General features: G+C 62.5%; 55 protein-coding genes and 1 pseudogene (1 of these 56 only partly in view). 25 read left to right on the top strand and 31 right to left on the bottom strand.

Going from position 1 to position 55,596, the window contains the following annotated elements:
* From NKH91_RS22060 to NKH91_RS22040, 5 genes are all read right to left on the bottom strand, one after another.
* Nucleotides 1-1,327: the 5' portion of a transglycosylase domain-containing protein gene (locus NKH91_RS22060; protein ID WP_023718399.1), read on the bottom strand. It extends 833 nt beyond the left edge of the window; 1,327 of the gene's 2,160 nt are visible here — the first part of the coding sequence; it begins with the start codon at nt 1,325-1,327; its stop codon lies off the left edge, out of view.
* Between the two features lie 324 nt (nt 1,328-1,651).
* Nucleotides 1,652-1,948: a hypothetical protein gene (locus tag NKH91_RS22055; RefSeq protein WP_352814766.1), complete on the bottom strand. Its 297-nt coding sequence runs from the start codon at nt 1,946-1,948 to the stop codon at nt 1,652-1,654.
* Between the two features lie 3 nt (nt 1,949-1,951).
* Complete coding sequence (locus NKH91_RS22050) at nt 1,952-2,113, bottom strand: hypothetical protein (RefSeq protein ID WP_023718397.1); 162 nt, start codon at nt 2,111-2,113, stop codon at nt 1,952-1,954.
* 82 nt (nt 2,114-2,195) lie between these two features.
* Complete coding sequence (groL, locus tag NKH91_RS22045) at nt 2,196-3,815, bottom strand: chaperonin GroEL (RefSeq protein ID WP_352788997.1); 1,620 nt, start codon at nt 3,813-3,815, stop codon at nt 2,196-2,198.
* A gap of 102 nt (nt 3,816-3,917) precedes the next feature.
* Nucleotides 3,918-4,256 carry a co-chaperone GroES gene (locus NKH91_RS22040; RefSeq protein ID WP_352481902.1) on the bottom strand — a complete coding sequence of 113 codons (339 nt, stop codon included), beginning with the start codon at nt 4,254-4,256 and terminating at the stop codon, nt 3,918-3,920.
* Nucleotides 4,257-4,499: 243 nt separating this feature from the next.
* Between NKH91_RS22040 and NKH91_RS22035 the strand changes: the two genes are divergently transcribed.
* Nucleotides 4,500-4,772, top strand: a complete 273-nt coding sequence (locus tag NKH91_RS22035; protein ID WP_023718395.1) for a hypothetical protein — start codon at nt 4,500-4,502, stop codon at nt 4,770-4,772.
* Entirely contained in the window at nt 4,769-5,035 is a 267-nt protein-coding gene (locus NKH91_RS22030) for a DUF1488 family protein (RefSeq protein WP_023718394.1), read from the top strand. The genes NKH91_RS22035 and NKH91_RS22030 overlap by 4 nt, the downstream gene beginning before the upstream one ends.
* Here the strand turns inward: NKH91_RS22030 and NKH91_RS22025 are convergent.
* A complete protein-coding gene (locus NKH91_RS22025; RefSeq protein ID WP_352481901.1) occupies nt 5,032-5,256 on the bottom strand; it encodes a hypothetical protein in 225 nt (74 codons plus the stop codon). The genes NKH91_RS22030 and NKH91_RS22025 overlap by 4 nt on opposite strands.
* 44 nt (nt 5,257-5,300) lie before the next feature.
* A complete protein-coding gene (locus NKH91_RS22020; RefSeq protein WP_352481900.1) occupies nt 5,301-5,549 on the bottom strand; it encodes a hypothetical protein in 249 nt (82 codons plus the stop codon).
* A gap of 234 nt (nt 5,550-5,783) precedes the next feature.
* Between NKH91_RS22020 and NKH91_RS22015 the strand changes: the two genes are divergently transcribed.
* The 14 genes from NKH91_RS22015 to NKH91_RS21950 all read left to right on the top strand — a co-directional run bounded on the left by NKH91_RS22015 (nt 5,784) and on the right by NKH91_RS21950 (nt 21,513).
* On the top strand, nt 5,784-6,194 hold the full coding sequence (locus NKH91_RS22015; protein ID WP_023718393.1) for a DUF3168 domain-containing protein: 411 nt from the start codon (nt 5,784-5,786) through the stop codon (nt 6,192-6,194).
* Nucleotides 6,195-6,591: 397 nt separating this feature from the next.
* Entirely contained in the window at nt 6,592-6,891 is a 300-nt protein-coding gene (locus NKH91_RS22010; protein ID WP_023718391.1) for a hypothetical protein, read from the top strand.
* Between the two features lie 64 nt (nt 6,892-6,955).
* Nucleotides 6,956-7,621, top strand: a complete 666-nt coding sequence (locus NKH91_RS22005) for a response regulator transcription factor (protein ID WP_023718390.1) — start codon at nt 6,956-6,958, stop codon at nt 7,619-7,621.
* Nucleotides 7,622-7,631: 10 nt separating this feature from the next.
* Nucleotides 7,632-9,044, top strand: coding sequence for an ATP-binding protein (locus NKH91_RS22000; protein ID WP_051409642.1), 1,413 nt, complete (start codon nt 7,632-7,634; stop codon nt 9,042-9,044).
* A 109-nt stretch (nt 9,045-9,153) separates the two neighbouring features.
* The gene (locus tag NKH91_RS21995) at nt 9,154-9,588 is read left to right on the top strand and encodes an RT0821/Lpp0805 family surface protein (RefSeq protein WP_352848216.1); all 435 of its coding nucleotides are present in this window, start codon (nt 9,154-9,156) and stop codon (nt 9,586-9,588) included.
* 117 nt (nt 9,589-9,705) lie between these two features.
* Complete coding sequence (gene ccmI, locus NKH91_RS21990) at nt 9,706-10,836, top strand: c-type cytochrome biogenesis protein CcmI (RefSeq protein ID WP_023718387.1); 1,131 nt, start codon at nt 9,706-9,708, stop codon at nt 10,834-10,836.
* A gap of 3 nt (nt 10,837-10,839) precedes the next feature.
* A complete protein-coding gene (gene ccmE, locus NKH91_RS21985; protein WP_023718386.1) occupies nt 10,840-11,283 on the top strand; it encodes a cytochrome c maturation protein CcmE in 444 nt (147 codons plus the stop codon).
* Between the two features lie 71 nt (nt 11,284-11,354).
* Nucleotides 11,355-13,343: a heme lyase CcmF/NrfE family subunit gene (locus NKH91_RS21980; RefSeq protein WP_023718385.1), complete on the top strand. Its 1,989-nt coding sequence runs from the start codon at nt 11,355-11,357 to the stop codon at nt 13,341-13,343.
* Nucleotides 13,340-13,807: a cytochrome c-type biogenesis protein gene (locus tag NKH91_RS21975; protein WP_352848221.1), complete on the top strand. Its 468-nt coding sequence runs from the start codon at nt 13,340-13,342 to the stop codon at nt 13,805-13,807. Before NKH91_RS21980 ends, NKH91_RS21975 begins: the two co-directional genes overlap by 4 nt.
* A 116-nt stretch (nt 13,808-13,923) precedes the next feature.
* A complete protein-coding gene (locus NKH91_RS21970) occupies nt 13,924-15,480 on the top strand; it encodes a Do family serine endopeptidase (protein ID WP_023718383.1) in 1,557 nt (518 codons plus the stop codon).
* Nucleotides 15,481-15,780: 300 nt separating this feature from the next.
* Nucleotides 15,781-16,455 (top strand): response regulator transcription factor, encoded by a 675-nt coding sequence (locus tag NKH91_RS21965; protein WP_254819962.1) that lies wholly within the window; start codon nt 15,781-15,783, stop codon nt 16,453-16,455.
* Nucleotides 16,456-16,461: 6 nt separating this feature from the next.
* Nucleotides 16,462-17,931, top strand: coding sequence for a sensor histidine kinase (locus NKH91_RS21960; RefSeq protein WP_352848223.1), 1,470 nt, complete (start codon nt 16,462-16,464; stop codon nt 17,929-17,931).
* Complete coding sequence (locus NKH91_RS21955; RefSeq protein WP_352848225.1) at nt 17,931-20,897, top strand: bifunctional [glutamine synthetase] adenylyltransferase/[glutamine synthetase]-adenylyl-L-tyrosine phosphorylase; 2,967 nt, start codon at nt 17,931-17,933, stop codon at nt 20,895-20,897. The genes NKH91_RS21960 and NKH91_RS21955 overlap by 1 nt, the downstream gene beginning before the upstream one ends.
* Before the next feature lie 145 nt (nt 20,898-21,042).
* Nucleotides 21,043-21,513, top strand: a complete 471-nt coding sequence (locus NKH91_RS21950) for an EF-hand domain-containing protein (RefSeq protein ID WP_352481890.1) — start codon at nt 21,043-21,045, stop codon at nt 21,511-21,513.
* Between the two features lie 52 nt (nt 21,514-21,565).
* Here the strand turns inward: NKH91_RS21950 and NKH91_RS21945 are convergent, their stop codons facing one another.
* Nucleotides 21,566-23,893: a PAS domain-containing sensor histidine kinase gene (locus NKH91_RS21945; protein WP_023718378.1), complete on the bottom strand. Its 2,328-nt coding sequence runs from the start codon at nt 23,891-23,893 to the stop codon at nt 21,566-21,568.
* A 181-nt stretch (nt 23,894-24,074) separates the two neighbouring features.
* Nucleotides 24,075-26,720: an aminopeptidase N gene (gene pepN / locus NKH91_RS21940; RefSeq protein ID WP_352848228.1), complete on the bottom strand. Its 2,646-nt coding sequence runs from the start codon at nt 26,718-26,720 to the stop codon at nt 24,075-24,077.
* Nucleotides 26,721-26,874: 154 nt separating this feature from the next.
* Here pepN and NKH91_RS21935 point away from each other — a divergent pair, with 154 nt between their 5' ends.
* Together NKH91_RS21935 and NKH91_RS21930 are read left to right on the top strand one after the other, a co-directional pair.
* A complete protein-coding gene (locus NKH91_RS21935; RefSeq protein WP_352848267.1) occupies nt 26,875-27,090 on the top strand; it encodes a hypothetical protein in 216 nt (71 codons plus the stop codon).
* Nucleotides 27,087-28,064, top strand: coding sequence for a DMT family transporter (locus NKH91_RS21930; protein ID WP_502899017.1), 978 nt, complete (start codon nt 27,087-27,089; stop codon nt 28,062-28,064). Before NKH91_RS21935 ends, NKH91_RS21930 begins: the two co-directional genes overlap by 4 nt.
* On the opposite strand, the gene NKH91_RS21925 is transcribed toward NKH91_RS21930, so the two are convergent.
* The 3 genes from NKH91_RS21925 to NKH91_RS21915 all read right to left on the bottom strand — a co-directional run bounded on the left by NKH91_RS21925 (nt 28,065) and on the right by NKH91_RS21915 (nt 30,552).
* Entirely contained in the window at nt 28,065-28,883 is an 819-nt protein-coding gene (locus tag NKH91_RS21925) for a helix-turn-helix domain-containing protein (RefSeq protein ID WP_352481886.1), read from the bottom strand.
* 105 nt (nt 28,884-28,988) lie between these two features.
* A complete protein-coding gene (locus tag NKH91_RS21920; RefSeq protein ID WP_352848231.1) occupies nt 28,989-29,870 on the bottom strand; it encodes a uracil-DNA glycosylase in 882 nt (293 codons plus the stop codon).
* Nucleotides 29,871-29,907: 37 nt separating this feature from the next.
* The gene (locus tag NKH91_RS21915) at nt 29,908-30,552 is read right to left on the bottom strand and encodes a hypothetical protein (RefSeq protein WP_023718372.1); all 645 of its coding nucleotides are present in this window, start codon (nt 30,550-30,552) and stop codon (nt 29,908-29,910) included.
* A gap of 239 nt (nt 30,553-30,791) precedes the next feature.
* Here NKH91_RS21915 and NKH91_RS21910 point away from each other — a divergent pair, with 239 nt between their 5' ends.
* Nucleotides 30,792-32,471: an electron transfer flavoprotein-ubiquinone oxidoreductase gene (locus tag NKH91_RS21910; RefSeq protein WP_352848234.1), complete on the top strand. Its 1,680-nt coding sequence runs from the start codon at nt 30,792-30,794 to the stop codon at nt 32,469-32,471.
* A gap of 110 nt (nt 32,472-32,581) precedes the next feature.
* Nucleotides 32,582-33,178, top strand: a complete 597-nt coding sequence (locus tag NKH91_RS21905; RefSeq protein WP_352588719.1) for a DUF922 domain-containing protein — start codon at nt 32,582-32,584, stop codon at nt 33,176-33,178.
* 31 nt (nt 33,179-33,209) lie between these two features.
* Here the strand turns inward: NKH91_RS21905 and NKH91_RS21900 are convergent, their stop codons facing one another.
* The 5 genes from NKH91_RS21900 to NKH91_RS21880 form a co-directional block, all read right to left on the bottom strand.
* Nucleotides 33,210-34,247, bottom strand: coding sequence for an endonuclease/exonuclease/phosphatase family protein (locus tag NKH91_RS21900; protein ID WP_352848237.1), 1,038 nt, complete (start codon nt 34,245-34,247; stop codon nt 33,210-33,212).
* 79 nt (nt 34,248-34,326) lie between these two features.
* Nucleotides 34,327-35,829 (bottom strand): AMP nucleosidase, encoded by a 1,503-nt coding sequence (locus tag NKH91_RS21895; protein WP_352494832.1) that lies wholly within the window; start codon nt 35,827-35,829, stop codon nt 34,327-34,329.
* A gap of 83 nt (nt 35,830-35,912) precedes the next feature.
* The gene (locus NKH91_RS21890) at nt 35,913-36,107 is read right to left on the bottom strand and encodes a hypothetical protein (protein ID WP_352848239.1); all 195 of its coding nucleotides are present in this window, start codon (nt 36,105-36,107) and stop codon (nt 35,913-35,915) included.
* A 31-nt stretch (nt 36,108-36,138) separates the two neighbouring features.
* The gene (locus NKH91_RS21885; protein ID WP_023718367.1) at nt 36,139-36,291 is read right to left on the bottom strand and encodes a hypothetical protein; all 153 of its coding nucleotides are present in this window, start codon (nt 36,289-36,291) and stop codon (nt 36,139-36,141) included.
* A gap of 208 nt (nt 36,292-36,499) precedes the next feature.
* Nucleotides 36,500-36,844, bottom strand: coding sequence for a DUF2147 domain-containing protein (locus NKH91_RS21880; protein ID WP_023718366.1), 345 nt, complete (start codon nt 36,842-36,844; stop codon nt 36,500-36,502).
* A 457-nt stretch (nt 36,845-37,301) separates the two neighbouring features.
* Between NKH91_RS21880 and NKH91_RS21875 the strand changes: the two genes are divergently transcribed.
* The gene (locus NKH91_RS21875) at nt 37,302-37,568 is read left to right on the top strand and encodes an SEL1-like repeat protein (RefSeq protein WP_010915070.1); all 267 of its coding nucleotides are present in this window, start codon (nt 37,302-37,304) and stop codon (nt 37,566-37,568) included.
* A 377-nt stretch (nt 37,569-37,945) separates the two neighbouring features.
* Nucleotides 37,946-39,067 (top strand): branched-chain amino acid ABC transporter substrate-binding protein, encoded by a 1,122-nt coding sequence (locus tag NKH91_RS21870; RefSeq protein WP_352848242.1) that lies wholly within the window; start codon nt 37,946-37,948, stop codon nt 39,065-39,067.
* Between the two features lie 98 nt (nt 39,068-39,165).
* On the opposite strand, the gene NKH91_RS21865 is transcribed toward NKH91_RS21870, so the two are convergent.
* The 11 genes and pseudogenes from NKH91_RS21865 to NKH91_RS21815 all read right to left on the bottom strand — a co-directional run bounded on the left by NKH91_RS21865 (nt 39,166) and on the right by NKH91_RS21815 (nt 48,294).
* Complete coding sequence (locus NKH91_RS21865; RefSeq protein WP_352885410.1) at nt 39,166-41,154, bottom strand: acetyl/propionyl/methylcrotonyl-CoA carboxylase subunit alpha; 1,989 nt, start codon at nt 41,152-41,154, stop codon at nt 39,166-39,168.
* A gap of 526 nt (nt 41,155-41,680) precedes the next feature.
* Nucleotides 41,681-42,055: a hypothetical protein gene (locus NKH91_RS21860; RefSeq protein WP_023718362.1), complete on the bottom strand. Its 375-nt coding sequence runs from the start codon at nt 42,053-42,055 to the stop codon at nt 41,681-41,683.
* A gap of 36 nt (nt 42,056-42,091) precedes the next feature.
* A complete protein-coding gene (locus tag NKH91_RS21855) occupies nt 42,092-42,460 on the bottom strand; it encodes a hypothetical protein (RefSeq protein ID WP_352848247.1) in 369 nt (122 codons plus the stop codon).
* Nucleotides 42,461-42,519: 59 nt separating this feature from the next.
* Nucleotides 42,520-42,879: a hypothetical protein gene (locus NKH91_RS21850; protein WP_352848248.1), complete on the bottom strand. Its 360-nt coding sequence runs from the start codon at nt 42,877-42,879 to the stop codon at nt 42,520-42,522.
* 119 nt (nt 42,880-42,998) lie between these two features.
* Nucleotides 42,999-43,529, bottom strand: a pseudogene (locus tag NKH91_RS21845) (O-acetyl-ADP-ribose deacetylase).
* 1 nt (nt 43,530) lies between these two features.
* Nucleotides 43,531-45,138: a carboxyl transferase domain-containing protein gene (locus NKH91_RS21840; RefSeq protein ID WP_352885411.1), complete on the bottom strand. Its 1,608-nt coding sequence runs from the start codon at nt 45,136-45,138 to the stop codon at nt 43,531-43,533.
* A gap of 4 nt (nt 45,139-45,142) precedes the next feature.
* The gene (locus NKH91_RS21835) at nt 45,143-45,526 is read right to left on the bottom strand and encodes a type II toxin-antitoxin system VapC family toxin (RefSeq protein ID WP_023718357.1); all 384 of its coding nucleotides are present in this window, start codon (nt 45,524-45,526) and stop codon (nt 45,143-45,145) included.
* Complete coding sequence (locus tag NKH91_RS21830; RefSeq protein WP_023718356.1) at nt 45,523-45,915, bottom strand: AbrB/MazE/SpoVT family DNA-binding domain-containing protein; 393 nt, start codon at nt 45,913-45,915, stop codon at nt 45,523-45,525. The genes NKH91_RS21835 and NKH91_RS21830 overlap by 4 nt, the downstream gene beginning before the upstream one ends.
* Nucleotides 45,916-45,997: 82 nt before the next feature.
* The gene (locus NKH91_RS21825) at nt 45,998-47,161 is read right to left on the bottom strand and encodes an isovaleryl-CoA dehydrogenase (RefSeq protein ID WP_352494839.1); all 1,164 of its coding nucleotides are present in this window, start codon (nt 47,159-47,161) and stop codon (nt 45,998-46,000) included.
* Between the two features lie 48 nt (nt 47,162-47,209).
* Entirely contained in the window at nt 47,210-47,872 is a 663-nt protein-coding gene (locus NKH91_RS21820; protein ID WP_352481871.1) for a TetR/AcrR family transcriptional regulator, read from the bottom strand.
* A 143-nt stretch (nt 47,873-48,015) separates the two neighbouring features.
* Nucleotides 48,016-48,294: an acylphosphatase gene (locus tag NKH91_RS21815; protein ID WP_352481870.1), complete on the bottom strand. Its 279-nt coding sequence runs from the start codon at nt 48,292-48,294 to the stop codon at nt 48,016-48,018.
* Nucleotides 48,295-48,492: 198 nt separating this feature from the next.
* On the opposite strand from NKH91_RS21815, the gene NKH91_RS21810 reads away from it, so the two are divergent.
* Entirely contained in the window at nt 48,493-48,999 is a 507-nt protein-coding gene (locus NKH91_RS21810; RefSeq protein WP_352848254.1) for a MarR family winged helix-turn-helix transcriptional regulator, read from the top strand.
* A gap of 45 nt (nt 49,000-49,044) precedes the next feature.
* Here the strand turns inward: NKH91_RS21810 and NKH91_RS21805 are convergent, their stop codons facing one another.
* Entirely contained in the window at nt 49,045-50,151 is a 1,107-nt protein-coding gene (locus NKH91_RS21805; protein WP_352848256.1) for a pyridoxal phosphate-dependent aminotransferase, read from the bottom strand.
* 121 nt (nt 50,152-50,272) lie between these two features.
* Here NKH91_RS21805 and NKH91_RS21800 point away from each other — a divergent pair, with 121 nt between their 5' ends.
* Nucleotides 50,273-51,925, top strand: coding sequence for a tetratricopeptide repeat-containing sulfotransferase family protein (locus NKH91_RS21800; protein WP_352848259.1), 1,653 nt, complete (start codon nt 50,273-50,275; stop codon nt 51,923-51,925).
* A gap of 109 nt (nt 51,926-52,034) precedes the next feature.
* A complete protein-coding gene (locus NKH91_RS21795) occupies nt 52,035-53,687 on the top strand; it encodes a tetratricopeptide repeat-containing sulfotransferase family protein (protein ID WP_352848261.1) in 1,653 nt (550 codons plus the stop codon).
* Between the two features lie 268 nt (nt 53,688-53,955).
* Here NKH91_RS21795 and NKH91_RS21790 read toward each other — a convergent pair whose 3' ends face one another.
* Both NKH91_RS21790 and NKH91_RS21785 read right to left on the bottom strand, forming a co-directional pair.
* Complete coding sequence (locus NKH91_RS21790) at nt 53,956-55,107, bottom strand: porin (RefSeq protein ID WP_352481864.1); 1,152 nt, start codon at nt 55,105-55,107, stop codon at nt 53,956-53,958.
* A gap of 98 nt (nt 55,108-55,205) precedes the next feature.
* On the bottom strand, nt 55,206-55,439 hold the full coding sequence (locus NKH91_RS21785; protein WP_352848779.1) for a GIY-YIG nuclease family protein: 234 nt from the start codon (nt 55,437-55,439) through the stop codon (nt 55,206-55,208).
* Between the last annotated feature and the right edge of the window lie 157 nt (nt 55,440-55,596).

The raw sequence follows: 55,596 nt of genomic DNA, 5'->3' as shown, positions 1-55,596 counted from the left end.
CATTGTAATTGTGGGGCGACCAACTGCCCCAGGAGATGGGTCCGCCGGAAACCACCGAATCCGGCGTGAAGCCATGCTCCATCGCCGTCGCATAGACATAGGGCTTGAACGAGGAGCCGGTCTGGCGAAGTGCCTTGGTGGCGCGGTTGAACTGGCTGGCGCCGTAGTCGCGGCCGCCGACGATCGCCCGGACCGCGCCGTTGGTCTCGATGACGACGATGGCGCCCTCGGTGACGTTGTATTCCTTGCCGAACTGGCGGAGGTGGAACTCCATCGATTCTTCGGCCGCCTTCTGGATGTTGGCGTCGAAGGTGGTGTGGGCGACAAGCGAGTGCGGGCCGCCTTTGGCGGCGATCTTCTTGACCTCTTCGAAGGCCCAATCGAGATAGTAGTCGGGGCTTTTCTGCTCGCCGCGATCAACGATTTCGGCCGGGTGTAATCTTGCCTGCAGCACCTGGCCTTCGGTCATGAAGCCGGAATCGACCAGGTTGGACAGCACGACATTGGCGCGCGCCCGGGCGGCGGGCAGGTTTATGTGCGGCGCATATTTGGTCGGTGCCTTGAACAGGCCGGCCAGCATCGCCGCCTCGGCAAGGTTCAGGTCCTTGACGCTCTTGCCGAAATAGAAATCTGCCGCCGCCTCGATGCCGAAGGTGCCGCCGCCCATATAGGCGCGGTCGAGGTAAAGCTGCAGGATTTCCTTCTTCGACAGATTGGCTTCGAGCCATAGCGACAGGAAGGCTTCCTTGATCTTGCGCTCGAATGTCCGCTCATTGGTCAAGAACAGGTTCTTGGCCAGCTGCTGGGTGATGCTCGAGCCGCCCTGGACGACGGAATTCGCCCGCACGTTCTCGAATATGGCCCGCGACAGGCCAAGCACGTCGATGCCGTAATGGTCGAAGAAGCGCCGGTCCTCGGTGGCCAGCACCGCCTTGATGACATGGTCGGGCATCTCGTCGACCGGCACCGAATCGCGCTGGATGATGCCGCGCTGGCCGATCTCGTTGCCGTAGCGGTCGAGGAAGGTGACGGCGAAATCGCCCTGCGTGCGCCAGTCGCCGGCGGTTATCTGAAAGGCCGGCAAGGCCAGCGCCAAAAGCACGACGATGCCGCCGGCACCGAGCGTAAACCCTTCACTCAACAGTTCGATCATGCCGCGGCGCCAGCCGCCGACGCGGAAACGCCGCGAGAAGATGGTCGCCGCTTCCCAGAACTGACGCGCCCTGAAGCCGATTTCGTAGACCGAGGAATCGATCCACGCATCCACCGCCAGCAGCCTTGCCGCGATCGGACCTCTTCTCTTGCGTGGTTCCAAAGGACTGGCCATTCCAGGATCCGGCTGCGGCGATGCCGCCACCTGAGAAACCGCATGCCGGCAATTTCAGGGCGGCGCGCCTTGCAAGACTATTCGTCCATTTTGGTGCTGCCGACAAGGGCGATGAAGGTAAGGGCGATGAAGATATAGCGGGCGGTTCGTCGAGGGGAAGACGACTCCCGCGAGGCGTCAGCGCAGGATGTTGGCTGCCCTGCGCGAGTAGGTGGTGCCGTCGAGTTGGGCTAGCATGAAGGTCGGCACGCGCCAGCGTCGGCAGCAGCGACGCCGACCGGATGCCGTTTGCCGTGCGGAATTCACCCGTTGCCGCTCCATTGCTCAACTTGGGCGGCTCAACCTGGGCGGCTCCACGATGGTCCAGTCGAGCCTGGATTGAACGATCAGGCTTTCCTTCACCTCGTGGTCCGCCACCTCATGGCGCAGAACCAACGGTACGATGACGCCGCCAAGTAGCGGCCCCAGTTGCCGCCGCTCGGAGATAAGCTTGACCGCACCATGCAGGCACTGACGGCGCTTGTGCGTTCGGGCAAGAATCGCATTCAGCTGGCGCTGATCAGCGACGAGACGCGATAAGGGTCTGGTGCCGCGCTTGCGCGGGGTGCCGAGGATTGGCAATCGTCACATGGGACGCTTGTCCGCGATCTTTTTCGGGTCGCGGCCTATCGTGCCGGCGTCGGCTTTCCTGTGCTTGTCGGCAAGCCTGCGAATGCGATCGAAGCGGCTTTCCTCTGCCACTTTGGTCTTCGTGGCTGCATTTGGCTTCGGGACGAATGCGATCATGGATCGATCTCCTTGCCGATGGCGCGCGCCGGGGAATATCCCCCGGCGGCTGTCTTTCAGGCTTGTTTCCGGCAGCGGCTGGTCAATAGCCCATGCCGCCGGGCGAAGCAGCGGCTTCCTTGGCTGAAACGTCTGTGATCATGGCCTCAGCAGTGATCAGTAGCGCCGCAATCGAGCCCGCGTCCTGCAGCGCCGTCCGCACCACCTTCGCGGGGTCGACGATGCCGGCCTTGATCATGTCGACATAGACCTCGTTCTGGGCATCGAAGCCCTGATTGTGGTCCTTGCTGTCGGCGAGTTTGCCGACGACAATCGAACCTTCGACGCCGGAATTCTCGGCGATCTGCCGGATCGGCGCTTCGAGCGCTCTCGACACGATCGAAATGCCCGCCGTTACATCGGCATTGGCTCCGGTCAGCCCGTTCAGCACAGCCTTGGCGCGCAGCAACGCGACGCCGCCGCCGGGAACGATGCCTTCCTCGACGGCCGCGCGGGTGGCGTTCAGCGCATCGTCGATGCGGTCCTTCTTTTCCTTGACCTCGGATTCGGTGGCGCCGCCGACGCGGATGACGGCAACGCCGCCCGCCAGCTTGGCGAGACGTTCCTGCAGCTTCTCCTTGTCGTAGTCGGAAGTGGTTTCCTCGATCTGCCCCTTGATCTGCTGGACGCGCGCCTGGATGGTGGCCTTCTCGCCGGCGCCGTCGATGATCGTGGTGGTGTCCTTCTCGATCAGCACGCGCTTGGCGCGGCCGAGCATGTCTATGGTGATGTTCTCCAGCTTGATGCCGAGATCCTCGGAAATCATCTGTCCGGCGGTGAGCACGGCGATGTCTTCCAGCATCGCCTTGCGGCGGTCACCGAAGCCAGGCGCCTTGACGGCCGCGACCTTGAGGCCGCCGCGCAGCTTGTTGACGACCAGCGTCGCCAGCGCTTCGCCCTCGACGTCCTCGGAGATGATCAACAGCGGCCTGCCGCTTTGCACCACGGCTTCGAGGATGGGCAGCAGCGCCTGCAGATTGCCGAGCTTCTTTTCGTGGATGAGCACGTAAGGGTCTTCCAGCTCGGCGCGCATCTTCTCGGCATTGGTGACGAAATAGGGCGAGAGATAGCCGCGGTCGAACTGCATGCCTTCGACGACGTCGAGTTCGGTTTCGGCGGTCTTGGCCTCCTCAACGGTGATGACGCCGTCATTGCCGACCTTGTCCATCGCCTTGGCGATCATGGCACCGACGCTGGTGTCGCCATTGGCGGCAATGGTGCCGACCTGCGCGATCTCGCCTGAGGACTTGACCTTCTTGGCTCGAGCCTGGATTTCCTTGACGACGGCGGTGACGGCAAGGTCGATGCCGCGCTTGAGGTCCATCGGGTTCATGCCGGCGGCAACGAATTTGGCGCCCTCGCGCAGGATGGAAGCGGCAAGCACCGTGGCGGTGGTGGTGCCGTCGCCGGCGAGGTCGTTGGTCTTCGAGGCCACTTCGCGCACCATCTGTGCGCCCATGTTCTCGAACTTGTCGGAAAGTTCGATTTCCTTGGCCACAGTCACCCCGTCCTTGGTGATGCGCGGCGCGCCATAGGCCTTGTCGATGATGACGTTGCGGCCCTTAGGGCCGAGCGTCACCTTGACGGCGTTGTTGAGGATTTCGACACCGCGCAGCATGCGGTCACGCGCGTCGGTGGAAAATTTGATTTCTTTGGCAGACATGATTTTTTCCAGTTCGGTTGGTTGTGGCAAGACGCTTGCAGCGCGCCTGAATCAAAGCTTGGAGCATCCTTTGCGCGCCCGGCAGGGCGCGCGGCATTCCAGTCAGGCGGCCTTCTTGGCAGCCACGGTTTTGTCGATGATGCCCATCTCGCTCTTCTCGATGATGCCCATGATGTCGGCCTCCTTCATGATCACAAGGTCCTCGCCGTCTATCTTGACCTCGGTGCCGGACCATTTGCCGAACAGGATGAGGTCGCCGGCCTTGACGTCGAGCGCCATCAGCGCGCCGCTTTCGTCCCGCGCGCCCGGCCCGACGGCGATCACTTCGCCTTCCTGCGGTTTTTCCTTGGCATTGTCGGGGATGATGATGCCGCCCTTGGATTTGGTGTCGCTTTCGGCGCGCCGAATGACGACGCGATCGTGGAGTGGCCGGAATTTCATGGGGACTCTTTCTGGGGCCGGCTTAGGCGGCCGCCCCTCTCTATAGGCGCCTTGGCACTCGATTGATAGGAGTGCCAAAAAATATTCATGGGGTATGTCAAATATTGAATGAATTATTTTGCCTGGCTATCCCTTGGTGTTCGGGCATTGCCGAATATTAATGAAATTGAATTTCTGTCTTTGAACACCTATTTTATGGTGAAGTTCACACTCACGACTTTCGCTGCAAGGGAGATTTTACCGATGGCCGAAGGCAATCAGAACATCATGGAAAAAGCTCAGGCTCGCTTCATGGAAAATCAAAAGAAAACGGCGGAGCGGAACAAGGCAACTGCCGAATATCTCTCGGAGGCCAAGGCCAGGGCGATCAAAACGGCAAGACTGAGGGAATTGCGACTGGCCAAGGAAGAGGCGGATCGCGCGGCGGCAGCTCTGAATCCGGTCGCCCCAAAGAAGAAGCGGGCGGCGCGGACAGTCAAGCAGGCCGTATCCGCATCGACGGAGGCCAAATCATGAGCCTGACATTTCCCAATCCCAGCCGCAGCTACGACGAGGCAAGCAAACGCATCCGCTTCGTCGGCCATGACGGCATGTTCCAGATTTCCTTCTCTGTCGCAACCGATGCCATCTCCAAAGTGCAGCCGGGAACGGCGGCCTCGGAAGCTACCTATCTGGCGGCCTTCGACACGGCTTCCAGCTCGATCCACGATGTCGCCAGGAATGCCTATGCCCGCACCCGCAGGAGCATATATGTGCTGACTGCGGCCGATTTTCGCTAGATCCGTCGCGATCCGTCCACAAGACGCTTTCTCGGGGCTTCCGGTCCGCCTGCATCCGCCGCGATGTCACGACTGTTCAGCCGATCGACCATCGCGTCCGCATCGCACGTGTTCATGCCGACCATGGATTGCTGCTTGAGCTCGACAGGCTGGCCGGTGAAGACGTCGAAGACGGTCCAGCTGTGAGGACGTTCCATACGCAGCGCGTAGCGGTTTGCCATCTTGGCATCCTTTAGTTTCCGCCCGATCGATGAATGTCGCTCGGTCAGGCTTGGGCGACGAAGAATATTGCCGCCACGACAAGCACCGTCCACAAAACGACGAACAGCTTCAGGGCCAGGCTACCATGCGCCGAGAGCAGCTCCCGAGTGCGATTGACCAAATTCTTGATGGTCATCGACATGGTCGGCGCCGCAATCGCGACCGGCCGCGCCCTGACCCCAAGCTTTCCGAAAACAGGCAGCAGCGATGGCTCGCGCACGAAAACGACCTCGAATGTTTGGAAACCAGACATCTTCATAGCATCGTTCTTCGAACGCTCTGCACGCCAAATGAATTCGCGTCACCCTCAAGGGCGTCCGTGACGCGAAAGGCCGCGGCGTCGCGGGTTCCAGTAGCAGGGCTTATTCCCGAGATCATGAAGGTTCATAATCCGTATGAGACGCGCTGATTCGCGCTTTGCCGGGATGCCGCCATGCAACGCAGCTACGCAGCAGGGAGGTCGACGCGACGGGCGAGGGGAAAGACAATGACCGCGCCACCCGTCGAATTGCAGAAGGCCATATTCGAGGCAGTGAATGGCGATCCCGATTTATCGGCGGCACTGGGCGACGCAAGATTGTTCGACCGTGCGCCGGAAAATGTTGCGTTTCCCCACATGACCTTCGGCCGCACCAGCGTTTACGACTGGGCTACGGGCACGGAGAACAACGCCGAGCAGTTGCTGACGCTGCATGTCTGGTCGAAGTCCGAGGCCAGCAAGGAAACGCTCGACATCATGGACCTGGTCAGCGCCCGCTTGCGAGATGCGGCACTCTCGCTTGGCGAACATCGCCGCGCCTATCTCAAGCTCGAATTCGCCGAAGCCCGCTACGACGAGGACCTTTCGGCCCATCACGGGCTGCTGCGTTTCCGCGCCATGATCGAGGATGAGGGCTGACCGCCGGGCACTTTCCGTAAGAATCGGGCAATTTTGTTCTTGCTTTGTGCCGGCAGCTATGCTACTAATTTCACTATGGTGCTGATTGGCGCCAACAACCCGCCGCCGAGCGGGTTTTTTTGTTTCAGGTCGGTTCGCCTGAACCTGCCTTCGGTTGCCGGATCGATTGTCTCGGATCGATTGTCGAAGTCGGCGCACACCTGAAGCAATGCCTTCTCCGCCAAATGATGCCGGTTGTCGGCGAAGGATCGGAGGGCTAGGTTAAACTTTGGCGATTTCGCGAGACGGGCGGCGAGATGGCAATCCGGTAATCTCGCGCTTCAGGGGTGTGGCGGGCATGCATTCGAGCGTTCACCGTTCATATCACGTTCAGCACCAGCGCGTTAGAACGCTGACCATGAACATCCTTTGCTCCCACTTCCGGACCGCGGCACTGGCGCTCTCAGCCGCCGGTCTGCTTGCGTCGCAGGCGATGGCGATCCCCGTTGTCGTGCCCGAGCAGCCCCAACCGGTCGTCCTCGCCGCCTCCGACTGCTATGCGATCGGCCAGCAGGTGGCCGAGCAGAATGGCGGGACCTTGGCCAAGGCCTCGCAGTCGACACGCGGCGGCCAGCCGGTCTGCGTCATCGTCGTGCTCGTTCCGGGCAAAGAAGGGCAGCGTCCGCGTCGCTCGGAGATCGTCGTTCCGCTGAACTGAACCGTGCCGTTTCCCAGTCTGCCGGAATCGGCCTATATCTGAACAGCTTCAACAGGCCTCCCGCATGCGCGTACTCGTCGTCGAAGATGACAAGGATCTCAACCGTCAGATCGGCGACGCGCTGGTCGATGCCGGCTATGTCGTCGACCGCGCTTTCGACGGCGAGGAAGGGCACTTTCTCGGCGACACCGAGCCCTACGATGCCGTCGTGCTCGACATCGGCCTGCCGCAGATGGACGGCATCAGCGTGGTCGAGCGCTGGCGGCGTGGCGGCCGCAAGATGCCGGTGCTGATCCTGACGGCACGCGACCGCTGGAGCGACAAGGTTGCCGGTATCGACGCAGGCGCCGACGACTACGTCACCAAACCTTTCCACATCGAGGAAATCCTGGCCAGGGTGCGGGCCTTGATCCGGCGTGCCGCCGGGCATGCCTCGTCGGAGCTGACCTGCGGACCGCTGCGCCTCGACACCAAGGCCTCCAAGGCCGACGTCGATGGTGTACCGCTGAAGCTGACATCGCATGAATTCCGCCTGCTTGCCTATTTGATGCACCATATGGGCGAGGTCGTGTCCCGGACCGAACTGGTCGAGCATCTCTACGATCAGGATTTCGACCGCGATTCCAATACGATCGAGGTCTTCGTCGGACGGCTTCGCAAGAAGATGGGCATCGACATGATCGAAACCGTTCGCGGCATGGGCTACCGCATGCGTAAGCCGGAGGCGTAACGCGGAACCGCTGCCTACAAAACCCGCCGTCTCGAACACGCCGTCGCTGCGGTCATGGCCGCGTTCGCTGGCGTTTCGCGTCATCGCCTTTTCCACGGTCTGGGCGATCCTCACTCTGGTCGTCATCTTCACCTTGATCACCACGCTCTATCGCCAGGCCAGCGAGCGCGGTTTCGACAGCCTGCTCTCGGCGCATCTGTTCAACCTGATCGGCTCGGTCGGCGTTTCCGAAAGCGGCCAATTGACCGGCGCTCCCGACCTTGGCGATTTGAGATTCTCGGAGCCGAATTCCGGCTGGTACTGGTCGGTCGAGCCCGCCTCGGAAGGCGTGCACGGCGATCTCCATTCGTCGTCGATGACCAAGGCGATCCCGTCGCCAAGCGTTGCCGAGGTGCCATTCAATGCCAGCTTCCAGCGCAGTTATTCGGCGGACGGCATCGAAGGCGAGCAACTGGAGGTGTTCGAGAGCGAGTTCGTCCTCGATGCGAAAAACCGCGCCGCGCGCTTCCGTGTCATGGGCAACCAGACCGAGCTCGAGCAGGAAATCGCCACCTTCCAGCGGCGCCTTTTGACCTATCTGTCGCTGTTCGGCGTCGGCATGATCGCCATCAATGCAATCGCCATCCTGCTCGGCCTGCAGCCGCTGCGCCGGGTCAGGAATGCCCTTGCCATGGTGCGCGAAGGAACTGCGCAACGGCTCGACGGCCGCTTCCCGGCCGAGATCGAGCCGCTCGCCAACGAGACGAATGCGCTGATCGAGAACAACAGGCGTATCGTCGAGCGGTCGCGCACGCAGGTCGGCAACCTCGCGCACTCGCTGAAGACGCCGCTGGCCGTGCTGCTCAACGAGGGGCGGGCGCTGGGTGGCGCCAAGGGCCAGCTCATCGCCGAGCAGGCCGCTTCCATGCAGAAGCAGGTCGACCACTATCTGCAACGTGCCCGCGTTGCCGCGCAGCGCGACAGCGTCGTTTACCGCACGCCGGTGGCGCCGCTGGTCCAGCGCATGGTGCGCGTGCTGCAGAAGCTCAACCCGCGGACCGCGCTCTCGCTCTCGCTGCCGGCCACCGACATCGTCTTTGCCGGCGAACGTGAGGACCTTGAGGAGCTGCTCGGCAATCTGCTCGACAATGCGATGAAATGGGCAAGGAGCGCGGTCGCCGTTTCCGTCAAGCCCATCGCCGGCAGGGAAGGGGCGGCCAATCTGTTCGAGATAGCCATCGAGGATGACGGCCCCGGCATTCCCGAAGACAAGGCGCGCGAGGCATTGCAGCGCGGACGGCGTCTCGACGAGACAAAACCCGGCAGCGGGCTCGGACTTGCCATTGTCGCCGACCTTATCAACGAGTATGGAGGCGTTCTGGCGCTGGAACGATCCGTCATGGGTGGATTGAAGGCGGTGGTTCGATTGCGGAGCCTTCAGTAATGCTTTTCCGGGCGGCTGGCTGCGGCCAAATTTCCGATAAACATCGACATTATGGCCGCGCCAGCCTGCTGACAGCGCGGCGGTCCAGCTCAAGAAAGCCGGTATTGGCATGAGGATTCGCGTCGCGCTCGTTTCCGCCCTGCTCGCCGTCTCCGGCTGTACGACGCTCGGCAAGGGCCCAGCCGTTACGGTGACACCGGCCGCCACGCCTCCCAGTGGCGCCAAGGTCGCGACGACGATCATCGCCGCCATGGGCGGCGGCCTCGTCGGTGGCTCGATCGGCACCGGCTTGAGCGAGACCGAGAAGCGCAGCGCGCTCGAGGCGGAATACAAGGCGCTTGAATATACGGCGAGCGGCCAGAAGGTGGCGTGGAAGAGCGACAGTTCGGCCCATCGCGGCGAAGTTGTCGCCGCCCAGCCCTATCGCGTCGGCTCGCAGGACTGCCGGCAATACACCCATACGGTGTTTACCGGCGCTGCCGGCGCCACCGCGCGCGGAACCGCCTGTCGCAATGCCGACGGCAGCTGGACCCCGCTGACGTAGCTCGCCGGCCGTTGATACACCGATCCCGGTCCGGCACTATCGATCGGAGCGGTCCCGCCAAAGCGTCGCAGCACGCTTGTGTTGGCAGGGCAAGGGTCTCGTTCTATTGGAAGAGCCATGCTGTTCTGGGTCATAGCCGCAATCCTGACGCTGGGCGCAAGCCTGGCGGTGCTGCTGCCGTTGGCGGGCGAAACAAAGAACACGTCCGCTGCCGGCGATCACGACCTTGAAGTCTATCGCGACCAATTGGCCGAGCTTGACCGCGACGTGGCGCGTGGCCTGATCCGGCCAATGGAGGCCGAAGAGGCGCGCGCCGAGATCGCCCGCCGCATCCTTCGCCTGAGCAATGCCGGCCCGGCCGGCACGACGGCGACACAGCGGTCGACAAGGCTGGTGGCGACCGCTGCCGTGCTGGTGGTTCCGCTGGTCAGCTGGGGCCTTTACGGCCAGCTCGGCTCACCCGACCTGCCGTCGCAGCCGCTCAGCGAACGCCTGGCCAAGAACCCCGCCGACAGCTCGGTGGACGAGCTGGTGGCACGCGCCGAAGCGCACCTTGCGGCCAACCCGTCCGATGGCCGCGGCTGGGACGTGCTGGCGCCGGTCTATCTGCGCATGCAGCGATACGCCGATGCGGTAACCGCCTACCGCAATGCCATTCGCCTTGACGGCGACAGTGCCGCCCGTCAAGCCGGCCTCGGCGAGGCGATCGCCAATGCGGCCGGCGGCATCGTTTCAGCCGACGCCCAGGCTGCTTTCGAGGCGGCGCTGAAGCTCGATCCGGCAAACCCGAAGGCCTCGTTCTATCTCGCCATGGGCTTGGCGCAGGAAGGCCGCACAGCTGAAGCGACGGCGGCTTGGCAAAAGATGCTTGCCGCCTTGCCGCAGGGCTCGCCGTGGCGCGGTGCCGTCGAGCAGGCGCTCGCTGAATCCGCCGCCCGCAACGTCGCTTCGGAGGCGCCCGCGAAAGGGCCGAGCGCCGACGATATCGATGCTGCCTCCTCGATGTCGCCGCAGGACCGGCAAGCCATGATCAGCACCATGGTTGCCGGCCTCGACGAAAAGCTTCGGCAAAATCCGCGCGACGAGGAAGGGTGGATGCAGCTCGTTCGTTCCTATGCCGTGCTGGGCAAGACAGATCAGGCGCGTGACGCACTCAATCGCGGTATCGCCGTCTTTGGCGCGGACAGCGACCAGGCCAGGAAATTCACCGCCTTTGCCGCCTCGCTCGGCGTGACGGCGACGGAGTAGACGATGACGCGCAAGCAGAAACGACTGTCGGTGATCGCTGCGGGGCTGGCCTTCCTCGGGGTTGCCACCGGGCTGACCTTCTATGCGCTCGGCCAGAAGGCCTCCTACTTCTACATGCCGGCCGATCTGGCCACCGCCAGCCTTCAGCCGGGCCAGCGTATCAGGCTCGGCGGCCTCGTCGAAAAAGGCACAGTAGAGCGTAGCCAGGGCGCCACCGTCGCCTTTTCGGTGACCGACAACCAGAAGGACGTCAAGGTTACCTATACCGGCATTCTTCCCGACCTTTTCCGGGAAGGGCAGGGCGTGATCACCGAAGGCTCGTTCGGCCCTGACGGAATCTTTGTCGCCGACAGCGTGCTCGCCAAGCATGATGAGACCTATATGCCCAAGGAAGTGGCGGACGGCCTCAAGGCCAAGGGCGTCTGGCAGGAGAGCAAGAGTGACTAGAGAGGTTCCGCAAAAGTGTTCCACGGTTTTGCGGCAAGAACCTGCGGCAAAACCTGGCGAGCGCGGCGATAATGGTTGAAACCGGACATTTCGCCCTGGTCCTGGCGTTTGCGCTGGCCCTGGTGCAGACGGTGGTGCCGCTGTTCGGTGCGCGCACCGGCAACCACAAGATGATGGCCGTCGGCGCACCCGCCGCGCTGACCGGCTTTGCCTTGACAGCGCTGTCCTTCGTGGCGCTGGCGACCGCGTATGCAGGCTCCGACTTTTCGGTGGAGAGCGTCTGGGAGAACTCGCATTCGCTGCAGCCGCTGATCTACAAGATCACCGGCACTTGGGGCAATCACGAAGGTTCGATGCTGCTCTGGGTGCTGATCCTGACCTTCTTCGGCGCGCTTGTCGCCGTCTTCGGCGGCAATCTTCCGGCGACGCTCCGGGCCAATGTGCTTGCGGTGCAGGGAGCGATCGGCGCTACTTTCTTGCTGTTCATCCTGACGACGTCGAACCCGTTCGTCAGGCTCAATCCGGCGCCCATCGAGGGCCGCGATCTCAATCCGATCCTGCAGGATCTCGGCCTCGCCATCCATCCGCCGCTGCTCTATCTCGGCTATGTCGGCTTTTCGATATGCTTTTCCTTCTCGGTCGCCGCCCTCATCGAGGGCCGCATCGACGCATCGTGGGCGCGCTGGGTGCGGCCGTGGACGCTGGTCGCCTGGATGTTCCTCACCGGCGGCATCGCCATGGGCTCCTACTGGGCCTACTACGAGCTCGGCTGGGGCGGCTTCTGGTTCTGGGATCCGGTCGAGAACGCGTCCTTCATGCCGTGGCTGGCGGGCACGGCGCTGCTGCATTCGGCGATTGTCATGGAAAAGCGCTCGGCGCTGAAGATCTGGACGCTGCTGCTGGCGATCCTGACCTTCTCGCTGTCGCTGCTCGGCACCTTCCTGGTGCGCTCCGGCGTGCTGACCTCAGTCCACGCCTTCGCCACCGATCCGACGCGCGGCGTTTTCATCCTCTGCATCCTGACGCTGTTCATTGGCGGCTCGCTGGCGCTGTTTGCCTTGCGCGCCTCCCGGCTGACGGCCGGCGGCCTGTTTCACCCGATCTCGCGCGAAGGCGCGCTGGTCCTCAACAATCTGTTCCTGACCACCGCCACCGCCACCGTGCTGGTCGGCACGCTCTACCCGCTCGTAGTCGAAGCGCTTTCGGCCGACAAGATTTCTGTCGGCGCGCCGTTCTTCAACCTGACATTCGGCCCGCTGATGGTGCCGCTGCTGGTCGTCGTGCCGTTCGGGCCACTGCTCGCCTGGAAGCGCGGCGACATTTTCGCGGTCGCCCAACGCCTGATGGCGGCTTTCGCGGCGGCGCTGCTCGCCGTGCTGGTGACCGCCCTGTTCATCGATGGCGCTTCGGTGTTGGCGGCACTCGGTGTCGGCCTTGCCTTCTGGCTGATCTGCGGCGCGTTCACCGATCTCGCCGTCAAATCCGGCTTCGGCACCGTCGCGCCCGCCACCGTGCTCAGGCGCTTCGCCGGCCTGCCGCGCTCGGTCTTCGGCACAGCGCTTGCGCATCTCGGCCTCGGCCTGACGACGCTCGGCATTGTCGGCACGCTTTGCTTCGGCACCGAAAAAATCCTGTCGATGCATGCCGGCGATACAGTCGAACTGTCCGGCCACACCCTGCGCTTCGAGGGGCTCTACCCGGCCCAGGGGCCTAACTACAGCGAGGATCGCGGCCGCTTCGCCCTGCTTGGCGCTGACGGCAGCATCGCTGGCGAGATCACCTCAGCCAAGCGCTCATACCCGGTGCGCCAGATGACAACGACCGAATCCGGCATCAGCACGATCGGCTTCAGCCAGCTCTATCTCTCGCTTGGCGACGAGGCCAGCGACGGCTCTGTAGTCGTTCGTCTGTGGTGGAAGCCGCTGGTGACGCTGATCTGGGGTGGCGGCCTGGTGATGATGGCGGGTGCGGCGATGTCGCTGCTCGACCGCCGCCTGCGTGTCGGCGCGCCGTCGTCCCGCAAGCCGGCGGGCGCCGTGCCATCGGCGAGCCCGCCATGAGCCAAAGGGTCACGCTGGCCTCGCTGGTCCTCTTGCTGGCGCTGTTGTTCGCCGGCGCCGCGCAGGCGGTCAAGCCCGACGAGGTGCTCGCCGACCCGGCGCTCGAGGCGAGGGCGCGCGCTTTGTCGGAAGGCTTGCGCTGCATGGTCTGCCAGAATCAGTCGATCGACGAGTCCGATGCCGACCTTGCCCGTGACCTGCGCATCCTTGTGCGCCAGCGCCTGGTCGCCGGCGATACCGACCGGCAGGTGATGGACTATGTCGTTTCGCGCTACGGCGAATTCGTGCTGCTGAAGCCACGCTTCAATCTGCGCAACGCCTTGCTCTGGGGGGCGCCAGTTCTTCTGCTGCTCGTTGGCGGGACGTTCATCCTGCTGGCCGCCCGCTCGCGCCGCTCGACGGCGACCAATGCCCTGACCGCGGACGAGAAGGCGGCGCTGGACGCGATACTCCGCCGCGATTGATCCTAACATTACGAAAGTTTCATGTACCGGAAATGGCGCCGTAATGTGCGGTTCTCTATTTCCTTTGTCGAGGATGCCAATCAAGGGGCGTCCCTTGAAAAGAGGATACGAGAACCATGAATGTTGCCCCCAATTCATATCTTCGCACCCGCAAACGCCTGCTGGCCGCAGCCGCATCCCTGGCCATTGCCGGCGCGATCGGCTTTGGTGCTGTTGCTACCGGGACAGCCCCGGTTCTGGCCGACGCCGTGCGTGTCGAGGCACCGCAGGTCCCGAGCTTCGCCGATGTGGTCGAGCGCGTTTCGCCGGCGGTCGTCAGCGTGCGCGTCAAGGCCAAGATCCAGTCGACGGCCGATGACGGTTCCGGCCAGATGGACGACGAGGACGGCCTAGGCAATCTTCCCGACAATCCGCAGCTGCGCCGGTTCTTCCGCGAGTTCCGCGGCTTTGGCGACCAAGGCGGCGACCAGGGTCCGAACGGAATGCGCCGTTTTGGACACCGTGACCGCAACAACGACCAGCCGCGGCCGGTGGCGCAAGGGTCGGGCTTCTTCATCTCCGATGACGGCTATCTCGTCACCAACAACCATGTCGTCGAGGAAGGCACCGCCTTCACCGTGGTGACCAATGACGGCAAGGAGCTTGACGCCAAGCTGATCGGCACCGATCCGCGCACCGACCTTGCCGTGCTCAAGGTCGATGACGGCAACAAGTTCACCTATGTTGACTTCGCCGATGATTCCAAGGTTCGCGTCGGCGACTGGGTGGTGGCTGTCGGCAATCCGTTCGGCCTCGGCGGCACGGTTACCGCAGGCATCGTTTCGGCCCGCGGCCGCGATATCGGCGCCGGCCCCTATGACGACTTCATCCAGATCGACGCCTCGGTGAACCGCGGCAATTCGGGCGGCCCGACCTTCAACCTCAACGGCCAGGTCGTCGGCATCAACACCGCGATCTTCTCGCCGTCGGGCGGTAGCGTCGGCATTGCCTTCGACATTCCCGCTTCGACCGCCAAGCAGGTCGTGCAGGATCTGATGAAAAACGGCACAGTCCAGCGCGGCTGGCTCGGCGTCGAAATCCAGCCGGTCACGCCCGAAATCGCCGAGTCGCTTGGCCTTGGGTCCGGCAAGGGCGCGCTCGTTGCCAGCGCGCAGGACAACAGTCCCGGCAAGAAGGCCGGCATCACCGCAGGTGACGTGATCACTCAGGTGGACGGCAAGGACGTTGCTTCGCCGAAGGAACTCGCCCGTCTGATCGGCGCTTACCCGCCCGGCAAATCGGTCGATGTCACGGTGTGGCGCAACGGCAAGAGCGAGGCGGTCAAGGTCGATCTCGGCAAGCTGCCGTCGAGCGACAAGCAGGCCTCGGCCGACCAGCAGCCTGCACCCGCGCCGAAGACCGATACGCTGGCCGATCTCGGCCTGACCGTCACCAAGTCCGACAACGGCAAGGGTCTTGTGGTGACCGATGTCGACCCCGACAGCGATGCCGCCGATCGCGGCATCCAGCCCGGTGACGTCATCACCTCCGTCAATTCGACGGAAGTGACCGGCACCGGCGACATCGACAAGGCGATGGCCGACGCGGTGAAGTCCGGACGCAAGGCGGTGCTGATGCAGATCACCCGCGACGACAGCAACCGCTTCGTCGCGCTGCCTGTCGCCAAGGGCTGACGACCGGTTCGACTTTTCCGGTGCGGCGGTTTTCACACCCCCGAGCCGCCGCACGGGAAAGCACGGGGCCTGAATACGTTAGTCAGTCATCGTGTTCCGCCCCAGCGGCAGCGGGCTTCCGATCGCCCGCTGCCGCTCGAACGTGTCGGTCAAAGCGTGAAGCGGTTTTAGGCTACGACATGCTAAAACAAAGACTTACCGCGTATCCCTGAATCACTTTGTTCGCGATACGCCATGGAGACGGCCACGATGCATATGCCGGCCACTCAATCTTCCAGCGAAATCGCGTATAACGGTTCTATGAAGATTCTCGTCATAGAAGACGATCGCGAGGCGGCCGACTACCTGCAGAAGGCGTTCGCCGAGGCCGGCCATACCGCCCATGTCGCCGGAGACGGCGAAACCGGCTTCGCACTCGCTGATTCCGGCGACTATGACGTCATGGTCGTCGACCGCATGATGCCGCGCCGCGACGGCCTGTCCGTCATTGCCGGGCTCAGGTCCAGAGGCAATACGACGCCCGTGCTGATCCTGTCGGCGCTCGGCGAAGTCGACGACCGGGTCACCGGTCTGCGTGCCGGCGGCGACGACTATCTGACCAAGCCCTACGCCTTTTCCGAACTGCTCGCCCGCGTCGAGGTGCTGAACCGCCGCGCCAGCGCCAGGGAGGCAGAAACCGTCTACCGGGTCGGTGATCTCGAACTCGACCGGCTGTCGCATTCGGTGCGGCGCGCCGGGCGCGAGATAACGCTGCAGCCGCGCGAGTTCCGCCTGCTCGAATATTTGATGCGCCATGCCGGCCAGGTAGTGACGCGCACCATGCTGCTCGAGAACGTCTGGGACTACCATTTCGATCCGCAGACCAACGTCATCGACGTTCATATCTCGCGGCTGCGCGGCAAGATTGAGAAGGGCTTCGACAAGCCGATCCTGCACACGGTTCGCGGCGCCGGCTATATGCTGAAAAGCGGCTAGAACCCCATGGCCCTTTCCGTGCCGGCCATCATGAGGACGACGGCAGCGCGGCTTTCAGCGCTTTATCTTCTGCTTTTTGCGCTGTGCGCTGTGCTGCTGGTCTTGTACATGACCTCGCTCTCGGCGCGCATGCTGACTGCCCAGACGCAGGAGACGATCAACGACGAGGTACTCGGCCTTGCCCGCGCCTATCAGCGCGGCGGCCTGCCGGTGCTGGTCCGCGTCGTCGAGCAGCGCTCCCGCCAGCCCGGCGCCAATCTCTATCTGATCGCCGATGCCAACGGCCAGATCCTGACCGGCAACGTGCAGAGCCTGGAGCCGGGCGTGATTGAGGCCGAGGGCTGGACCACCGAACCGTTCTCCTACCGCCGCTTCGGCGAGGGCGAGCTCGAGCGGCAGCGCAACCCGGTCTCCGACCCGAACGAGCCCGCGCAGAACGAGGTCCAGGCCGAAGGCGAGAAAGGCCACAACGCCATCGCCCTGGTGCTGCGCCTGCCCAACCAGATGATCATGCTGGTTGGCCGCGACCTCGGCGAGCCGGAGCGCTTCCGCGCCGTCATTCGCCGCGCCTTGATGCTGGCGCTCGGCATGATGGGCGTCGGCGGGCTGCTGATCTGGTTCTTCGTCGGGCGCGCTGCGCTGAAGCGCATCGACAGTGTGTCGGAGGCGAGCCGCCGCATCATGGGCGGCGATCTTTCCGGCCGGCTGCCGGTCACCGGCGCCGGCGACGAGTTCGACCGGCTGTCGGAAAACCTCAATTCCATGCTGGCCAGGATCGCCACGCTGAACGAGGGACTGAAGCAGGTCTCCGACAACATCGCCCACGACCTGAAAACGCCGCTGACCAGGCTGCGCAATCGCGCCGAAGCGACGCTTTCCGGCAAGCACAACACCAGCGACTACCGACAGGCGCTGGAAGGAACGATCGCCGAATCCGATCAGCTGATAAAGACCTTCAACGCCATCCTGATGATCTCACGGCTGGAGGCCGGCTATTCCTCCGAAAGCACCACCAGGGTCGACCTGGCCGCTGCCGTGCACGACGTCGTCGAACTCTACGAGCCTGTGGCGGAAGAGGCGGGTGTGACGCTCGAAACCTCGGTACAGGGTGCCTTCGCCGTCAACGGCAATCGCGAGCTGATCGGCCAGGCGCTGTCCAATATCGTCGACAACGCGATCAAATATTCGACCGACTCGACCTCCAGGCCTACGGTTCGCGTGACGCTGGAGCGTATCGATGGCGAGATCAGGCTTGCTGTTTCCGACAACGGCCAGGGCATTCCCGACGATGTCGACCGCGCCAGGGTGACCGAGCGTTTCGTGCGACTGGAAAAGAGCCGCTCGCAGCCGGGTTCCGGCCTTGGCTTGAGCCTCGCCAAGGCGATCATGACGTTCCACAATGGACGGCTTGAGCTTCTGCCCGGCATTCCCGGATTGTCCGTCGTCATGAGTTTTCCCGGGCGGGAGGATCGCTGATGGTGGCGAGGATGGCAGCGCGACGCCGCGAGACGGACTGGCTTTTGAAGCCGGCGGTAAAGCTCGTTCCGCTGGATGCAAGCCGCGCCAGGCAGGAATTGGCGGAGATCGCCGACGCCGCGCGGCAGGAAGAACTGCCGCGACTGGCGAAATTTCTCGCCGGCAAGGGGGTCGTCCAGGATTTCCTCGCCGCCGTTTTCGACCTGTCGCCGTTCCTGCGCGATACCGCGCGCCGCCGGCCGCGGATAGTCGATGCGCTTTTCGACGAGACCATCGAGGCGCGGCTGTCATCGATCTGCGCCGCGGTCGACAAGGCAGCGCGCGCAGAGGCCGTCTCCGAAGGCAGCCTGATGATGGAGCTGCGCCGATGCAAGGCGGAGGCGCATTTCCTGATCGCCTTGGCCGATCTCGCCGGCGAGGCCGAGACCTCGCTGACGGTGCGGCGACTGAGCGATCTTGCCGACGCCTGCACGCGTGCAGCCGTCGATTTCCTGCTCCGCGACGCGCATGAGCAAGGCAAGCTCAGTTTGCCGGATCCGAAAAATCTGGCGCAACGCTCGGGCTGGATCCTGCTCGGCATGGGCAAGCTCGGTGCGCATGAGCTGAACTTCTCCTCCGACATCGACCTCGTCGTCTTCTTCGACCCCGATGCGCCTGCCGTCGTCGATCCGCTCGATGCCACCGAGCTGTTTTCGCGCCTGACCCGCCGGCTGGTCCGCATTCTCCAGGACCGCACCGAGCACGGTTACGTCTTCCGCACCGATCTCAGGCTTCGTCCCGACCCCGGCTCGACGCCGCTGGCGATCCCGGTCGAGGCGGCGCTGCGCTACTATGAGGCGCGCGGCCAGAACTGGGAGCGCGCCGCCATGATCAAGGCGCGCCCGGTGGCTGGCGATCTTGCCGCCGGCGCCGCGTTCCTGAAGGAACTGCAGCCCTATATCTGGCGCAAATACATGGACTATGCGGCGATCGCCGACGTCCATTCGATCAAGCGCCAGATCCACGCCCACAAGGGCCATGGCGAGGTCGCGGTCAAGGGCCACAACGTCAAGCTCGGCCGCGGCGGCATCCGCGAGATCGAGTTCTTCGTCCAGACCCAGCAGCTCATCGCCGGCGGTCGCTTTCCCGAACTGCGCGGCCGCGAGACCGTGCCGATGCTTGGCGAACTCTCCGCGCGTGGCTGGATCACTGCGGATGCGCGCGAGGCGCTCACCAGGCAATACTGGTTCCTGCGCCGCGTCGAGCACGCCATCCAGATGGTTGCCGACCAGCAGACGCACATCCTGCCGGAGGACGAAGAGGGGCTGGAGCGCGTCGCCCGCATGCTGGGCTTTGCCGATGCGGCAGGCTTTGCCGAAGCGTTTCGCGCGGCGCTGCACCAGGTCGAGCGCCACTATGCAGCGCTGTTTGAAACCGCGCCGGAGCTTTCGGCAGGCATCGGCAATCTGGTCTTTACCGGCGACGTCGACGATCCCGACACCTTGCAGACCCTGAAGCGGCTCGGCTTCCAGCGGCCGAGCGACATCTGCCGGGTTATCCGCGGCTGGCACTTCGGCCGGTATCGCGTCACCCGGTCGGCGGAAGCGCGCGAGCGGCTGACCGAACTGACGCCGGCGCTGCTGCAAGCCTTCGGCCAGACGCGGCGGGCGGACGAGGCAGTGATCCGCTTCGACGAATTCCTTGCCGGCCTGCCTGCCGGCATCCAGCTGTTTTCGCTGCTGCATTCGAACCCGGCTTTGCTGAAGCTGATGGCGACGATCATGGGCGCGGCACCGCGGCTGGCCGCCATCATCACGCGCCGGCCACATGTCTTCGACGGCCTGCTCGATCCGGCGCTGCTGAGCGAATTGCCCAACCGCGCCTATCTGTCGGCGCGTCTTGCCGCCTTCCTCGAAGGCGACAGGGCCTATGAGGATGTGCTCGACCGACTGCGCATATTTGCTTCGGAGCAAAAGTTCCTGATCGGCGTAAGGCTGCTTGCCGGGTCAATCGATCCGCCGCGCGCCGGCCGCGCTTTTTCCGACCTCGCCGATCTGACCATCGAGGCGGCATTGCAGACGGTGACGGCGGAATTTGTGCTGCGTCATGGCCGTACTGCCGGCGGCAGGGTCGCACTGCTCGGCATGGGGAAGCTCGGCAGCCGCGAACTGACGGCAGGTTCCGACGTCGACCTCATCCTGCTCTACGATCACGACGCCGATGCCGAGGAGTCCGACGGCGACAAGCCGCTTGCCCCGTCGCATTACTACAGCCGACTGACGCAGCGGCTGATCGCCGCCGTTTCCGCGCCGACGGCCGAGGGCGTGCTCTATGAGCTCGACCTTCGCCTGCGGCCGTCCGGCAACAAGGGGCCGGTGGCCACGCATGTCGACGCCTTCAAGAAGTATCAGCGCCAGGACGCCTGGACATGGGAGCACATGGCGCTGGCGCGAGCCCGCGCGATCGGCGGCGATGCCGAGCTCTGCCGCGAGGTCGAAGGGGAAGTTGCCGCAGTGCTCGCTCTGCCGCGCGATCCAGTCAAGGTGATGGCCGAGGCATCCGAGATGCGCGCCATGGTCGACAAGGAGAAGCCGCCGCGCGATACCTGGGACATCAAGCTGATCCCGGGCGGCCTCATCGATCTCGAATTCATCGCCCAGGTTGCGGTGATTACCGGAAAGATCGAGGCAGGCCGCAGGGCCACCGGCACGGCTGACATCCTGTCGCGCCTGGCGCCGGATTTCGCCAGCGCCCAGGTCAGGCAGGAACTGGTGGATGCCTATTCGCTCTATCTGGCGCTGACCCAGATAATACGGCTTTGCCTTACCGGCGCGTTCGAACGCGACGACGTTCCGCCAGGGCTTTCGGATCTGCTTCTGGCGGTCACCGACCTGCCGGATTTCGGTGTGCTTGAAGCGCACCTCAAGGAGACGTCGCAGAAGGTCAGAAAGGATTTTGACCTTTTGCTTCGTGCGAAACAACCGTGACGGCAATCGGCCGAACGGGCGAGAGCATCGGAGCCAAAAGTGGCGACCTGCTTTGGGAGCTTCCGATGCTCAAACAAGGAGATAGAGCGGGGATTGAAGATCTGCCGCTCTAGCATCGGGGGTGACGATGCAACAGGAGAAGACCATGAGAAAGACGACCAGACTTGCACTCGTTTTCGCAGCCCTGGCCGGCGCCGTCGGCACCGCTGCCTATGCAGACGAGCACTCCGGCGCCGGGCCGCGCGAGGGCATGATGATGCGCCTCGGTAAGGTCATGAAGGACAATGACGGCACCATCACCTTCGACCAGTTTTCCGACGCCATGAACGCGCGGCTGAAGAAGATGGTCGCCGACAATGGCGGCAAGCTGACCGTGGCACAGCTCGCCGACGCGCTGGAGAAGGCACGCTTCGAGCAGATGGCCAGGCGCATCATCGCCCGCTACGACACCAAGGGCGACGGCACGCTGACCGCCGACGACATCACCAGCCGCCAGAAGAAGGTGTTCGCCATGCTCGACCGCGACAATGACGGCAAGATCGAGAAGAACGAACTGCCGAAGGGTCCCGGCCGTCACCACCAATGGGGCGGCGACGGCAATGACGGCATGCAGTGAGAATTAATAACCTCTCCGGCGGCGCGAGCCGCCGGAGACTTATTTTGTCGTTTCAGGCAGCGGCCTTGACCGCCTGCGTGGCTTTCTTGATCGGGATGCGTACCGAGACGATCGTGCCGACGCTTTCGGTCGAGCGGATCTTCAACGCGCCACCCTGAAGCTCGGCCAGCGAGCGCGAGATGGCGAGGCCGAGGCCGGAGCCGGCATGGCTCTTGGAGAACTGGTTTTGCACCTGTTCGAACGGCCGCCCGAGCTTGCTCAGCGCCGCCTTCGGGATGCCGCAGCCATTGTCCTCGATCGTCAGGATCAGCGCGCTGGAAATGCTGCGGGCCCTGACCGAGATGTGGCCGCCTTGCCCGGTGAACTTCACGGCATTCGATAACAAATTGATGAGGATCTGCTTGATCGCCCTGCGGTCGGCGAACAGCGTCAGCGAATCGGCGATGCGGGTTTCGACGGTGATCGATTTTTCCGCCGCCTGCAGCGAAACGACGCGAACCGTTTCCCTGATCAGCGGGCAGAGATCGATTTGTTCCTGATCCAGCGCGAACTGGCCGGCCTCGATCTTCGACATGTCGAGGATATCGTTGATGACGCCGAGAAGATATTTGCCGCTGCCGTTGATGTCGGTGGCATACTCTTCGTAGCGCGGCGAACCCAGCGGCCCGAACAGGCCCCGTTCCATCAGTTCCGAAAAGCCGATGATCGCGTTGAGCGGCGTGCGCAACTCGTGCGACATATTGGCCAGGAATTCAGATTTGGCCCGGTTCGCCGCTTCCGCCCGCTCGGTTTCCTTCATGTATTTGCGATTGAGCTCGACGAGTTCGCGGGCCCGTTCTTCTTCCGCCCGACGGGCAAGGCTGAGGTCGTGGATCGTTGCCATCAAACGGCGCTCGCTGTCGACCAGCTTCTCCTGGTGCAGCTTGATCTGGGTGATGTCGGAGCCGACCGAGACGGTGCCGCCGTCCCTTGTCCGCAATTCGTTCACCTGAAGCCAGCGGCCGTCGGCAAGCTGGCGCTCGAAGGTCACGCCCCCCTGCGGTCCGTTGGTATTGGCAAGCCGCCGCTCCGAGGCGAACGCCAACATGCGTTCATCCAGCACGGCGCGCGGGGCGCCCGGCATCACGTCGCGATCCGACAGGCCGTTATCCTGCTGGTATTTGGAATTGCACATGATCAGGCGCTCGGACGAATCCCACAGCACGAAGGATTCGTTGATGTTTTCGATGGCTGTCCTCAGGCGCAGGTCCGCGGCTTCGGAGCGCAGCGCCAGGTGCCGCTGCTCGGTGACGTCGACGGCGATGCCGATCAGCTGGATCTCCGGGGCTTCCGGGTCGATAACCTGTGCTCTTGCCCGCATCCAGACCCATTGCCCGTCGGCATGACGCATCCGGAACACCTGGTCGATGTGGTCGATCTCGCGCCCGACGATCCTGTTGGCGAGTTCAAACAAATCGCCGTCCTCGGGATGGATGATTTCGTCGACTTCGCCGAACGACAGCATCGTGTCGCAAGGCTCGTAGCCCAGCATGTCGTACATCGAGCGCGACCAGTACATCTTGCCGCGCACCATGTCCCAGTCCCACAGGCCGCAGCGGCCGCGCACCAGCGCCATGTCGATGCGCTGGTGGGCTTCGAGATAGATGCGGTCGGCGGCCTGGGCGCGCGCCGCCTGGCCGAAATAGGCGTAGAGGATGATGATCAGCACGCCGGCCGTCAGCACAAACAGCGTGACGTTGAGCGAGACCGTCTTGCGCCAGGTGTCAAAAACTGCCTCCTGCGGCACAAAGGCTGCCGCGGCACCCCTTCGGCCATTCGCCAGGCTCACCGCCGCGTACCAGTCCTGTCCGCCGATGCTGACCTCCATCACCCCGGCGCGGTCGCCGAACATGAACAGCGGCTGCCCGCCCTGCACGACGCCATCGAGCGATCGCCCCTCCCAGTGCGTCGACTGCGGCGATACGGCAATGATCTTGAAGGCGCTGTCGGTGATCGCCAGTACGTGGCTTCGGCCCATCGCGCCCTGACGGCCGGTTCCCTCCAGCAGGTCCTGGATCGCGCCGGGCGTCGAAACCATGGTCGCGTCGGCAGCGATCGAACTGGCCAGTTGGCCCGCGGCCAGCGCAAGGATCGCCTTGGCGTCGCGCTCGATCTCGTCGCGCTCGTTCATCAGCGACAGAAAGCGCAATACTGCAATGATCAACAGAAAGATGATGATGAGGGCCGGTATCGATCGCCGCAACAGCGGCTCGGCTGCCAGCAGCCGTCGGTAGGCAGGTTCGGCGATGAGCCGCGTATTGCCGGCGAGACCGTCGCTTCGCGCCTCGCGTCGCTCAAAAGCCGTCCCACCGGGCGCGCCCCACGCGTCCGCCTTCGCCATAAATGGCACTCCCCGATTTTCAATCTGCTTGACGATCCGGCAACGCCGCACTTCCGAATCGTCTGTAAAGAATCAAAGGTGATTCGCCTTGTCCAGAGGCGCGGCGAAAAAAGATTAAAAATCGACTAAAATAATGCGGTTTTCGGGCGAGACGCCATTGTGGTGGTGAGCCGGCGCGTTGTCAGGCCAGCGTGCGCTCGACGATGTCTCGCAAATCGGCCGACAGCTTCTCTGCATTGGCGATCGAAAGCAGCGCCTCCCTTGCCTTGGCCTGCCGCACCGGTTCGAGCGACCGCCAAGACCTGAGCGCCGTCGCCAGCCTGGCGGCCACCTGCGGGTTGCGCTTTTCCACCTGCAGCACCGTTTCGACGAAAAGCCGGTAGCCCTCGCCGTCGGCGCTATGGAAGCCGGTCTGGTTGGCGCTGGAAAACGTACCGATGAGTGAGCGCACCCGGTTCGGGTTGGCCATCGAGAACGTCGGGTGGCCGGTCAAAGCGCGCACCGCATCGACGGTTTGCGGGCCGGGCACACTGGCCTGGATCTGGAACCATTTGTCCATGACCAGCGCATCGGTTGCATATCTCGCCTCGAAATCGGCCAGCGCCTTGGTCGCCCCCGGTGAGCCGTGGTGACGGTGCGCAAGCACGGTCAACGCCGCGGCCCGGTCGGTCATGTTGGTCGCCGACTGGAAGTGCCGGGCAGCGAGTTCCGCGCCTCCCGGCAGCAAGCAGAGATAATCCAGCAGGACATTGCGCAGTGCACGCCGCCCGGCACTGGTCGCATCCGGGCTGAACGGACCATTGTCGGCGAGCCGATCGTAAAGTTTGGAGAATATCTCGCTGTTGGTCTCGGCGATCGCAACCACTAGCGCCTCGCGCGCCGCGAAAATGGCGTCGGGGTCGATGTTCTTGCCGATGTCGCGGGCGATATCGGCCTCGCCGGGCAGCGCCAGCGCCAATGCCCGATAGGCGGGTTCGAGTGCTTCGTCGCCGGCTATCTTGCCCGCAAGCTCGGTCAGCCGGGCGCTGAACTCGGGTTGCCTGTGGTCCAGGATCTGACGGAAGGCTGCAATCAGGGCATCGGTCAAAAGCGTGTTGAACGCCTGCCAGCGCGAGAAGGCGTCGCTGTCATGGCCAGCCAGAAAAAACTGGTCGTCGGGCCGTTGCTCGACCGAAAGCGTCACCGGCGCCGAAAAGCCACGGTTGAGCGACATGGCCGGACGCTCGGCAATCCCGGAAAACCTGACGACATGGCGACGTTTGCGGATATGGATGACACCGTCCTCGACGTTCGCCCCTTCGACGCCGCTATGCGCTATCGCCTCGCCACCGGCGCCAACCAGGCCGAAGGCAAGCGGAATGTGCATCAGCCGCTTGCGGCTTTCCGCCGGTGTTGGCGGCACCGACTGCTCGATTTCGAGTGTGAATTCTCGCGCCGCCGGATTATACGCCGAGCTGGCGGTCAGGTTCGGCGTACCGGCCTGATGGTACCACAGCGAAAACTGCGACAGGTCGCGACCGGAGACGTCTTCGAACACCTTGATGAAGTCTTCGATCGTCGCCGCCTGGCCGTCGTGACGTTCGAAGTACAGGTCCATGCCGGCGCGGAACGTCTCGGCGCCGAGGATGGTATGGATCATGCGCACGACTTCCGAGCCCTTTTCGTAGACCGTCGCCGTGTAGAAATTGTTGATCTCGCGGTAGCGGCGCGGCCGCACGGGATGCGCCAGCGGCCCCTGGTCCTCGGGAAACTGATGGGCGCGCAGCGTACGCACCTCGGCGATGCGCTTGACGGCGCGCGAGCGCTGATCGGCGGAGAATTCGTGGTCGCGGAAAACGGTCAGGCCTTCCTTCAGGCAAAGCTGGAACCAGTCGCGGCAAGTGATTCTGTTACCTGTCCAATTGTGGAAATACTCATGCGCGATGATGGCTTCGATATTGGCGAAATCGGCGTCCGTCGCGGTTTCCTGGTCGGCCAGCACGTACTTGTCGTTGAAGATGTTGAGACCCTTGTTCTCCATCGCGCCCATATTGAAGTCGGACACGGCGACGATGTTGAAGACATCGAGGTCGTATTCGCGGCCGAACGCCTCCTCGTCCCATTTCATCGAGCGTTTCAAGGCATCCATGGCGTAGCCGGCGAGCCTCTCCTTGCCCGGTTCGACATAGATTCCGAGCTCGACGTTGCGGCCAGACAGGGTAACGAAACTGTCCGAGATCCTGCCGAGGTCGCCCGCCACCAGCGCAAACAAATAGGACGGCTTGGGGAACGGGTCGTGCCAGACCGCATAGTGCCAGCCGCCGGCAAGTTCGCCGCTGCCGGCCGGGTTGCCGTTGGACAAAAGCAGCGGCGCCTCACGGCGCTGAGCTTCGATGCGCACCGTATAGACCGACAGGATGTCGGGGCGGTCGAGGAAATAAGTGATGCGGCGAAAGCCTTCGGCCTCGCACTGCGTGCAATAGACGTCGCTGGAGCGATAGAGGCCCATAAGCGCTTCGTTCCGCGCCGGCGCCAGCACGGTTTCGATTCTCAGTTGGAAGCGCCTTGCCGCAGGGGGGCTGACGATTGTCAGTTGATCGGGCGTGGCGAGAAAATCCGCAGGGCTCGTTTCCTGGCCGTCGATGGCGATGCTGCTGAGCGTCAGCCCGTCGCCATCGAGCACCAGCGGCACTGATGCCGCAATCCCGTCGCGGCGTTCGACCGCCAGCACGGCGGTGACATGCGTTGCTTCAGGTGAAAGGCGGAAAGTCAGGCTGGTTTCCGGAATGAGATAATCGCTGGGGCGATAGTCTTCGAGCTTGAAGACCTGGCCGGTATCGGTGCGCATTCCTTGATTTTTCCTGTCGATCCGGGAGTGGCGGGCGGGTCCGCTGGTCCAAATAAATTGAAGTCTGCGCTCTTTACACGAAACACTCCCTCGACAAAACTGCAGCGACGTCTATTTCAGGCGATCATTTCCCAAGCATCATCGCGAGGCTTCCATGACCGTCGTCACGCCGAAATTCGGGATGGGCGCCTCGGTGCTGCGTCGCGAGGCCTTCAAGGGCGCCGGGGAGGCGAGTACGATCGGGTCGACGCGTGCCGCGCTCAATGAGGTGACCGACGCTCTCTACAGCGCCTACGGCATCAGACATATCGACATGCCCGCAACGCCGGCGCGCATCTGGGCGGCGATCCAGGAAGCAAAAGGGGCGTGACAGCCGAACCGGACTTGCCAGTGCTTGCTGCCGGCGACCACGCCGGCGAACACAGCACGCTAACCGGGATCGTGCTCAAGATCGTATCGGTGGCGGTCTTCGTCGGCATGTCGTCCTGCATCAAGGCGGCAGGCACGGTGCCGGCGGGCCAGATCGTCTTTTTCCGCTCCTTCTTTGCCATCTTTCCGATCATCGCCTTCCTCGCCTTCCAGGGGAAACTCGGCACCGCCTTTTCGACAAAGCGCCCGCTCAACCACATTGCGCGCGGTGTTGTCGGGGTTTGCGCCATGGGGCTCGGCTTCTTCGCGCTGACGCGGCTGCCGCTGCCCGAGGCGATTACGCTGAACTACGCGCAGCCGCTGCTGGTCGTGGTGTTCAGTTCGATCTTCCTCGGCGAAGCCATCCGCATCTATCGCTGGAGCGCGGTTGCCGTCGGCCTGGTCGGGGTGCTGATCATCTCGTGGCCGGAACTGACGCTGCTGGGCTCGGGCGCTGCCCTTGGCGACCAGGAGGTGCTCGGCGTCATCGCCGCCCTCATAGCCGCGGCGATCTCGGCCATCGCCATGCTCCTGGTGCGCAACCTCGTCCAGAGCGAGCGGACGGCGACCATCGTGCTGTGGTTCTCTGTGACGGCGAGCGTCATGGCGCTGCTTTCGCTGCCATTCGGCTGGCAGGCGCTGACGCCAGTGCAGGCGGGGCTTCTGATTGCCGCGGGTTTTTGCGGCGGGCTCGGCCAGATCCTGATGACCTCGGCCTATCGCCATGCCGAAGCTTCGGTCGTGGCACCGTTCGAATACACCTCGATGATCCTCGGCGTCGTGGTCGGCTATCTGGTCTTTGGCGACGTCGCCACGATCAACATGCTGGTCGGCGGCATTATCGTCGTCGCAGCGGGCATTTTCATCATCTGGCGTGAGCGCCAGCTCGGCCTCGAACGCACCCGCACGCGCAAGGCGATCGCGCCACAGGGGTGATCAGCCTTTCGCCGCGTCGGCCCGCCCTTTCGCCAGCCGCACCAGCACCGCCCGCGTCTGCTCGTCGGCCGGGAAAAAGGATTCGATCGCCAGCTCCGACAACGTCACGTCGAGCGGCGTGCCGAATACGGTGATGGTGCTGATGAACGACAGCATCGCGTCGCCATGGGCAAGCTTGAGCGGATGGACAATCGCATTCGGTTCGACCGGCGCCGGCCGGCTGCCTTTGAGGCCGGACGGATAGGCCCGAAGCTCGCGCTCGAGCTCGACCAGCACCGGATCGGCGGTAGCATCGTTCTGCTGCTTCAGCCGCTCCAGAAGATGCGTCCGCCATTCCGCAAGGTTGACGATGCGCGGCGCGATGCCGCCGGGATGCAGGCTGAGGCGCAGCACGTTGACCGGCGGCGTCAGCAATGAGGCATCGGCGACATTGGCGAGGAACGGGCCTATGGCGGCGTTCGCCGACACCAGGTTCCAGTGCCGGTCGACGGCAAGCGCCGGGAACGGCTCGTGCGCCTTGAGCACGGTCTCGACCGCCGCCATCGCCGGCGCCATCGAGGCATCGTCAAGCGGCCGCTCACTGAAGCTCGGGGCAAAGCCGGCGGCCAGCAGCAGCTGGTTGCGCTGCCTGAGCGGGATCGAAAGCTGCTCGGCCAGATGCAGCACCATATCGCGCGAGGGTGCGGCGCGGCCGCTTTCGACGAAGCTCAGATGCCGCTGCGAGATCTCGGCCTCCATGGCGAGGTCGAGCTGGCTCATGCGCCGGCGTGTACGCCATTCGCGAATGAGACTGCCGGCGGAAATCTGGACTGCTGTCATGACGAGATGACTAGGCCGGTGGGAGAGGGATTTCAATTACCTGGGAAGTCATCGGCACTGTCTTTCCCTTCTCCACCACAGAGAGAAGGAAGAGGCGCGCGAACCTCAACTCAGCGCCCGCAACTTCGCCTTCACTTCGAGGAAATCCCGCCACGCCAGCTTCTTGTGCGCCGGCGTCCTCAGGAGATAGGCCGGATGCAGGGTCGGCATGGCGGGAATTGCGACGCCGGATGGGGTCGTGTGGACGCGCCAGTTGCCGCGCAGCCGCAATATGCCTTCGGAGGTGTTGAGCAGGGTCTTTGCCGACGGGCCGCCGAGATTGACCAGCACTTTCGGAGCAACCAACTCGATCTGCCGTTCGATGAACGGCCGGCATATCTCGGTCTCGTGCGGCGTCGGCGTGCGATTGCCCGGTGGCCGCCAGGGAATGACATTGGCGATGTAGACTGAATTTCGATCAAGACCGATCGCGGCCAGGATGTGGTCGAGCAGCCGGCCAGAGCGGCCGACGAACGGCAGGCCCTCTATGTCCTCGTCGCGGCCCGGCGCTTCGCCGACCAGCATCACCTCGGCAGTCGGATTGCCGTCGGCGAACACCAGGTTCTTGGCCGTGAATTTGAGATTGCAGCCGTCGAATGCCGCCATGTCCTGGCGAAGCTCGTCGAGGTTTGCCGCCGACCTCGCCAGTTGCCGCGCTAACGCTGCCTGCGCCTCGTCGGGCACCGTTGCGGTGGCCGGGGGCATTCGCACAACCGGGGCCGTATTCGGTCTCTCGCCCATTTCGGCGCGCGACACGCTCGTCGAGCGTTGCGGCGCCGCATTTTCACCGGCCGGCAGAGCGGCCGCCGCGGGTACCCGCTCCGGCGGCCTGGCTTCTGCAAACCTGTTTACCGGCTGTTCTTCAAGTGCCTCATCGACGCCAGCGCTGGCGTAGAAGGCCAGCAGCTCGGCGAGATCGGCTCGGTTATTGTGGGGGGCGGCAGTCATGGTTTCACATTCGGCCGCGGAGCTTGAATTTGCAAGTTCAGCTCGACGGTATGCGCGGATCCTGCACCAGATAGAACGTCCAGCGCGGCGTGTAGTCGGTGATCAGGAAATAGAAGCTGGCGGTCTTCAGCGGGTCGATCTTGCCGTTCTTGAACAGCAGGCGGTCATACGGTTCGAAATTGCGGTCGAAATCGGCGTAGCTGCTCGACCAGATATTTTCGGGCGTTTTGTTGCGCTGGTCGAACGACAGGCCGTCGCCGAACACGCTCGGCTGGTCGAGGATCTCCTGGAGTTCGAACTGGAACTCGACCCAGGCCTGGCCGCTATTGTTGAGCACGTCGATGCGCATGTACATCAGCCCATTGGCGAAGTCTCCAGCCTTGCCGAACGGCTGGATCGGCTTCGTCGTGCGAATGGCCAGCGTTACCGGCGTCGCTGAATTCAGCTCTTCGGTGATGACGAGCGGATCCTCCTTCGTGCCGACGCCCGAAGCCCCGGTGATGCGGAAGCCGCCGCGCTCGTCGGAAAAGGAGTAGGCGCCGGTCGCCCAGACCAGTCGCGGGTCGGCGCGGGCATCGACGGCCGCCAGCGGCAGAAGCGCCAAGAACGCCGCACGGCAAATCCGGCCGGGCGTGAAAAAAAAGCGCGTCGATGAAAAGCCAGCCGGCCCGAATATGCGCATGGCGGGAAGTATGGCCGATAAGCAAGCCGTCGAACAATTAAAAACATCAGTGCGACATATCTCTACAAACGGAATAGGATTTAAGATTGGTGCTCGCCACCGCGAATCTGTGCGGCAGGACGCGACTTTTTGACGAAATCGGTATTGTCACGTCCGCGCCGGTTTCCCGTCGCTATTTGATGCGCTATGCAGCGCGTGAGCCAGCAAGATGCCGGGAATAGCGAGCCAGTGAGGGGTCGATGAGCGATATCGAACGCGAAAGCATGGAATTCGACGTGGTCATCGTCGGCGCCGGCCCGGCCGGCCTCGCCGCCGCGATCCGTCTCAAGCAGGTCAATCTCGAGCTTTCCGTCGTCGTGCTGGAAAAGGGCGGCGAAGTCGGCGCGCACATCCTGTCCGGCGCCGTCGTCGATCCGATCGGCATCGACCGGCTGTTGCCCGGCTGGCGCGAAGAGGAGGGTCATCCCTTCAGGACACCGGTCACCGACGACCATTTCTTGGTTCTCGGCGCCGCCGGTTCGTTCCGTCTGCCCAATATCCTGATGCCGCCGCTGATGAACAATCACGGCAACTATGTCGTCTCGCTCGGCAATGTCTGCCGCTGGCTGGCGACAAAGGCCGAGGCGCTGGGCGTCGAGATCTATCCGGGCTTTGCCGCGGTCGGCCTGCTCTACAACGAGGCCGGTGCGGTCACCGGCGTCGTCACCGGCGACATGGGCGTCGAGAAGGACGGCACGCACGGCCCGGGCTTTGCGCCGGGCATGGCGCTGATGGGCAAATATGTCTTGATCGGCGAGGGCGCGCGCGGCTCGCTGGCCAAGCAACTGATCGCCAAATATCACCTTTCCGACGGTCGTGAGCCCGGAAAATACGGCATCGGCCTCAAGGAACTCTGGCAGGTCAAACCGGAAAACCACCGGCCGGGCCTTGTCCAGCATTCCTTCGGCTGGCCGCTCGATATGAAGACCGGCGGCGGCTCCTTTCTCTACCATCTCGAGGACAATCAGGTGGCAGTCGGCTTCGTCGTTCACCTGAACTACAAGAACCCCTATCTGTCGCCCTTTGACGAGTTCCAACGCTTCAAGACCCATCCGGCGATCCGCGGCACCTTCGAGGGCGCCAACCGGCTGGGCTATGGTGCCCGCGCCATCACCGAAGGTGGCTGGCAGTCGGTGCCGAAACTGTCCTTCCCCGGCGGTGCGCTGATCGGCTGCGCGGCCGGCTTCGTCAACGTGCCGCGCATCAAGGGCTCGCACAATGCCGTGCTCTCCGGAATGCTGGCCGCCGAGCATGTCTGTGATGCGATAGCCGCCGGCCGCGCCAATGACGAACTGGCCTCCTACGAGGCCGCCTGGCGCGCCACCGATATCGGCAAGGACCTGAAGAAAGTGCGCAACGTCAAGCCGCTATGGTCGCGCTTCGGCACCATTGTCGGCGTCGGCCTTGGCGGGCTCGACATGTGGCTGAACACGCTGTTCGGCTTCTCGCCCTTCGGCACGATGAAGCACGGCAAGGCTGACTACGCCACGCTGGAACCGGCCGCCGCGCACCAGAAGATCGCCTATCCGAAGCCGGACGGGGTGCTGACCTTCGACCGGCTGTCGTCGGTGTTCCTGTCCAACACCAACCACGAGGAAAACGAGCCGGTGCATCTGCTCGTCGCCGACATGGACCTGCAGAAGCGCTCCGAACATGACGTCTATGCCGGGCCCTCGACGCGTTACTGCCCGGCCAGCGTCTACGAATGGGTCGACAAGGACGGCAATGCCGCCGCCGATCCTGCGGCCAAGGATGTGCGCTTCGTCATCAACGCGCAGAACTGTGTGCACTGCAAGACTTGCGATATCAAGGACCCGAACCAGAACATAAATTGGGTGCCGCCACAGGGCGGCGAGGGCCCGGTCTACCAGAACATGTAAGTCACAAGGTTTGCTCCGGACCAAACAAGATGAGGAGCAGCGCAACCATAGGATTGTTGAATAGACCGCCTGCCTGTGTTTCCTTTCTGTGACGACAGGGAGGAAGGAAAATGCGTCTGGCAGTTCTGACGAGCGCTGTGGCGATCGGGGCGTTGTGCACCCCTTTAGCCTTGGCCGACACTAAAGTATTGGTCAAGACACGAACTTATAACATTGCCGGAACCACCGGCGCGGCCCTGATCGAGGCCATGGATCGCAGTGGGCCGAAGCACGGCTTCATGACCCACGCCATCGCGCAGACCGGCTACAGCGTCGATGATTGGACCTTCGACGCCCATACGGAAAACGGCGTCTGCCGCCTGCACCAGGCCAACGGGACGCTCAATCTCTTCTATACCTATCCCAAACTAGCCTCAGCCACGTCGCCGGCACTGCAGAAGCGGTGGAAGCGGTTCTTCGCTGGCGTCCGCGCCCATGAAGAGACCCATGGCCGCATCGCCAGACAGATGATGCGGGCCACCGAAAAGTCGGTTCGAGGGTTGACAGTCGGTGATGACCCGCACTGTTTCGAGGCACGTCGCGAGGCAAAGCGCCGGATCAATGCCATCTATGCCGAATATGAAGCAAAGCAGAAGGCCTTCGATGCGCGCGAGCATCGCGACGGCGGCCCCGTCGAGCACCTCATCCGCGCTTTTGTGGGCCAATAATAAGCCCGGGTAGAGATTGGACTGCGGATTTTCAGCTTCGGGCCCCGCCAGGCAGCGCCGCAAGCGCGGTCGCCGTCTGGTGCTCGTCGAGCGGCTTTTGTTCATCCGAGCGTAGCGAAAATTCCACCAGCACCGGCAGATGATCTGAGCCGGTGTCCTCAAGGGTCGACGCCGAACGGATGACAATTGCACCTTTGCTGAAAACCTGGTCGATCGGCAGTCCGGCGAAGCGCAGGAAATCCGGCAGCCTTCTGTAGAGCCAGGTCGGCCCGACCGACGGCATTACAGTCAGCTTGCCAAGCGATGCGACGCGCCGGACGGCGGCGCTCCATGGCGCTGCGTTGCAGTCCCCCGCCAGGATCGACGTCTCGCCAAGCGAGGCGATTTCGTCAGACAACCCTCCAATCTGCCGTGATTGGTTGTGCGGCCATGGCCAGGTGAGGTGGATGGCGGCGACATCGACGTCGGTTCCGCCGAAATCGACCGTGGCGATCGCCATCGCGCCCCGGCTGTCGCAGTGCGGCTCTGTGCCCACGGCAAACGGTCGTCTGGACAGCAGCGCAACGCCGAATACGCCATTGGGATACGGGCAGAGGATCCGGTAGGGATAAGCGCCGGACAGCAGCCCAAGCTTTGCCTTCCACATTTCGGACACCTCATCGAGGGTGATCACATCAGGCTGGGTCCGACCGATCAGCGACAGCACCTTCTCAGGCGTTGGATTGTTGAACCTGAGGTTCATCTGCAGCAGGCGGTAGTCCGCCTCGCCGCCGGGCCTGGCGTCGTAGGCGGCCTGCACCTGCCATAGCCGCGAAAGCGGCAAGGCATTCGACGTGGTGGCAAAGGCGGCCACCGCAAACAGCAATCCGGCGGCGGCCTGCAGGCGAAACGAGGTGGCGAGCAGCGGCAGCGCGCAAAGCGCCATCAAGAAGGCAAAATGAACGCGGAAATGAGCAAAAGAATCGAAGGCCGGATGCAGCGATCCGAAGAACCCGGCCACCAGCGCGACCGAGAGTGCAAGCATTGCGACGAACGCCAGTGCAACCGTCATGTCTCGAACACGTGCCATCGCTTTGTCTATCGGCAGAAATGCGGCTCAATCAAGATGACGAAACGTCCTGCCGTGGACCGACACATGCGATCGGCAGCTACTGGAAGGCAGTTTCCGAAAAGCTCCTGAGCTTGCGCGAATGCAGCCGCTCCATCGGCATTTCGGCCAGCTTCTCCATCGCCCTGATGCCGATGGTCAAATGCTGCGCCACTTGCCGCTTGTAGAATTCGGTCGCCATGCCAGGCAGCTTCAATTCGCCATGCAGGGGCTTGTCGGAGACGCAAAGCAGCGTGCCATAGGGCACCCGGAAGCGAAAGCCGTTGGCGGCGATCGTCGCCGATTCCATATCGAGCGCGATCGCCCGCGACTGCGACAGCCGCTGCACCGGCCCGCGCTGGTCGCGCAGCTCCCAATTGCGGTTGTCGATGGTGGCGACGGTGCCGGTGCGCATGATGCGCTTGAGGTCGTAGCCGGAAAGCCCGGTGACCTCGGCGACCGCTTCCTGCAGCGCCACCTGGATTTCAGCCAACGGCGGAATCGGCACCCAGACCGGAAGGTCGTCGTCGAGGACATGGTCTTCCCGTACATACGCATGCGCCAGCACATAATCCCCCAGCGCCTGCGTGTTGCGCAGACCGGCGCAATGGCCGAGCATCACCCAGGCATGCGGCCGGAGCACCGCGATATGGTCGGTGATCGTCTTGGCGTTGGAAGGGCCAACGCCAATATTGACCATGGTGATGCCGCCATGGTTCGGCTTCTTCAGATGATAGGCCGGCATCTGCGGCAGGCGAGGCGGCGCGGCACCCTCACCGGGCGCGCTGTCCCCGACTTTGGTCACAATATTGCCCGGCTCGACGAACTCGACGTATCCGTCACCGCCATTGGCCATCAAATCGCGTGCACGGGCGACGAATTCGTCGATATAGAACTGGTAATTGGTGAACAGCACGAAGTTCTGGAAATGCTGGGGACTGGTCGCGGTGTAATGCGACATCCGATGCAGCGAATAGTCGATCCGTTGCGCGGTGAACGGTGCCAGCGGCCGTGCCTCGCCCAATGCCACTTCGAACGTGCCGTTGGCGATCTGGTCGTCGGTGCCGTCGAGATCCGGCACGTCGAACAGGTCACGGATCGGCCGTTTAATGCGCTCGGCAGCAGTGCCGTCGACATGCGTGCCTTCGAGAAAGGCGAAATGCAGCGGGATGGGAGTGGTCGATTCCGAAACCGTGACCGGAACGCCGTGGTTGCGCATGATCAGCCGAAGCTGTTCGGTGAGATAGCTTTCGAAAAGGGCAGGCTGGGTGACGGTGGTCGAGAAATGCCCCGGCGTCGGCATGTGGCCATAGGCCTGCCGCGAGTCGATCTGGGTGAACGAACTCGTGGTGACGCCGATCTCCGGATAGAAGGCCCGGTAGCGTTTGTTGTTGTCGCCGCCCGCGGCGAGCGCGGCAAATGAATCGCGCAGGAACTTGGTATTGCGGTCGTAAAGCACCTGCAGGGCGGCGACCGCCTTCTTGGCGTCGTTGAAGCTCTGTCGGCCAAACGGCTCCGGCGTGACGACCGATTCAATGGCTTGGGGATAGATTCGCTTTTCCATGACCCAATATAGAGAGTTGGGCGCGCGGTTGGGAGGGGGTAAGGCGGTCTCAGAACGCTGTTGGGCGTTTTCTTTCCTGCGATTCAACCGCGCCGCAGGCTGACCAGCAGCACAAAGCCGAGACCGGACTTCCTCAGCGCAGGCGCCTCGATGGTCGAACCGGCATCGGCGCGCATCGTCGGTACGGCCAGAACCGGGGCCGCCAGAAGCATTAGGATGAGCGCCGTCCGCGGCAGAAGCCGAAGGATCTTGAGGACGTTGGCGGTGAGGTGGGTCATGGCGTGGTTTTCTAGATTCTCGCTGTCGGGTTCAGTGGCGAAGCTGGTTCGGGCAACCGAGCCGGCAGGAAATGGCGACGTCCCAGGCGCGGGCCGGACGGCCGGCTTCGGCGACAAGGACAGCGAACAACATGCCGAACAGGCTCATCAGCAGGCAGACGATGGTGAAGCGGCGGGCAAGCATTGCGCGGTGTCTCCTTCAACACGCATGACAATGCCTTGCCCCGGCTGAACCAGCTCTGATGCCGGCGTTCATCTGGGGTTCAAAATGGTTGATGATCTCTGGACGGGCCGCCTTGAAAGCAGCGACCGGTGGCGACGCCGTGGCTGCGAGACCGATAACATGAAAACGGGGCCAACTGGCCCCGCTCATCCCGGCAGGAAGAGCTCGATCAGAGCTTATGCCAGGTCTGGCTCTTGCAGATCAGCCCGCCGAGCACGCAGCCGCTCATCTTGAGCGAACTGCCGGAAAGCGACGCCTTGCCCGAATAGGTCTTGTCGGTTTCCGGGTCGGTTATCGTGCCGGCATATTTGTTGTCGCCGGCCACCTTCAGTGAACCGATGTTCTTGCCGGCAAATTTGCCGGATTTGAGCGTAATCGAAAATGCCCCGCCGCCACCCGAAATGGCGGCAGTCGATCCGGCTTGCGTTTTCCAATTGCCTTCGATCGGATCGGCCCATGCCGCGCCGGTCATCGTTATTGCGGCCGCGAGGGCCAGGCTCACTTGTCGAAACATGTCTCTCCTCCCTCAGGCAAGTCAATCGGGCTCCGCCCCGGCCGTCTGCCCCTTACGCAAACGTAAGCTAGTCCAGCTCTCGGAAAAACAAAAGCGGTGCCGCGACGGAAGGGTTGCGGGTTTTTGCCCGCTCCCGAACGGCCGCGCCGGCGAAAAAATGAAACGGGCCGCACACGTCTTTGTGTTCCGTGGTTAGCGGAGTCTTGATCCGCGCCTCGCAAGTTTTCTTCAAATTTTGTGCAAACCGGCGCGATTGCTGGCTTTGTATCCTTAACGAATTTTCGCGTTTACCTCTTGTTTTAGCTTTGTTTTCCTCAAATTAAGCACGCCATTTAACGACGGATTCAAGCCTCCGCGGCATTCTCGAAAGCATCGAAAGAGAGCCGCCCCGAAGGTAGTCAAGGACACCGAGGGACAGACGGAGACACCTCTCGGGAGCCAGAACAGGGGATTTGAAATGGCACGTTTTGAAATGCTTGAAGCCGGCTTCGGCGCCATGGGGGCAACCGCCCAGGCCGATATTCTTTTCGAGTTGGGCATGATGTATGCGACCGGCCGCGATTGCGAGACCGATGTCGTCGCCGCCCACAAATGGTTCAATATCGCCGCGATCAAGGGTTCGGCCCGCGCCGCGGAACTGCGCTCTGAATTGTCGGCCGCCATGTCGAAGGTCGAGATCGCCAAGGCGCTCCGCGAAGCCCGCGAATGGATGACGATGCACTGAATTCGTCAACGTCGACTTCACGGGGGTACTGAGTTCACGACAGGGACGCTTCGGGTCAAAGCCGCGCAGACGGTTAGTCCGAAAAATCAAGGCCGCGCAAGATGGCAGGGCCAAGAAGATCAAGAACACGGCAGCCGCTGAGCAATAGACAGGGAAGGCGAGCGGGTCCTGGCGCGGCTGCGTTGGGAAGCTCATGACAAAAGCCGCGACCGGCCGGAACAAGGCTGGCGCGGCTTTGTCTTTGGGACCGCGTGTTGCAGGCCCAATCGAGTGCCGACGATGCGCCTAGACAGCTCCGGTGAAGGATGAAATTCTCCCGCCACTCTGGAAGAGGCGCGGCCGGGACGGTCGCGCGAGAGTGGAGGAGTTGTGTCACCATGAAGAAATTCAGTATTTTGAGCGCCGCCATATTTGGCCTGATGATGACCGCGCCGGTCGCCTTCGCCGACGACATCACCTTTTCGGTGGTCGGACCGATGACCGGTCAGCTTGCCACCATCGGCGATCAGTTCAAGCAGGGCGCGCAAGCCGCCGCTGACGCGATCAACGCGGCTGGCGGTGTCGATGGCCGTCAGATCAAGCTCGACATCGAGGATGACCAGTGCGATCCGAAGCAGGCGGTTTCGGTCGCCAACCGCATCATCGCCAATGGTGTCAAGTTCATCGACGGCCACGCCTGCTCGGGCTCCAGCATCCCGGCCTCCGCTGTCTACGCCGAAGCCGGCGCGCTGATGATGAGTCCGGCTTCCTCGAACCCGGTGCTAACCGACGCAGCGGCGAAGGCTGGCTGGCCGACGATCATGCGCCTCTATACGCGCGACGATGCGCAGGGCGCTTTCATCGGTCCATGGATCGCCAAGAAATATGCCGGCAAGAACGTCGTCATCATGCACGACAAGAGCGCCTATGGGCAGGGCGTGGCCGATGCCGTCAAGGCAACGATGAACCAGAACGGTCTCAACGAGATCCTCTACGAGGGCATCAACGCCGGCGAGAAGGACTACTCCGCGCTTGTTACCAAGCTCAAGGAACTGAAGGCTGATGTCGTCTATTTCGGCGGCTATCACCCCGAAGCCGGCCTCATCCTGCGCCAGTCGGCGGAGCAGAACCTCAAGTTTCAGTTGATCATGCCGGACTCGATCGCTTCGCCGGAATTCTGGCAGGTTGCCGGTCCGGCCGGCGAAGGCACCATGTTCGTCTTCCCATCGGATCCGCAGGCGAAGCCCGAAGCCAAGGAAGCCATCGCCAAGATCAAGGCCGGCGGCTTCGTGCCGGAGGGCTTCACGCTGTTTTCCTATGCGGTGATCCAGGCCTTCGCCGAAGGCATCAAGCGCGCCGGCAGCGACGACCCGGCCAAGGTCGCTGAAGCGTTGAAGAACGGCCAGCCGATCAGCACGGTTGTCGGTCCGGTCACCTTCGACGAGAAAGGCGACCTCAAGAACGCCAGCTACGACATCAACCAGTGGCACGACGGCAAATACGCCCCGATCCAGCCGTAATGGCCGCGGCGCCGCAAGCTGCGCTGGTGTAATCGAACATGGCCGGGGTCAAACCCGGCCATGTTGTTCTTGGCGATGCCTTTGTGACGCGTTCGAGATCACTTCGTGGATAGGGAAACAGCAGTCAGCTGTGGTTCCTCGGCAAAGCGAACCAGCACGGTTCCGTCGGTGACCTGCGCGCCTTCGGCAGCGATCTCGGCGATTACCCCGTCATGGGGGGCGGCAATGGTGTGCTCCATCTTCATCGCCTCCAGGATCAGCAGCGGCTGCCCCTTGATCACAGCCTCGCCTTTGCCAGCACGAACCAATTTGACCAGTCCCGGCATTGGCGCGCGTAGGCTGCCGGAAGCGGCTGCGGCTTCGTCGGCCCGCGCCAGCGGATCCGGCACGGCAAAACCGTAGCCGATGGCGCCTTTGAAGATCGTGACGTGGCCCGGCCAGCGGGCGAGGCGAGGCGCGGCGCGGAGATCATGTGAATTGGCGCTGTCATAGGGGGCATCCAGCGCCACCTCGAACCGTCCGTCCGGCCGCACCGACACGCGCGCGCCGATCTCCTGCTCGCCAAATTTCAGCAGGGTGCGCCGCGCTACAGCGTGGAAATGCGCGTAGCCGGCCAGTGACGACCAGGGATCGTCGGAGGACGGCAAGTCGCCCGCACCAGACGCGGCAAGTGCCGCGGCGGCAATCGTCTCACCGCTCGGCGGCGGAACCGCCGTCAACGCCTGCTGATGCCTGGCGATCAGGTCGGTATCGACATCGCCCGCCGCAAAATCCGCATCAGCGGCCAGCGCGGCAAGAAAGGCGGTGTTGACCGTCGAGCCGGCGATTTCGGTCTGCGACAGCGCCGCGCCGAGTGCCGTGAGCGCCGCCCGCCTGTCCTTGCCATGGATGACCAGCTTGGCGATCATCGGATCGTAAAACGGCGAGATCGCATCGCCGGCGCGCACACCGGTTTCGATGCGCATGCTCGCACCTTCGGGCGCCGGTTGCGGAAATTTCAGATGGTGCAAGGTGCCGGTCGCCGGCAAAAACCCTCTTGCTGCGTCCTCGGCATAGATGCGCGCCTCGAAGGCGTGGCCGGAGAGCGCGATCTCGCTCTGCGTCTTCGGCAGTTTTTCGCCGGAGGCCACCCGCAACTGCCACTCGACCAGGTCGATGCCGGTGACCATTTCGGTGACCGGGTGCTCGACCTGCAGGCGGGTGTTCATTTCCATGAACCAGAAACGGTCGGCCTTCAGACCTTGCGAGGCATCGACGATGAACTCGATGGTGCCGGCGCCGGAATAGTGGATTGCCTTGGCGGCCTTCACCGCCGCCTCGGTCATCGCCTTGCGCAACGCCGGCGTCATGCCGGGGGCAGGCGCCTCCTCGATCACCTTCTGGTGGCGGCGTTGCGCCGAGCAGTCGCGCTCGTAGAGGTGCACGACATTGCCGAAACTGTCGCCGAATATCTGCACTTCGATGTGGCGCGGCTTGTCGACATATTTTTCCACCAAAACGCGGTCGTCACCGAAGGCGGCCTTCGCCTCGCGCCGCGCGCCAGACAGTGCTTCCGAAAAATCATCAGGATGCTCGACGCGCCGCATGCCCTTGCCGCCGCCACCGGCGCGCGCCTTGATCAATACGGGGTAGCCGATCTCGCGCGCCTTGGAGGCGAGCAACACGATCTCCTGCGCCTCGCCATGATAGCCCGGCACCACCGGCACGCCGGCCTTTTCCATCAGCCGCTTGGCCGCGTCCTTCAATCCCATGGCGCGGATCGAGGCCGCCGACGGCCCGATGAAGATCAGCCCCGCCGCGACCACCTGGTCGACGAAGTCGGGATTTTCCGAGAGAAAGCCGTAGCCCGGATGAATGGCCTCGGCACCCGTGGCCAAGGCCGCCGCGATGATCTTGTTACCCCGCAGATAGCTTTCGCCGGCAGGCGAGGGACCGATATGCACCGCCTCGTCCGCCGTCTCGACATGCAAGGCGCGAGCGTCGGCGTCAGAATAGACGGCGACGCTGCGCACACCCATCCTGCGTGCCGTGCGGATCACCCGGCAGGCGATCTCGCCACGGTTGGCGATCAGGATCTTGGCGAACATCGGGCCTCCACAGGCAGAGCTCGCCGCCAACGGCGCGAATTCTCTTCACGCGAGCTGCGGCAATACCCCGCTTTGTAATCTGGCCGTCAAAGGATAGGCAAGCGAGGCCTGCCTACTTGGAGGCCGCGATTTCGCAAGCTCCACCGGTCGTGACCTTGTAATGGCTGCGGGTGGCCTGGCAGGATTTCATAGCCATATCCTCGGCAGCCTTTTGCGAGGGCGCATTCAAGCGCGAGCCGCACATGATGTACAACGAACGCACTCTGGAATACGGAGTGGTCGCATAGGCTGAATGGCCGCTGGCCGCCACATACGCCTTATATGCCTTGGTACACGGCCGATCCGCGGTTGCCGGCAAATACGGGTAGAAACGGACGTCGCCCTTGCTTCCAGCTAGCGATTCGGCAGCGCCAATATTCGGTGCAGAGGCCACGAACAGTGCAAGTACCAATATGGTTGCTCGCCTGATGGATAAAGATTTCATTGCCCAACCCATTTGAAAAACCCAAGACTGGCAGATATTCAGCTATTTGGAGGCGGCTATTTCGCAGCCTCCGCCTGTCGTAACCTTATAACTGTTGCGGGTGGCCTGACAGGATTTTAACGCCAACTCTTCGGCAGCTTGCTGTGATGGTGCATTCAAGCGCGAGCCGCATATGATGTACAGCGAACGCACCCGGGAATACGGAGTGCTTGCATAGGCCGAATGGCCACCGGCCGCTACATAGGCCTTGTAAGCCATGGTGCATGGATCCTTCGGATTCTTCGGCAAATAGGGGTAGAAACGGGTCTCGCCCTTGCTTCCCGCCAGCGATTCCGCCGTTCCTATGCCAGGTGCCGTGAATACAAGAAAGCCGGCAAGTATCGAAGCGATTGTACTTTTGACGTGTCTCGGTGTCATTTTTCCCCCTGGAAGAGCGAACGCCAACAGCATCTCCTACTTGGAGGCAGCGATGCTGCAAGCTCCCGCGGTTGTGACCTTGTAGCTCCTCTTGGCTGACTGGCAGGATTTCAGCGCCTGCGCCTCTGCAGCCTTTTGCGACGTTGCATTTGCACGCGCGCAAATCATGAACTCGGTCGCCCAATTGAATAGAGTCGACGCATAAGCGGAATGGCTGCCGGTCGCCACATAGGCCCTGTATGCCTTCTGACAGCCTCCCGTCGAGCCAGGTGCGAAATAGACGGGATAGCGGCTGTCGCCCTTGCTTCCCGCCAGCGACTCCGCTGCTCCGATACCGGGCGCCCCCAACACGAGCAACCCTGCAAATATGGATACAGTTGTTTTCTGAAAAAGCTGAAGTCTCATCTTCGCCCTATCCCCCATTGCTATCTGGCGCTTTGATGCCGAAAGCTACTTGGAAGCGACTACGCCGCAGCCGCCGACCATGCCACTTTGAACTTCTTGCGACCGGATTCGCATGACTTAAGCGCGAGCGCTTCGGCAGCCTTCTGGGACGGTGCGTTAATGTGCACGCCGCAGACGAAATACAGGACCCTTGCTCCGGTGATGGTCGATGCGTAGGCGGAATGACCGGCCGCAGCCACATAGGCGTTGTAGGCCTGCCTGCAATTGCCTTCCGAGCCTTGCTGAGGGAGATACACGAAGGAACGCTTGTCGCCGACTTTCCCAGCCAGCGACGCCGCTGCACTGGCGCCAGGCGTCGCTAATATAAGCAACCCCGCAAGTATAGACGCAGTTGTTTCCTTGAAAAGCCGCCGTTTCATCTTCGCCCAATCCCCATTGGTATTTGAGATGACCAATAGCCGTGATTCTTTCGGCTGGCCAGATGAAGAAGCAAAAAAATTGGTCTGGAGGTGTGGACGGGTTCGTCGCCCGCGCAGGGTCACACCCTGCCGAGTGCAGCAACGACCCGCTGATACAGTTCGGCCGTCGGCTCGTCGAAGCAGCAGAAAATGACAGTTTCCGGAACGATATTCTGGCCGATGAAGGCACTCACGGTACCGACAGCAATTTGCGTCGCCTGATCCTTAGGATAGCGGTAGACACCGGTCGAGATCGCTGGAAACGCCACCGTCCGGCAGTCCTTTGCGGCGGCGATTTCGAGTGACCGGCGATAGCAGGAGGCGAGCAGCTCGGCTTCTCCTTTACCGCCGCCTTACCAGACCGGTCCGACCGTGTGGATGATGTAGCGTGCCGGCAGCCTGTAGCCCTTGGTGAGCTTTGCCTCGCCAACCTTGCAGCCATTCAGCATCCGGCATTCGAACTCAAGCTCGGGGCCGGCCGCGCGGTGAATGGCGCCGTCCACGCCACCGCCGCCGAGAAGCGAGGTGTTGGCGGCATTGACGATGGCATCGACCGCCAGCTTCGTGATGTCGCCGGTGTGAACGCGAATCCTCTGGCCGACTGCGCTCATCTCACATCCTGAACACGCCGAACCGGGTCTCCTCGATCCCGGCGTTCAGCGCGGCCGACAGGCTAAGCGCCAGCACCTCGCGGGTCTTCGCCGGATCGATGATGCCGTCGTCCCAGAGCCTTGCCGACGAATAGAGCGGGTGCCCTTCATGCTCGTACTTCATCAGGATCGGCTTCTTGAATTTGGCTTCCTCTTCGACGCTCCACTCGCCACCCTTGCGCTCGATGCCTTCGCGCTTGACGACGGCCAGCACCGTTGCTGCCTGTTCGCCGCCCATCACCGAGATGCGGGCATTCGGCCACATCCACAGGAAGCGTGGCGAATAGGCGCGTCCGCACATACCGTAATTGCCGGCGCCGAACGAGCCGCCGATGATCACGGTCACCTTCGGCACCTTGGCCGTTGCGACCGCCATGACCAGCTTGGCGCCATCCTTGGCGATGCCGCCGGCCTCGTATTTTCGCCCGACCATGAAACCGGTGATGTTTTGCAGGAAGACCAGCGGGATCTTGCGCTGGCAGCACAGCTCGATGAAGTGCGCGCCCTTCAGCGCGCTTTCCGAAAACAGCACGCCATTGTTGGCGACGATGCCGACCGGCATGCCGCTGAGGTGGGCGAAGCCGGTGATCAGCGTGGTGCCGTAATCCTGCTTGAACTCATCGAACTCGGAGCCGTCGACGATGCGGGCGATCACCTCGCGCACGTCGTAAGGCTGGCGCAAATCCGTCGGTACGATGCCGTAGAGTTCATGTGGATCGTGAAGCGGCGGAATCGATTTCTTCAGGGCCAGGCTTACAGTCTTGTTCCGATTCAGGTTTTTGACGATACGCCGGCATATTGCCAGCGCATGTTCGTCGTCGAGCGCATAGTGATCGGCAACGCCGGAAAGCCTTGTGTGCACGTCGGCACCACCGAGGTCCTCGGCGGTGACGTCCTCGCCGGTGGCCGCCTTCACCAGCGGCGGCCCGCCGAGAAAGATGGTCGCCTGCTTGCGCACCATGATTGTCTCGTCCGACATCGCGGGCACATAGGCGCCGCCGGCCGTGCATGAACCCATGACGCAGGCGATCTGCGGAATGCCGGCGGCCGACATGTTGGCCTGGTTGTAGAAGATGCGGCCGAAATGATCGCGGTCGGGAAACACCTCGTCCTGATTGGGCAGATTGGCGCCGCCGCTGTCGACCAGATAGACGCAAGGCAGATTGTTCTGCAATGCGATCTCCTGTGCACGCAGATGCTTCTTCACCGTCAGTGGATAATAGGTGCCGCCCTTCACCGTGGCGTCATTGACGACGACCATGACTTCGGTGCCTTCGACGCGGCCGACGCCGGCGATGAGGCCGGCCGAGGAGATGTCCTCGCCATACATCGACCACGCCGCGAACTGGCCGATCTCGAGGAAGGGCGAGCCGGTATCGAGCAATTGGGCAAGACGTTGCCGCGGCAGGAGCTTGCCGCGCGAAACATGCCGCTCACGCGCTTCCTCCGAGCCGCCGTGTTCGACCGTAGCAGCCTTTTCCGCAATATCGGCGACCAGCGCCCGCATGCGCTCGGCATTGGCGCGGAAAATATCGGAGACGGGCGAGATCTGCGAGGTGAGGGGGGCCATGGCGCTACCGGATCAGCTCGATCTTGCAGCCGACATCCAGGTCGCCCCAGTCGCGATCGGCGGTGACGGCAATGGCGTTCTCGCGAATCGCCAGCGCCAGGCAGGCCCGATCGCCCAGCGACAAGCCGCGATGCCGCGTCAGTTGGCGAAGCTGGCCGGCGGCGATGCCCATCGCTTGGTCGAAAACGGCGATCGGCATGCCGAGACTTCCGAGGTCGTCGGCAGCCTGTTCCAAGCTGCGTCCCTTGTCGATCAGCTTGGCAATGATCTCGGCCGCATTGACCGAACTGCATTGTGCATCCGGCGCGAACCCCAAAGCATTCTCGGTGCCTTGCTCGTTGAGCAGGATTGCGAGCGCCGCCGAACTGTCCATGACGTAGGGCTTCATTTCACCCGCTTTCCTGTCGTCCCTTCGGCGTGAAGCCGGTCGAGACGCTTGTCGCTTCGACGCTGCTCTTCCCGCCGCTCCTTCAGAAATTCGTCGACGACGCTTTCACCGGGCTGTTTCAGCGCCGACAATTCGGCCTGAACGCGTCGCAGATTCTGCAGCCACGATCTTACCCGCAACTCGCCGTTTTCGACATGAAGGATCATGTCCTCGCCAGGCTTCACGCCCATCTCCTCGCGCATCGCAGCAGGGATGACGAAGCGCCCGCCCTCGCCAAGCTTGACGCGCTCGCGTTTCGCCGGAACCCGAAGCCGCGTTTTGCGGGCGCCAGCATCGAACTGTGCTTGCGGATCTTCATCAAATCCGGACTTTCCCGTTCTGCCCGCCATGGTCCGTCTCGCTTGTATTTATGGCATATGTCCAGAAGTATGCCATATCGTGCGGCTTCTGGCAAATCTCAAAAGAATGCCATTAGGCGCCCTCCGCCATGATTTCCCGCCCGATCAGCCAGCGACGGATTTCGCTGGTGCCGGCGCCGATCTCGTAGAGCTTGGCGTCGCGCAGCAGCCGGCCGGTAGGGTAATCGTTGATGTAGCCGTTGCCGCCCAAAAGCTGGATGGCGTCGAGCGCCATCAGCGTCGCCTTTTCGGCGGCGAACAGCACGCACCCGGCGGCGTCCTTGCGCGTCGTCTCACCGCGATCGCAGGCGGCGGCTACGGCATAGACGTAAGCACGCGCCGCATTCATCGTCGCATACATGTCGGCGAGCTTGCCTTGCACCAGCTGGAACTCGCCGATCGGCTGGCCGAACTGCTTGCGTTCGTGCACGTAAGGGATCGCCACGTCGAGGCACGCAGCCATCAGGCCGATCGGGCCGCCGGCAAGCACGGCGCGTTCGTAGTCGAGGCCTGACATCAGCACCTCGACGCCGCGCCCTTCCTCGTGCAGCACATTGTCGAACGGCACTTCGACATTGTCGAACACCAGCTCGCCGGTGTTCGAGCCGCGCATGCCGAGCTTGTCGAGCTTTTGCGCCACCGAAAAACCGGCAAAGGCCTTTTCGACGATGAAAGCGGTGATGCCGCGCGAATTGAGTTCCGGATCGGTCTTGGCGTAGACGACCAGCGTCTCGGCATCCGGCCCGTTGGTGATCCACATTTTGGTGCCGTTGAGCACGTAGCGATCATTGCGCTTTTCGGCGCGCAGGCGCAGCGACACGACATCTGAGCCGGCACCCGATTCCGACATCGCCAGTGCCCCGACCTTTTCGCCGCTGCAGAGCGAAGGCAGATATTTTTCTTTCTGTGCCTGCGTCGCCCAGCGGTTGATCTGATTGACGCACAGGTTGGAATGGGCGCCGTAAGAGAGGCCGACCGAGGCCGAGGCGCGCGAAATCTCCTCCATCGCCACGACATGGGCGAGGTAGCCCATGCCGCTGCCGCCGAAATCGGGATCGGCGGTGATGCCGAGCAGGCCGAGCCCGCCGAGCTCCACCCACAGATGTGCCGGGAATTCGTTCGAGCGGTCGATCTCGGCGGCTATCGGCGCGATTTTCTCCTGGGCGAAGCGCCGCACCAGATCGCGCAGCGCCTCGATGTCTTCGTCAAGCCCGAAGTTGAGCGTCTGCGTGTACATGCCGTTCCTCCCGGCGCACGACCGCGAAAATCGGGATCATGCGCGAAATCAAAGTGCTACAGCGTCCTTTGCGCGCTCGAATGGACGCACGGTGCCGTGGCTCGTCCTCGCGCCATCGCTCTTTGCTCCAACAAGGCGCATTGTCATTGCTAGATATGTAGCGGTGACTTCGGCGATCGACAGCCGTTCGCCCGGCCGGAACCACACGATGACGCCGGTCATCATCTGGATCAGCGCCATGGCGGTGAGCCCGGTGTCCTCGACGCTGAACAAGCCCGCTTCGACGCCGTCGCGCAGAATGGCGCGCAGCTCCTTCTCGTAAGCGGTGCGCATGCGCAGGATCTGCGTGAGTCTTTCGTGCGACAGGCTGCGCAGCTCCATGTTCGAGACATGGGTGGAATGGCGGCGTTCGACGTGGAAAGCGATGTGGTTTTCGACATAGGCGGCGAGCCGCGCTGCCGGATCGGCGCCGACAGGGCGTGTTGCGCGCCACGCCTCGATCAAGCCTTCCATATGCTCGCGCATCAGCGTGAACAGAAGGTCCTGCTTGGTCGGGAAATAGCGGTAAAGCGCCGCTGCCTGGACGCCGACCTCGGCCGCCAGCTGGCGCATCGACATCGCCTCGTAGCCGAGACGCGCAATCAGGCTGACCGCCGCCTCGCGGACCGCAGCTTCGGTCTTCTCTCCGTCGGAACCGGTCGTACGCGCCATGACAAGCCGCCTTTTCAGCACAATAAAACAAACGTTCAATTAATTCAAGAAGTGTGTTCGGGTAAGGCATTGGCTTCAGGTTTGCTCTATCTGCACCCTGGAGATTTTGTGCGATGGAAGCGAATGAGCAGGATCATGCCTTTCTAGGCAACAATCCTGAAACCCGCGGACATGTCGCGTGCCTCGATCTCCTCGACGTCAACTTTCGAAACCGCTGCCCCTGGCGGCCCTTGCCGAAGCCGTTCGATCATTGTCGAGACCGCCGCATCGGCCCCTGCAATCAAGGCTGTCACCGAGCCGTCAATTTCGTTGCGCACCCAACCGGCAAGGCCAAGTCCAGACGCCTCGCGCCGCGCCCAGACCCGATAGCTGACGCCCTGCACCTTGCCGTATATGCGTACCTGCACCGTCCGGTCGGCCATCGCGCTCTCCATCTTCTGAGTCGAGTCTGGCGCATCGCTGTGCAAATTCAACCAGGCAACGTGCATCGAAGGTCTCTCTGCCGATCGCTATCCGCCAGCTTCACGTGCGAGATAGGCGGCGTCTCCATCGAATGATTGACTAAGTCAAATAATAGACCATCATGGTCCTTAGGAGCGATCAGCCCGAAGGAGGTCGTCATGCCGGCCGATCGGAATGCCCTTGTCGCGGAGATACGTTGCTTCAATCGCTTCTACACGCGCCTGATCGGGCTGCTCGACCTGACCTTGACGCACAGCGCCTATACGCTGGGCGAGGCGCGGCTGCTGTTCGAATTGGGCGACCGATCCCGCGCTGCCGCCAATAGCGGCGGTGAGGCTGGGTTTCTGGCACGGGCGTTCCACCTCGATCTCGGGCCGGCGGCCTCCGAAATCGCCGCCGAACTCCGGCTCGATCCGGCCTATGTCACACGCATCCTGAGGAGATTCGCCGCCGCTGGCCTGACCGAGATACGCACTGACCCAGCCGATCGGCGCAGACGCATCCTGTCGCTAACCGCTCGCGGAAGTGCGGAACTCGCCAGGCTTCAGGCTGCGACGGATCGCGATCTCGCCCGGCTGACGGCCGGCCTCGCCGATGACGCGGCTGCCGAATTATCGGACGCCTTGAAACGCGTCATGCGCCTGCTTGGTGGTGGGGAGAAATAGCGGCAGTACTGGAGGTCGTGGTGTTCCGTCGCCCCTTTTGGCGCCTCAATTCCCCCGCGCTGCCGCCAGTGCGCCGGGCAGTTCCTCGGCAAAAATGTCGAGCTCGTGATCGAGGCCGACGCTGACCCGGATGCAGCGGTCGAGCACTGGCACCATCGGCTTGCGGATGAACACGTCGCGCGACAACAGCGCCCGCAGCACCTTCAGCGCGAAGGCGCCGTCGCGGCCGCAGTCGATGGTGACGAAATTGGTCGCCGAAGCCAGCGGCTTCAGCCCGTTCGCCTCGGCTATTCCGGCGATGCGCCGGCGGCCGGCGGCGACCCGCGCCACCACGCTCTCCAGCCAGGCCTGATCGGCAAGCGCCTCGACGCCGGCGATCTGCGCCATGCGGCTGACGCCGTAATGGTTGCGGATCTTCTCAAAATCGCGAATCACCTGGGCTTCGGCCACCGCGTAGCCGCAGCGTATGCCGGCTAGCCCATAGGCCTTGGAGAAGGTGCGCATGCGGATGACGTTCGGCCGCGCCACATCGATCGGCGGCATCGCTGAGGCTGGCCCTAATTCGCCATACGCCTCGTCGAGCACCAGCATTGTGGTCTCCGGCAAGGCCTCGATGAAGCGGCTGAGCTCGGCCGCTTCCCACCAACTGCCCATCGGATTGTCCGGGTTGGACAGATAGACCAGCGGCGCCTTGTCCCTGGCCACTGCCGCCAGCAGGCCGTCCAGGTTTTCCCGGTCGTTCTCGTAAGGCACCGCGACCAGCCGGCCGCCGACGCCGGCAACATGAAAGTTGAAGGTCGGATAGGCGCCGCGCGAGGTCACCACCGCGTCGCCGGGCGCCACATACATGCGCGCCACCAGGCTGAGCAGCCCGTCTATGCCTTCGCCGACGACGACGTTTTCGGCGCCGACACCGAGATGTCGGGCCACGGCTACCTTCAAATCGTGATTGTCGGGGTCGCAATACATCCACATGTCGCCGGCAATCTCGGCCATGCGGGCAACGACCCGCGGCGAGGGGCCAAAGCTGCTCTCATTGGCGCCGATGCGGGCGCGAAAGCCGCGGCCGCGATCACGCTCCTGCGCCTCAGGGCCGACAAACGGCACCGTAGAGGGAAGCGCGTCGATGAGCGGCGTAAGGGGAGGGCGCATGGCAAAGGCTCGTTCAAAAAGGGCCTTCTTTGCTAGCCTGCCGGCTGGGCCTGCGCAAGTTCCACGAACGGCGGCGACGGTCAGGCTGGATTCTCGCGGATCATTTTGCTAGCGAGACATGATGAGGAACCGACTGCCGCCCGCCTGGTCCAAGCATATAAAGTCCCACCCGGCGCCGAAAGTGGAACCGCCGAAGGCGAAACCATTGACGCGCGTGCAGGCCGACGATGCGCTGCTGAAACAGGCGTATGGCTTGCAGCAGGCCAAGCGGTTGGCCGAGGCTCGGGAACTGTGCCGTCGCGTGCTGGAGCGCACGCCCAACCATCCCTTGGCTTTGTATATCATGGGCACGCTATTCATCGGGCTCGACGATGAAATGGCCCTGCGATATTTGGCGCGAGCCGTCGGCGTGGAGCCCCGAAACCCCTATTATCACCTTAGTCTGGGTGAAGCTTATCTGAGGGTAAGCGAATATTCGCCCGCAATCACGCACATCCAGCACGCTCTGGAGTTGAAGCCCGATTTGGTTGAGGCGCTTTGCGCATTGGGGCGCGCCTACGTCGAATTCGACAAGGCTGACATGGCTGTGCCGGTTTACGAGAGAGCGCTCAAGATCAACCGCGATCATCCCCGCGTTCGGACGGGGCTGGCCAGCGCACTCACCGGTCTTGGTCGCATGGATGAAGCCAAAATCTATCTGAAGGAGGCGATCGAACGTCGCATCGCTATGCCCGCCGCCTATAATGAGCTTGTGCGTACGCGCAAATTCACCGAAGAGCCGGCCGAACTTAGGTCCATCCTGCGCGAGCTTGGTGAGCCAAAGCTTGACCCGGACAGTGCGACGACACTTCATCACGCTGCCGGCAAAGTGCTGAACGACCTTGGGCGCTACGAAGACGCGATTGATCATTTCAAGAAAGGCAAGCGGGCCGCCGGCTATAAGTTCGATCTGGAAACCTATCGCCGCTGGGTCGACTCCACGATTGAGTTCTTCAACCCGGACATGTTGGCCGCCAAGGCGGGTTATGGAAGCCCGTCGGAAGTGCCCGTGTTTGTATTGGGCATGCCCCGATCGGGCACCACCCTGACCGAGCAGATTTGCGCGAGCCACCCGGATGTTCATGGCGCCGGAGAGCTGAAAAAGCTAAGGCGAGCCGCAAATGCTATCGGTCTCACGAAGGTTTCAGCACGGACCTTGGGCCAATCGATCGTTCCGATCACCCCCGACCTATCCAAAATGCTGGCCGAGGAGCACCTGTCCTATCTTCGTGAGCGTGCGCCGACCGCGCTTCGCATAGTCGACAAGATGCCCCGGAATTTCGAACTGATCGGTCTCATAGGCCTTCTCTTCCCCAATGTACGGATTATTCACTGTCGTCGCGATGCCATCGACAATTGCCTCTCGTGTTTTTTCCAGAATTTCTCCAAGGGACACAGCTACATCGCCGACCTGCAGACACTCGGGCTGTACTACCGTGAATATGATCGCCTGATGCGACATTGGGACAAGGTTTTTCCCGGACGCATCTTCGAAAGTCGCTACGAGACGCTGGTTGGGGATCAGGAAGCACAATCGCGCCGTCTGATCGATCATCTTGGATTGCCCTGGGACGATGCCTGCCTGCGCTTCTTCGACCAGGAGGGATCGGTCAACACGGCCAGTCGCTGGCAGGTTCGGCAACCGATCTACAACTCGTCCATCAAGCACTGGAAAAATTACGAGAGCAAGATCCAGCCGCTGATCGACGCCTTGGGCGACCTGGCCGAACTTTGAACAAGTAGGGTGCGTCGACAGGCCGAGATCGATCATGACTTGCTGTCGAGATACGTTGATCCGATAGGCCAGGCTGGATTCTCCCGGATCATTTTGCTAGCGAGACATGATGAGCAACCGACTGCCGCCCGCTTGGTCCAAGCACATAAAGTCCCGCCCGGCGCCGAAAGTGGAACCGCCGAAAGTGAAACCGCAGTCGCGCGCGCAAGCTGACGACATGCTGTTGCGACAGGCGCTCGAACTCCAGCAAGCCAAGCGGCTTCCAGAGGCCGAGGAGTTATGCCATCGCGTTCTCGCCCGCACGCCCAACCACCCGCTTTCGCTCTATATCCTCGGCACGCTGGGGCTCGGTATCGACGATGAGTTGGCTCTCAAATATTTTGCACGAGCAGTAAGCCAGACGCCTCAAAATCCATATTTCCACCTTAGCCTGGGAGAGGCCGGTCTGAAGCTTGGCGACAGCTTGCTTGCGATCAGGCACCTGCAGCGCGCCTGCGAATTGAAGCCCGATCTGGTGGAAGCGCTTTGCGGACTGGCGCGTGCCTACGTCAACTTCGACAAGGCCGAGATGGCTTTGCCCCTTTACGAGAAGGCACTGAAGATCAACGGCGACCATCCCATGGTCCGAATTGGTCTGGCTGGTGCGCTCGCCAGCCTCGGTCGCATGGACGAAGCCAGAGCCTATCTCAATCAGGCAATAGAACGTCGCGTCGATGTTGGGGCAGCCTACAACTACCTGGTCGACACGCAAAAGTTCACCGAAAAACCTGCCGAGCTCGACTCTATCCTGCGCGAACTCTCCAATCCCAGGCTCGAACCGGTTGCTGCATCCCAGCTCCATCACGCCGCAGGCAAAGTGCTGAACGATCTCGAGCGCTACGATGAGGCGATGGATCACTTCCAGAAGGCAAAAAAGGCCGCTGGTCACGATTTCGACCTGGAGTACTACCGCCGAAGTGTCGATTCCATGATCGAGATATTCAGCCCGTCACTATTGGAAGCCAAGGCTGGCCACGGCAGTCCGTCCGAAGTGCCTGTGTTTGTGCTGGGCATGCCCCGGTCGGGGACGACGCTGACCGAGCAGATCTGCGCGAGCCATCCGGATGTCCATGGCGCCGGGGAGCTTACGAAGCTGCGGCGAATCGCGAACTCGATGGGCTTTAGAACACAATCGGATGAGGACCTGCGCAGTTCGATCATGTCGATGACGAGGGATCAGTCGAGGGCGCTGGCCGAAGAATACCTGTCTTATCTGCGCCAGCACGCGCCTGCCGCGCTCCGCATAGTCGACAAGATGCCGCACAACTTCGAGTTTATCGGAGTGATTGGAATTCTTTTTCCCCACGCGCGCATCATTCATTGCCGGCGCGATGCCATCGACAATTGCGTGTCCTGCTTCGTGTTGCATTTCACCAAGGACCACGGCTACAACGCCGACCTTGAGACACTCGGCCTATACTACCGCGAATATGATCGCTTGATGCGGCATTGGAATAAGGTCTTTCCCGGACGTATTTTCGAAAGCCGCTACGAGACGCTGATTGCGGATCAGGAGGCGCAGTCGCGCCGTCTCATCGATCATCTCGGCTTGCCTTGGGACGATTCCTGCCTGCGCTTTTTCGAGAAGGACGGGTCGGTCAATACCCCCAGCCGCTGGCAGGTGCGGCAGCCGATCTATACATCATCGGTCAAGCGCTGGAAAAAATATGAGAGCACAATCCAGCCGCTGATTCACGCCTTGGGAGATCTAGCCGAACTTTGAACGAGTGGGTGGCGTCGGCAGGCCGAGGTCGACGGTGACTTGCTGTCGAGATCCGTTGATCCTGTAGGCCAGCCCTTCAGATCGTGCCAAGATCTTCATTTTTTGCATGTTCGGACAAGCGGGCGCGGCGAGCATTGCAATTGACCAGCTCAGCCCTGCGATAGGTATTCAGTGGCAGCCTGCATTCATGCACCGAGAGTTGTTACCTGCGTCGCCCGATACGAAAAACCCGGCGGTGGCCCGCCGGGTTCGATCTCAATCAGGTTCGTTAGAATGAGCGCTGGAAGCGCAGCATCCCGCCGACGCTGTCCTTGTCGTCGGCGTTGGTCCAGTTGCGATCGTAGGCTTTATCAAACTGACCGTCGCGGGCCCAATCGACTTCGGCAGTGATCGTGAAGCCGGGAACGATATCGTAGGCGATGTTCGCAGCGACGCCGTAGTTCTTGTCGTCGTCAACCGATGCCTGGAGGTTGAACGAGGTCTTCTCGTTGATGGTGTAGGTGCCACCACCCCAAACTGCCCAGTTGCCGCCCCACTGCTTATAGAAGTTGCGGTCGATGTTGTCGTCCGAACCGTAACCGGCCATGACGAACAGTGTCAGGTTCTGTATCGGCGTAACGTCGACGCGAACCTTGCCGGCCCACTCTTCCCAAGTGCTGTCATAGGCAGCAACACCGGTGATCGAGCCCCAACCCTGCGTGTATTTAATACCGCCGACCACATATGGAACATAGCTGTCGATCGAATCATTGCCGCTGTTGCTGTCTTGGAAAATGCCAGGATCCGCATCGGCACTGCCTGAGCCGGTTTCTAACGAAGCAACGGCCGAGAAGCCGTTGCCGGCGTCGAAGTAGTACTGGACGACATTGGTGTCGAAGCCGCCATAGGGGACCAGCGTATCCTGGATGACGTTGCCGGCGTAGCCGATGAACGTGTCAAAGGCCGATTCGTCTTTGCCGACGCGCAAACCACCGAGTTGGACCCAGGCAAAGTTCAGTGAAACACTCGTACCGCCGTTAAAGTTGTCATCAAGGTAATCGTTGTGGTTACCCCAGTTGAAACGGGTCTCGGTGTAGGTCTTCAAGGTGCCGAGCTCGGTTTCCTGGCCGGTCCAGGTCTTCAGCGTGAAGCGCGCGTGCTTGTAGTAGGTATCCTGCGAGCCGCCGTCCATCTGGTCCGTGGTCTTCGCACCGTCGAAGGAGCCGACGTCGCCGATGCCGATGTCATAGCGGACATAGCCACCGATGCGCAGGCAGGTTTCGGTGCCGGGGATGTAGAAGTAGCCAGCGCCGTAGACGTCGCAAATCTTGACGTATTCAGCGGGTTCCGGCTCGGCGACGACGACGGCGTCGGCGGCGCGCGCACCGGAAACTGCGATCAGTGCCGCAGCGGAGCCGAGAAGAAGGCTCTTGATGTTCATTTTCTGACCTCCAGTCAGAATCGAGGGCGGAGGTCGCCGAAAAGCAGCTCGTTCGGCTGTTTTTATTTATATTTTCAAATAGATAAGTCCTAAGGCCGTCAGTGAGGCCCTGTCCGCCAAAAACGCTTACTGGCGAAGGCCTTGCCTGAACCGGTCTTGAAATATCGCTCGAGTTGCCGTGCGTTGGCCTCGGTTTCAACCCCGATGTAGGACTTCAAAGTTACAGGCAGATAGGCCTTGGTCGAAGTCACATAGCCTGATCGATGCGATTCGAAGCGGCGCCGAAGGTCGTTGGTCGACCCGACGTAGACATCGCCGTTACGACGTACCACATAGTCCCCCTACGCTACTTCGTAGCTTCGGGCGACACCCTACGCCCTGCGGGCTTAGGGTGGCCTGCCCCCCCAAGCCCCCCCGGCGTATGGTGGCGGAGAGGACGGGGTTCGACACCACCAGAAGCATTTTAACACAAAACCCATAGCAAGGGGG

The organism is Mesorhizobium sp. M0894 (assembly GCF_040319725.1).
Classification (GTDB): Bacteria; Pseudomonadota; Alphaproteobacteria; order Rhizobiales; family Rhizobiaceae; genus Mesorhizobium.
The sequence above is the reverse complement of the archived record's forward strand: the minus strand, read 5'-3'. Positions and strand labels throughout refer to the sequence as shown.

Excerpts from the sequence above, each read along its gene's own strand:
- NKH91_RS21855 (WP_352848247.1), bottom strand. The coding sequence starts at position 42,460 with ATGAGACTTCAGCTTTTTCAGAAAACAACTGTATCCATATTTGCAGGG.
- NKH91_RS21995 (WP_352848216.1), top strand. The coding sequence starts at position 9,154 with ATGAGGATTCGCGTCGCGCTCGTTTCCGCCCTGCTCGCCGTCTCCGGC.
- NKH91_RS21910 (WP_352848234.1), top strand. The coding sequence starts at position 30,792 with ATGAGCGATATCGAACGCGAAAGCATGGAATTCGACGTGGTCATCGTC.
- NKH91_RS21935 (WP_352848267.1), top strand. The coding sequence starts at position 26,875 with ATGACCGTCGTCACGCCGAAATTCGGGATGGGCGCCTCGGTGCTGCGT.
- NKH91_RS21960 (WP_352848223.1), top strand. The coding sequence starts at position 16,462 with ATGGCCCTTTCCGTGCCGGCCATCATGAGGACGACGGCAGCGCGGCTT.
- NKH91_RS21970 (WP_023718383.1), top strand. The coding sequence starts at position 13,924 with ATGAATGTTGCCCCCAATTCATATCTTCGCACCCGCAAACGCCTGCTG.
- NKH91_RS22020 (WP_352481900.1), bottom strand. The coding sequence starts at position 5,549 with ATGTCTGGTTTCCAAACATTCGAGGTCGTTTTCGTGCGCGAGCCATCG.
- NKH91_RS21965 (WP_254819962.1), top strand. The coding sequence starts at position 15,781 with ATGAAGATTCTCGTCATAGAAGACGATCGCGAGGCGGCCGACTACCTG.
- NKH91_RS22010 (WP_023718391.1), top strand. The coding sequence starts at position 6,592 with ATGAACATCCTTTGCTCCCACTTCCGGACCGCGGCACTGGCGCTCTCA.
- NKH91_RS21835 (WP_023718357.1), bottom strand. The coding sequence starts at position 45,526 with ATGAAGCCCTACGTCATGGACAGTTCGGCGGCGCTCGCAATCCTGCTC.
- NKH91_RS21820 (WP_352481871.1), bottom strand. The coding sequence starts at position 47,872 with ATGGCGCGTACGACCGGTTCCGACGGAGAGAAGACCGAAGCTGCGGTC.
- NKH91_RS21975 (WP_352848221.1), top strand. The coding sequence starts at position 13,340 with ATGAGCCAAAGGGTCACGCTGGCCTCGCTGGTCCTCTTGCTGGCGCTG.
- NKH91_RS21945 (WP_023718378.1), bottom strand. The coding sequence starts at position 23,893 with ATGGCGAAGGCGGACGCGTGGGGCGCGCCCGGTGGGACGGCTTTTGAG.
- NKH91_RS21815 (WP_352481870.1), bottom strand. The coding sequence starts at position 48,294 with ATGGCCGACCGGACGGTGCAGGTACGCATATACGGCAAGGTGCAGGGC.
- ccmE (WP_023718386.1), top strand. The coding sequence starts at position 10,840 with ATGACGCGCAAGCAGAAACGACTGTCGGTGATCGCTGCGGGGCTGGCC.
- NKH91_RS21905 (WP_352588719.1), top strand. The coding sequence starts at position 32,582 with ATGCGTCTGGCAGTTCTGACGAGCGCTGTGGCGATCGGGGCGTTGTGC.
- NKH91_RS21865 (WP_352885410.1), bottom strand. The coding sequence starts at position 41,154 with ATGTTCGCCAAGATCCTGATCGCCAACCGTGGCGAGATCGCCTGCCGG.
- groL (WP_352788997.1), bottom strand. The coding sequence starts at position 3,815 with ATGTCTGCCAAAGAAATCAAATTTTCCACCGACGCGCGTGACCGCATG.
- NKH91_RS22050 (WP_023718397.1), bottom strand. The coding sequence starts at position 2,113 with ATGATCGCATTCGTCCCGAAGCCAAATGCAGCCACGAAGACCAAAGTG.
- NKH91_RS21890 (WP_352848239.1), bottom strand. The coding sequence starts at position 36,107 with ATGACCCACCTCACCGCCAACGTCCTCAAGATCCTTCGGCTTCTGCCG.
- NKH91_RS21950 (WP_352481890.1), top strand. The coding sequence starts at position 21,043 with ATGAGAAAGACGACCAGACTTGCACTCGTTTTCGCAGCCCTGGCCGGC.
- NKH91_RS22030 (WP_023718394.1), top strand. The coding sequence starts at position 4,769 with ATGAGCCTGACATTTCCCAATCCCAGCCGCAGCTACGACGAGGCAAGC.
- NKH91_RS21870 (WP_352848242.1), top strand. The coding sequence starts at position 37,946 with ATGAAGAAATTCAGTATTTTGAGCGCCGCCATATTTGGCCTGATGATG.
- NKH91_RS21885 (WP_023718367.1), bottom strand. The coding sequence starts at position 36,291 with ATGCTTGCCCGCCGCTTCACCATCGTCTGCCTGCTGATGAGCCTGTTC.
- NKH91_RS21830 (WP_023718356.1), bottom strand. The coding sequence starts at position 45,915 with ATGGCGGGCAGAACGGGAAAGTCCGGATTTGATGAAGATCCGCAAGCA.
- NKH91_RS21825 (WP_352494839.1), bottom strand. The coding sequence starts at position 47,161 with ATGTACACGCAGACGCTCAACTTCGGGCTTGACGAAGACATCGAGGCG.
- NKH91_RS22040 (WP_352481902.1), bottom strand. The coding sequence starts at position 4,256 with ATGAAATTCCGGCCACTCCACGATCGCGTCGTCATTCGGCGCGCCGAA.
- NKH91_RS21790 (WP_352481864.1), bottom strand. The coding sequence starts at position 55,107 with ATGAACATCAAGAGCCTTCTTCTCGGCTCCGCTGCGGCACTGATCGCA.
- NKH91_RS21920 (WP_352848231.1), bottom strand. The coding sequence starts at position 29,870 with ATGACTGCCGCCCCCCACAATAACCGAGCCGATCTCGCCGAGCTGCTG.
- NKH91_RS21955 (WP_352848225.1), top strand. The coding sequence starts at position 17,931 with ATGGTGGCGAGGATGGCAGCGCGACGCCGCGAGACGGACTGGCTTTTG.
- NKH91_RS21980 (WP_023718385.1), top strand. The coding sequence starts at position 11,355 with ATGGTTGAAACCGGACATTTCGCCCTGGTCCTGGCGTTTGCGCTGGCC.
- NKH91_RS22005 (WP_023718390.1), top strand. The coding sequence starts at position 6,956 with ATGCGCGTACTCGTCGTCGAAGATGACAAGGATCTCAACCGTCAGATC.
- NKH91_RS21895 (WP_352494832.1), bottom strand. The coding sequence starts at position 35,829 with ATGGAAAAGCGAATCTATCCCCAAGCCATTGAATCGGTCGTCACGCCG.
- NKH91_RS21800 (WP_352848259.1), top strand. The coding sequence starts at position 50,273 with ATGAGGAACCGACTGCCGCCCGCCTGGTCCAAGCATATAAAGTCCCAC.
- NKH91_RS21880 (WP_023718366.1), bottom strand. The coding sequence starts at position 36,844 with ATGTTTCGACAAGTGAGCCTGGCCCTCGCGGCCGCAATAACGATGACC.
- NKH91_RS21875 (WP_010915070.1), top strand. The coding sequence starts at position 37,302 with ATGGCACGTTTTGAAATGCTTGAAGCCGGCTTCGGCGCCATGGGGGCA.
- NKH91_RS21840 (WP_352885411.1), bottom strand. The coding sequence starts at position 45,138 with ATGGCCCCCCTCACCTCGCAGATCTCGCCCGTCTCCGATATTTTCCGC.
- NKH91_RS21805 (WP_352848256.1), bottom strand. The coding sequence starts at position 50,151 with ATGCGCCCTCCCCTTACGCCGCTCATCGACGCGCTTCCCTCTACGGTG.
- NKH91_RS21900 (WP_352848237.1), bottom strand. The coding sequence starts at position 34,247 with ATGGCACGTGTTCGAGACATGACGGTTGCACTGGCGTTCGTCGCAATG.
- NKH91_RS21795 (WP_352848261.1), top strand. The coding sequence starts at position 52,035 with ATGAGCAACCGACTGCCGCCCGCTTGGTCCAAGCACATAAAGTCCCGC.
- NKH91_RS21860 (WP_023718362.1), bottom strand. The coding sequence starts at position 42,055 with ATGACACCGAGACACGTCAAAAGTACAATCGCTTCGATACTTGCCGGC.
- NKH91_RS21915 (WP_023718372.1), bottom strand. The coding sequence starts at position 30,552 with ATGCGCATATTCGGGCCGGCTGGCTTTTCATCGACGCGCTTTTTTTTC.
- NKH91_RS22015 (WP_023718393.1), top strand. The coding sequence starts at position 5,784 with ATGACCGCGCCACCCGTCGAATTGCAGAAGGCCATATTCGAGGCAGTG.
- NKH91_RS21925 (WP_352481886.1), bottom strand. The coding sequence starts at position 28,883 with ATGACAGCAGTCCAGATTTCCGCCGGCAGTCTCATTCGCGAATGGCGT.
- ccmI (WP_023718387.1), top strand. The coding sequence starts at position 9,706 with ATGCTGTTCTGGGTCATAGCCGCAATCCTGACGCTGGGCGCAAGCCTG.
- NKH91_RS21810 (WP_352848254.1), top strand. The coding sequence starts at position 48,493 with ATGCCGGCCGATCGGAATGCCCTTGTCGCGGAGATACGTTGCTTCAAT.
- NKH91_RS21850 (WP_352848248.1), bottom strand. The coding sequence starts at position 42,879 with ATGAAACGGCGGCTTTTCAAGGAAACAACTGCGTCTATACTTGCGGGG.
- NKH91_RS22025 (WP_352481901.1), bottom strand. The coding sequence starts at position 5,256 with ATGGCAAACCGCTACGCGCTGCGTATGGAACGTCCTCACAGCTGGACC.
- NKH91_RS22035 (WP_023718395.1), top strand. The coding sequence starts at position 4,500 with ATGGCCGAAGGCAATCAGAACATCATGGAAAAAGCTCAGGCTCGCTTC.
- pepN (WP_352848228.1), bottom strand. The coding sequence starts at position 26,720 with ATGCGCACCGATACCGGCCAGGTCTTCAAGCTCGAAGACTATCGCCCC.